The organism is Streptomyces typhae (assembly GCF_009755605.1).
GTDB lineage: Bacteria > Actinomycetota > Actinomycetes > Streptomycetales > Streptomycetaceae > Streptomyces > Streptomyces typhae.
In genome coordinates, this window is sequence record NZ_WPNZ01000003.1 from 229,279 (window position 1) to 286,193 (window position 56,915).

Genomic DNA, 56,915 nt, shown 5'->3' on the forward strand with positions numbered 1-56,915 from the left:
CATTCGTCGGCGCGGAAGGGACGGTGGAACCACATGGCGTGGTCCAGCGAGGCCCCGACCACGTCGCCGACGGCCCAGCCGCCGCGCCCGTGGGCGAGCAGCACGGAGTCGAGCAGCGTCATGTCGGAGACGTACGTGGCGAGGCAGACGTGCAGGAGCGAGCCCGCGTCGGCCCCGCCGAGCTTGCCGTTGGTGCGGAACCAGACCTGCGAGTGCGGCTCGCGCGGGCGGCCCGCGGTGGCCCAGGGCGGCGCGTCCGCGTACCGCAGGTCGACGGCGGCGCGCGCCTCGACCAGCCGCCTCGCGACGTCCGGCGGCAGATCGCGCGGCAGCGTCTCGGCGGCCGTGAGCAGCGTCTCCGGGTCGGGCGCGGCCGGCATCCGGATCTGGTGGTCGAGCCCTTCCTCGTACGTCTGGAAGGACGCCGAGAGGTGGAAGATCGGCTGGCCGTGCTGGACGGCGACGACGCGGCGCGTGGTGAAGGAGCGGCCGTCGCGGATGCGGTCGACGGTGTAGACGATGGGCGCGCCCGGGTCGCCGGGGCGCAGGAAGTAGGCGTGGAGGGAGTGCGCGGGGCGGTCGGCGGGGACGGTACGACCGGCCGCCACGAGCGCCTGTGCCGCGACCTGCCCGCCGAAGACGCGGGGTACGAGGGCCGAGCGGCTGGCGCCCCGGAAGATGTCCTCCTCGACCCGCTCCAGGTCGAGGAGGTCGAGGAGGTCCTGAAGTTCCTTGCTCATGCGCGGGGTTACAGGCCCATCGACTTGGCGATGATCATCTTCATGACCTCGCTGGTGCCGCCGTAGATGCGGTTCACGCGGTTGTCGGCGTACAGGCGCGCGATCGGGTACTCGTTCATGAAGCCGTAGCCGCCGTGCAGCTGGAGGCAGCGGTCGATGACGCGGTGGGCGACCTCGGTGCAGAAGAGCTTGGCGGACGCGGCCTCGGCCGGGGTCAGCTCGCCCGCGTCCAGGGCCTCAAGGGCGCGGTCGGCGACGGCCTCGGCCGCGTCCACCTCGGCCTGGCAGGCGGCCAGTTCGAACTTGGTGTTCTGGAAGTGGGCGACGGACTTGCCGAAGACCGTGCGCTCCTGCACGTACTCCTTGGCGAACCGGACGGCGGCCTTGGCCTGCGCGTAGGCGCCGAAGGCGATGCCCCAGCGCTCGGACGCGAGGTTGTGGCCGAGATAGGCGAAGCCCTTGTTCTCCTCGCCGAGCAGGTCCTCGACCGGCACCTCGACGTCGACGAAGGCCAGCTCGGCGGTGTCGGAGACCTTCAGGCCGAGCTTGTCGAGCTTGCGGCCGACGGAGTAGCCCGCGGAGGCGGTGTCGACGGCGAACAGGGAGATGCCGAAGCGGCGGTCGTCCTCGCGCGGTGCGGAGGTGCGGGCGCAGACGATCACGCGGTCGGCGTGCACACCGCCGGTGATGAAGGTCTTGGCGCCGTTGAGGACGTAGTGCGTGCCGTCGTCGGAGAGCTTGGCGGTGGTCTTCATGCCGGCGACGTCGGAGCCGGTGCCCGGCTCGGTCATGGCGAGCGCCCACATCTCCTCGCCGGAGACGAACTTCGGCAGGAAGCGCTTCTTCTGCTCGTCGGTGGCGAGCATCTGGATGTACGGCAGGCCGAGCAGCACATGCACGCCGGAGCCGCCGAAGGAGACGCCCGCGCGGGCCGTCTCCTCGTACATGACCGCCTCGAACTTGTGCGAGTCGATGCCCGCGCCGCCGTACTCCTCGTCCACGCGGATGCCGAAGACGCCGAGCTCGGCGAGCTTGTAGTAGAAGTCCCGGGGCGCCTGGCCCGCCGCGAACCACTCGTCGTACACGGGGACGACCTCGGCCTCGATGAAGGCCCGGACGGTGTCCCGGAATGCCTCGTGGTCCTCGTTGAAGACGGTACGCCGCACGGCCTGACTCCCTCTCCCGGATAGCGCCTCTGCTAAGCGCTTGCTCAGGTGAGGTTACCCGCGGGTTTCTGTGGCCGTCCAGAGCGAGAACTGTGACTGGCGGGTAGCTTGCCGTATGTCGCGGCCTTCGGCCTTCCTCGTCCTCAAACGCCGGACGGGCTCGATTCCTCTCGGGCCGGGCTCGCATCCTCCCCGAGCAGGCTCGGATTTCCTCCCGCCGCCGCCAGCGCGCCGTGCGCCAGGCGGCGCAGCAGGCCCGCCATCGCCTCCCGGTCCGGCAGCGAGCCGGCCCGCCCGAGGTGCGGGGTGGAGTTCAGGAGCCCGAAGACGGCGTGCACGGACGCCCGCGCCTCCGCCTCCGCCAGCGCCGGGTACACGTCCCGTACCGCCGTCACCCACAGTTCCACGTACCGCCGCTGGAGCGAGCGGACCAGCTTGCGGTCGCTGTCCCGGAGGCGGTCCAGCTCGCGGTCGTGGAGAGTGATCAAGGGGCGGTCGTCGAGGGCGAAGTCGATATGGCCCTCGATGAGCGAGTCGAGCGCGGCACCGGGCGACCCGGCGGACTCGGCGGCCCGCCGCTCGCCGCCCCGCAGGAGCTGCTCGCTGATGCCCACGAGCAGCTCGGCCAGCATCGCGTCCTTGCCCGCGAAGTGGCGGTAGAGACCGGGTCCGCTGATGCCCACGGCAGCCCCTATCTCGTCGACGCCGACACCGTGGAAGCCGCGCTCGGCGAAGAGCCGGGCGGCTTCCTTGAGGATCTGTTCGCGGCGGGTGAGGGCGTCGGTCCTGGTGGCCATGGAAGCAATTCTAGACAGCGTCGTTAGCGGTCGTTAACCTGAACGCATACGTTAACGCTCACTAACAGTGGGAGACCGGCGGATGCAACAGGCACCAGTCCTCGCGAGCGCGGCGGATCCCGCCTCGGACGCCTGGCGGTCCAACGAGGCGGCGCACCGCGCCCTGGCCGAGGAGTTGCGCGGCAAGCTCGCCGCGGCCCGCCTCGGCGGCGGCGAGCGCGCCCGGCAGCGGCATGTCGCGCGCGGCAAGCTGCTGCCGCGCGACCGCGTGGACGCCCTCCTCGACCCCGGCTCGCCGTTCCTGGAGATCGCGCCGCTCGCGGCCGACGGCCTGTACGGCGGCGACGCCCCCGCGGCGGGGGTGATCGCGGGCATCGGCCGGGTCAGCGGGCGCGAGTGCGTGATCGTCGCCAACGACGCCACCGTCAAGGGCGGCACGTACTACCCCATGACGGTGAAGAAGCACCTGCGCGCGCAGGAGGTGGCCCTGGAGAACCACCTCCCCTGTGTGTATCTGGTGGACTCGGGCGGCGCCTTCCTGCCGATGCAGGACGAGGTGTTCCCCGACCGGGAGCACTTCGGGCGGATCTTCTACAACCAGGCGCGGCTCTCGGGCGCGGGCATCCCGCAGATCGCGGCCGTCCTCGGCTCCTGCACGGCGGGCGGCGCGTACGTGCCCGCGATGAGCGACGAGGCCGTGATCGTCCGGAACCAGGGCACGATCTTCCTGGGCGGCCCGCCCCTGGTGAAGGCGGCGACCGGCGAGGTCGTCACGGCGGAGGAGCTGGGCGGCGGCGAGGTCCACTCGCGGGTCTCGGGCGTCACCGACCACCTCGCGGAGGACGACCCGCACGCCCTGCGCATCGTCCGCACGATCGTCTCCACGCTGCCCGCGCGCGATGCCCTGCCGTGGGAGGTCCGCCCGGCCGAGGAGCCGAAGGTGGACCCGCTCGGTCTGTACGGCGCGGTGCCGGTGGACTCCCGCACGCCCTACGACGTGCGCGAGGTCATCGCCCGCGTCGTCGACGGCTCGCGCTTCGCGGAGTTCAAGGCGGAGTACGGCCAGACGCTGGTGACGGGCTTCGCGCACATCCACGGGCACCCGGTCGGCATCGTCGCGAACAACGGCATCCTGTTCTCGGAGTCCGCCCAGAAGGGCGCGCACTTCATCGAGCTGTGCGACCAGCGCGGCATCCCGCTGGTCTTCCTCCAGAACATCTCCGGCTTCATGGTCGGCCGTGACTACGAGGCCGGGGGCATCGCCAAGCACGGCGCGAAGATGGTCACGGCCGTGGCGTGCACCCGCGTGCCGAAGCTGACGGTCGTGGTCGGCGGCTCGTACGGAGCGGGCAACTACTCCATGTGCGGCCGGGCGTACTCGCCGCGCTTCCTGTGGATGTGGCCCAACGCCAAGATCTCGGTGATGGGCGGCGAGCAGGCCGCGTCCGTGCTCGCGACCGTCAAGCGCGACCAGCTGGAGGCGCGCGGGGAGACCTGGTCGCCGGAGGACGAGGAGGCCTTCAAGGCCCCGGTCCGCGCGCAGTACGAGGAGCAGGGCAGCGCCTACTACGCCACGGCACGGCTGTGGGACGACGGCGTCATCGACCCGTTGGAGACCCGCCAGGTCCTCGGCCTGGCACTGACCGCGTGTGCCGGGGCGCCGCTCGGCGAACGCGGCTTCGGCGTCTTCCGGATGTGAGGGGCAGACACCCAATGAGCATGTTCGACACAGTCCTCGTGGCCAACCGCGGCGAGATCGCGGTACGCGTCATCCGTACGCTGCGGGCCCTCGGCGTCCGTTCGGTGGCCGTGTTCTCCGACGCCGACGCCGACGCCCGGCACGTGCGCGAGGCCGACACCGCGGTGCGCCTCGGCCCGGCCCCCGCCGCCGAGAGCTACCTCTCCGCGGAGCGCCTCCTCGCGGCCGCCGCCTCCTCGGGCGCCCAGGCCGTCCACCCCGGCTACGGCTTCCTCGCCGAGAACGCCGCCTTCGCGCAGGCCTGCGCGGACGCGGGCCTCGCCTTCATCGGGCCGCCCGCGTCCGCGATCGACCTGATGGGCGACAAGATCCGCGCGAAGGAGACGGTACGGGCGGCCGGGGTACCGGTGGTGCCCGGCTCGTCCGGCAGCGGCCTGACCGACGACCAACTGATCGCCGCCGCACGGGACATCGGCACCCCCGTCCTCCTCAAGCCCTCCGCGGGCGGCGGCGGCAAGGGCATGCGCCTGGTCCGGGACGAGGCGCTGCTCGGTGAGGAGATCGCCGCCGCCCGGCGCGAGGCCCGCGCCTCCTTCGGCGACGACACCCTGCTCGTCGAGCGCTGGGTGGACCGCCCCCGGCACATCGAGATCCAGGTGCTCGCCGACGGCCACGGCAACGTCCTGCACCTCGGCGAGCGCGAGTGCTCCCTCCAGCGCCGCCACCAGAAGATCATCGAGGAGGCCCCGAGCGTCCTGCTCGACGAGGCGACGCGCGCCGCGATGGGGGCCGCCGCCGTGGAGGCGGCGCGCTCCTGCGGATACGTGGGCGCGGGCACCGTCGAGTTCATCGTGCCCGGCGACGACCCGGCCTCGTACTACTTCATGGAGATGAACACCCGCCTCCAGGTCGAGCACCCTGTCACGGAGCTGATCACGGGCGTGGACCTGGTGGAGTGGCAGCTGCGGGTGGCGGCGGGCGAGCCGCTGCCCTTCGGCCAGGAGGACGTCCGCCTCACCGGCCACGCGGTCGAGGCCCGCCTGTGCGCCGAGGACCCCGCCCGCGGCTTCCTTCCCTCGGGCGGCACCGTCCTCGCCCTCCACGAGCCCTCCGGCGACGGGGTGCGCACGGACTCCGGGCTCAGCGAGGGCACGGAGGTCGGGAGCCTGTACGACCCGATGCTCTCGAAGGTCATCGCGTACGGACCGGACCGCGCGACCGCGCTGCGGAAGCTGCGGGCGGCGCTCGCGGGCACGGTGACGCTGGGGGTGCCGACGAACGCGGGCTTCCTGCGGCGGCTGCTGGCTCATCCGGCGGTGGTGGCCGGGGAGCTGGACACCGGGTTGGTGGAGCGGGAGGTCGAGGGCCTGGTCGACGGGGACGTCCCGGCCGAGGTCTATCTGGCTGCGGCGCTGGTGCGGGCCGACGCCTCGACGCCGGTGGCCGGGGGCTGGGTGGATCCGTTCTCGGTGGGGAGCGGGTGGCGGCTCGGCGGGGAGGCGGCGTGGACGGTGCACCACCTGCGTGTACCGGGTCACGACCCGGTTGCCGTGCACACCCGCCTCGGTGACGGGGGTACCGAGATCCGGCTTCCCTCCGGCGAAACTGCCTGGGGGCCCGGGGGCTCGCCCCCGGTTTCGGGAAGGGGCGGGCTCGGGGAGCCCCCGGCAGGGACCCCCACGGTCACCCTCCACGTCGACGGCCGCACCCACACCTTCCACCACACGGCCGACTGGCTGGGCAGGGACGGCGACGCCTGGCACGTCCAGGACCACGACCCCGTTCAGGCGGCCCTGTCGGGCGCGGCCCACGCGGGAGCGGACGCCCTGACGGCGCCCATGCCCGGCACGGTCACGGTCGTCAAGGTGTCCCCGGGCGACGAGGTGACGGCGGGCCAGAGCCTCCTGGTGGTGGAGGCGATGAAGATGGAGCACGTGATCTCCGCGCCGCACGCGGGCACGGTGACCGAACTGGACGTCACTCCGGGCAGCACGGTGGCGATGGACCAGGTCCTTGCCGTGGTGGTCCCGGCGGACGAGGAGTCGTCATGACAGCCGAACCGTCGAACCCTCCGGGCGGCCCCCTGCCCATGGTCGTACCGGCGGACGGCCTCCCGCCCCGGGTCCGCATCCACGAGGTGGGCGCCAGGGACGGCCTCCAGAACGAGAAGGCCACGGTCCCGACGGAGGTGAAGGCGGAGTTCGTCCACCGCCTGGCCGAGGCGGGCCTGACGACGATCGAGGCGACGAGCTTCGTGCACCCCAAGTGGGTGCCGCAGCTGGCGGACGCGGAGCAGCTGTTCCCCCGGGTCCGGGACCTGGAGGGGGTCGACCTCCCCGTCCTGGTCCCGAACGCCCGAGGCCTGGACCGGGCGCTGGCGCTCGGCGCCCGCCGGGTGGCCGTCTTCGCCAGCGCCACGGAGTCCTTCGCCAAGGCCAACCTGAACCGCACGGTGGACGAGGCGCTCGCGATGTTCGAGCCGGTGGTGGCGCGGGCGAAGGAGTCCGAGGCGCCGGACGACCTGGTGCACGTACGCGGCTACCTCTCCATGTGCTTCGGGGACCCCTGGGAGGGCCCGGTCCCGGTCCCGCAGGTGGTCCGGGTCTGCAAGGCGCTGCTCGACCTGGGCTGCGACGAGCTGAGCCTGGGCGACACGATCGGCGTGGCGACACCGGGCCACGTGGAAACGCTGCTCAGGGCCCTGAACGACGAGGGCGTGCCCACGAACCTCCTCGCCGTGCACTTCCACGACACGTACGGCCAGGCGCTCGCCAACACGCTGGCGGCGCTGCGGCACGGGGTGAGCACCGTGGACGCGTCCGCGGGCGGCCTCGGCGGCTGCCCGTACGCCAAGAGCGCCACCGGAAACCTCGCCACCGAAGACCTCGTGTGGATGCTTCGAGGCCTCGGCATCGAGACCGGGGTCGACCTCGGCCGTCTCACCGCCACCAGCGTGTGGATGGCCGGCCAGCTGGGCCGACCGAGCCCGTCCCGCACCGTGCGTGCCCTCTCCCACCAGGAGCAGTGAAAGCCATGGATCACCACCTCTCCCCCGAGCACGAGGAACTCCGGCGCACCGTGGAGGAGTTCGCACACGACGTGGTCGCACCGAAGATCGGCGACCTCTACGAGCGGCACGAGTTCCCGTACGAGATCGTGCGCGAGATGGGCCGCATGGGGCTGTTCGGGCTGCCGTTCCCGGAGGAGTACGGCGGCATGGGCGGCGACTATCTGGCGCTTGGCATCGCCTTGGAGGAACTGGCACGGGTCGACTCCTCGGTGGCCATCACCCTGGAGGCAGGCGTCTCCCTGGGCGCCATGCCGCTGCACCTCTTCGGCACCGAGGAGCAGAAGAGGGAGTGGCTGCCGCGGCTGTGCGCGGGCGAGACGCTGGGCGCGTTCGGCCTGACCGAGCCGGACGGCGGCTCGGACGCGGGCGGCACGCGGACGACGGCGCGCCTGGACGAGGCCACGGACGAGTGGGTCATCAACGGCACGAAGTGCTTCATCACCAACTCCGGTACGGACATCACGGGCCTGGTGACGGTGACCGCGGTGACGGGCCGCTCGGAGTCGGGCAAGCCCCTGATCTCCTCGATCATCGTCCCGTCCGGCACGCCGGGCTTCACTGTCGCGGCGCCGTACTCCAAGGTGGGCTGGAACGCCTCGGACACCCGGGAGCTGTCCTTCGCGGACGTACGGGTACCGCGGGCGAACCTGCTCGGGGAGATCGGCCGCGGCTACGCCCAGTTCCTCCGCATCCTGGACGAGGGCCGGATCGCGATCGCGGCGCTCGCCACGGGCCTGGCGCAGGGCTGTGTCGACGAGTCGGTGAAGTACGCGAAGGAGCGGCACGCCTTCGGCCGCCCGATCGGCTCGAACCAGGCCATCCAGTTCAAGATCGCCGACATGGAGCTGAAGGCGTACACGGCCCGCCTCGCCTGGCGGGACGCGGCGTCGCGCCTGGTCGCGGGCGAGCCCTTCAAGAAGGAGGCGGCCCTCGCGAAGCTGCACTCCTCGACGATCGCCGTCGACAACGCGCGCGAGGCCACGCAGATCCACGGCGGGTACGGCTTCATGAACGAGTACCCGGTGGCGCGGATGTGGCGGGACTCCAAGATCCTGGAGATCGGGGAGGGGACGAGTGAGGTGCAGCGCATGCTGATCGCCCGAGAACTGGGCCTCACGGGCTGAGGCCGCTCCGCTCCCTTTCCCTCTTCCCCCACCCACCCGCCCTTTCCTCGCGCTGCGCGCTTGTCCTCAAACGCCGGACGGGCTGAACAGCCCCGGCCCGTCCGGCGCTCGGGCCTGCCCGGGCGTACGCGCGCTCCGACTCCTCAGCGCAGCGCCTCACGCACCCGGCGGCGCAGCGCCGTGTCCTCGATGGCGTCGGCGTCGCGCCAAGCCGCGGCCGTGACCTCTTCGGTCTGCGGTTCCACGACGTCGGCCGAGGTGCGGAAAAGGAACCGGAAGTCGAAGTGTCGGTGCGCGGGCTCGTCATTGGCGGGGTTGGCGGGGATGGCGTGAGCGTCGATGTGTACGGGGCGGTGCCCGGTGTCCGCCGGGCAGGAGCCAGCGGTCCAGGGCGAGGTGCTTGATGTGGAGGACCCGGCCCGTGGGGTCGGCGAGGACCGCCCGGCGGTGACGTGACCGCGGAACTCCTTCCGGCTGGCGAGGTCGGCCCCGGTGTCGAGGAGTTCTTCGAGACGGGCGAGCAGGCCCTTCTCGTCGGGGTGGGCGGCGAGGTAGGCATCGAGGGTCTCGCGGATGTGGTCGGCAGTGACGGGCACGGTGGACTTCCTTACCGATTGCAGTGGTCAGCGATTGAAGTAGTCGAGCCAGGTGGTGGCGATGGCGGCGCGGTCAGCCGGACCGGCCTCGTGCATTCCGGGATCGAGAGCGCCGCGGGCGAGGGCGGCGGTGGCGGCGAGAATTTCGGCCTGTACGAGGTGGATGAACGGGCCCACGCTTGCGCCGTGCAGGAAGTTGACGGCGTTGCCGCCGTTGAGCAGGTAGAAGTAGTGGCCCGTCGTCAGGTAGCGGGTGACGTGCTCATCGATCGTGGTGCGCTCGTACACGTCGGGCAGGCCTGCGAGCTCAAGTTCGTCTTCACTGCTGGTCACCGTGGCGACGTACGCGCCGTTGCGCAGCCTGGGGAAGTCCTCGGCGCTCAGCGACAGCGCCCCCGTCGCGCACAGCACGAGTCCGGCGTCGCCGAGTCCGGCTGCGCGATCGCGGGCTACCGCGAAGCCCTGGGAGAGCGCCTGAGCGCGGCGCACAGGGTCGATGTCGTACACCGTGACTCTGACGCCCTTGGCATGCAGTAGGCGGGCGATGCTGGACCCCAGCTTGCCGAAGCCGATCACGAGGGCGGCGCGGCCCTGCGGGATGTCGCCGCGGCCGCGCATGAGTGCCTCGGTCGAGAACACGACCGACTGCCCGACGAGGAAGTCCTCGGGATCCTTCAGGGGCGAGCGGGCCACCGAGACGACCGGACAGGGCAGCTTGTCGAGGTCGGCGTAGCGACGGTGTCCGTCTCGGTGTCCTCGACGACACCCAGGATCCGGCCCGTGAAGCGGGTGCACAGCGACTCGATCGAGGGGGGCGAAGTAGCCGCCGACGTCGAGCAGGACGACAGGGCGGCCGGCGGCTCGCGGGGGCGTGCACGGACTTCGGTTTGGGCAGTACGGCGCGGAGTTCGGTGACGCGTGCTACGCCCCGGACGAATGCCGGGCGTTCCGGTAACAGATGCGTGATCAGGAACGCGGTGGGGCGCTCGACGGGTGTGAAGCGGGTAGCGATGCGACAGAAGAAGGCGTCGAGCCGAGCGCACTCAAAGGATTCCATGGCTTGGCTCCGTCGTCACGGTGGTTTCGGGGCGTGCGGGCTCGTCGGCGTTCTGTTCCCCCAGGGCACGGCGTAGTGCGTCGGCGTCTGTGAGGGTGCTGTCGTCCGGCAGCTCGCACCAGCCTCCGAACCAGTCGTCGGCACGGTACGGGCTGGGGGCGACCAGCCAGGAGCCCGCGGACAGCAGACGCACCGACGGGTCGCGCCACGTGCCGCTGCCGCCAATCGGAACGGCGTAGTAGAGCCGTTCGCTCGGCAGGTCGTAAAGCACAGGGCCGAGGTGCTCCTCGGTCGCGCGCAACCTCGCGAGTGCCAGAAAGCCTGGTCCGGCCGGAACCCGTACGACGTCCCATTCCTCACCTAGCGCGAGCAAGTGCAGGCCAGGGGTGTTGTCGGCGAGCGGGGCGGTGCGCAATGCCTCGCGTACGGAAGCCATCACGCACCGCTCCTTTGCCGCACGATCGGGTCCGGCTCGATGGGGTGGCCGTTGCTGCGCCTCGGTGCGACGGAACGAATCACAAGGAGACGTGAGCTCAACGCCTGTATCTGCCGCTCACGCCCTGCGGCAAGATGCCCCGGTCCGAGGTGGCTGAGGGAAGGCAGGACCACCCCGTACGCGTCCGGCAGCGCGAGGACGTCCAGCAGACCAGCGAAGGCCCGCGAGTGCGCTTCGCCTGGCGTCTCCCGCTCGGTGAAAAGGCCGCACAGCGATAGCTCGTGCTGTCGACAGAACTCAGCCAGCGCTACAGCGAGCGCGGTATTCCGGGCCCCGCCGATCGTCGTGCGGCGCAAGAAGCCATGGACGTAGGGTCCGTTGACTTCGCGGCACTCCGTGATGGGTTGCATGTCTGAAGCTTCTCGTCAGCTCACCGGCCATGAAATGACCACTTGCTGCACTTCCGTTGCACTTCCGCTCCGTCGTCTTCGCCGACACGCCTGCCGTGCTTCGATACGTGGCAGAGGGAGGCAGCCCGTGGCCAGCGTGCAGCAGTGGACCGGCCGAGAAGCCAAAGCCTTGCGCTCCGCTCTGCGCATGAGCACCCGTGCGTTCGCCGACCATCTCGGCGTCGCGCTGCGTACGGTCTGCAAGTGGGAGAAGCTGAGCGATGCCACACAGCCACGGCCCGACACCCAGGCCATTCTCGACACCGCGCTCGCTCGCGCCGACCCAGCCGTGCATGCCCGGTTCGAGGCGATGCGCTCAGGTGCCGGGCAGCACACCGGCACGCACGCCCGCTACGAGACGTGGTCCGAGGACATCGACCGCGTCATCGTCTCCCTGAGCCGTCAGAACTTCACGTTCGCCTCAAGCCTTCTGAACCGATGGCTCGGCCCGACCGACCCTCACGGACTGGACGACAAGGGCTTGTATCTCTACGGGCGTTCGCTCGTGCTCCTCGGGGACCTGCATCGCGATCAGGGAGCGGTTCTCGGCCCGTTGTCCGCTCGCCAGTCGTACATCACCGCACACAGGCTGTTCTCCGAGCTCGACATCCCACGCCGCACGGCACAGATCGAACTCTCGCTTGCAGTCATCGACGAGATGTCCGGTCGTCTCGCAGCGTCCGCGCGCCAGTACGAGCAGCTCGCCGACGACGAGCGCCTAAGTCTCCGTGACAGGGCTCGGGCTCGTTTGTGGATCGGTACGGCGCTCAGCAAGGAGGGCAACGACGAGTACGCCATGCGGGTCATGACCGCCGCCATCCGTGCGTTCGAGGATCTTGGCGAGCCTGAGGAATGGTCGGTGGCTCATCAGAAGCTTGCCCTGTCGCACCGTGGCTCCGGGGCGCTCGCACAAGCCCTCCGATGCATCGGCATCGCTCGGCAGAGCGGTGCGGTCGACTCACCAATGCAGCGCGTGCGACTGGACACCGCGCACGGGCACATCCTTCTGTCCGACGCGGCAACGCGGAATGATGGGCTGACCGTCCTCGATCACGCGGCGCGTGTGGCCACGCAGTACGGCCTGAGTCATCAATTGCGCAGCATCGAAGGCATCCGGCGGCCGTACGACGGCCCGTCGGCCGCCCTGTCGAGGTGAGTGGCCAACGACAATGACCCGGGGAGTCCCTGTGCCCGACCATGGAGAGCACACGATCACCGATGTGCAATGGACCGACGCCAACCTCGTGTGGAAGTACCACCAACTGCACCACGAGCCACGGCCCTGCTCGGCAGCCATCGGCCTCGGCAGCCACGACCTGGGCGTGGCCACGGCCGCGGCCGAGCTGTACCGCGACGGCCTCTTCCCCGTGATCGTGTTCAGCGGCGGCAACAGCCCGACCACGGCGGCCCGCTTCCCGCGTGGTGAAGCGGTCCACTACCGCGAGCACGCGCTCGACCTGGGCGTACCCGACGAGGCCATCCTCCTGGAGACCGCGGCGGGCAACACCGGCGAGAACATCACGCTGTCGCGCGAGGTGCTGCGCGCGGCAGGCGTCGACGTCTCCTCGCTGCTCCTGATCTCCAAGCCGTATATGGAGCGCCGCTCGTACGCCACATGCCTCAAGCTGTGGCCCGGGGTCGAGATCGTCTGCGCCTCCGAACCGCTCACGTTCGACGACTACGTCAAGTCCATCGGCGACGAGAAGCTGGTCGTGGACATGCTGGTCGGCGACCTCCAACGGGTGATCGAGTACCCGAAGCGGGGATTCGCCCTGGAGCAGGAGGTGCCGACGGAGGTCCACGCCGCCTACGAGCGCCTCCTGCGCTCCGGGTTCGACAGCCGGCTCATCGGGTCGTCCTGAGGTGCCCGCCCCAACCCGCGTCGCGTTCGTCACCGTGGCTCGCGACGCCACCGGCGCGGTAGCACTGCTCAGCGCCGACTTCCCAAAACACGGCGGGGCCCACCTGTTCCTTCCCGGCGGGCGCCGCGAGGACGGAGAGAGTCCCGAGGAGTGCGCCCGGCGGGAGCTGCGCGAGGAGGCCGGGATCACCGCCGCCCGGTGGCGGGCGCTCGGCTCATATGCGATCACCCTGGAGTCGGCCGCGCGCGTCCACCTCTACGAAGCGCGGAAGCTGACTCCCGGACCCCGGGAGCCGACCCCGTCCGAGACAAGCTTCGCACTGTCCTGGTGGCCCATGAGCGACGCCCTCACCGCCGCCGCCGCGGGACGCTTCCTCCTGCCCGCAGGACCACTCGCCCTCTTCCTTTCCTCCCCGGGAGGACACCGTGAGTGACAGCACCTGGGTGAGCGTCTCGATGCCGTATCTGACGCCGCGAGGGGCGGGTCAGTCCGACGCCTGGGGCGCGGAGGCCGCTGCCCGAGGGGGCAAGGGCAGCCAGCGCATCACGCATGCCGGTGAGGTACCGGCGCCCGAGGAGGTGTCCGCCCTGCTCGGCCTAGCCGCGGGCGAGACGGTCGTCGTGCGGCGCCGTCTGATCCAACTCGACGACGCGCCGTGCGAGCTGACCGACACCTACTATCCGGCGAGCATCGCCCGCGGGACGCGTCTCGCGGAGAAGAAGAAGATCCCCGGCGGAGCCGTGACCCTCCTCGCCCAGCTCGGGCACATCGGCGCGCGTGTCCGCGAGGACGTCACGGCCCGCATGCCCACCGCGGACGAGCGCGAAGCCCTGCTCCTCGGCCCGGACGAGCCCGTCCTGCGGCTGAGCAGGGTCACACTGGACGGTGACAACCAGCCGTTCCAGGTGGACTTGATGGTGATGCCCGCCCATCGGCAGCGGCTGCGCTACGAGATCAGGATCGGAGAGCGTTGACAGTGCCCGCCACCGACACCGGCTTCCCCGACAGGCGCTCACTGCACGAGCGGATCGCCTCCGATCTCCGGGACGAGATCATGAGCGGCGACCTGCCACCCGGCGCGAAGCTGCCCTCCACGAACCAGCTCAAGGCACGCTTCGAGGCGTCCAACGCCACCATTCAGAAGGCGTTGCAGCTTCTGAAGGACGAACAGCTCGTCATCGGCCGCGCCGGAGCAGCCGTCACCGTCCGCGAACACCGGCAGCAGACGATGCGCCCCGCCTCCTACATGGCTCCGGCGGACGCGGGCAAGCCCTATCGCTGGCTCAGCGAAAACACGAAACCTGGGGTGCGGGCACGCAGCACGCTGCTGGATGTCGCGGAGCTCGAACCACCCGCCGACGTGGCGTCCGCCCTGAACCTCACCGGCGGCCTGCCCGTGCTCCGCACCCTGCGCGTCGTCCACAGCGACGACGACCGCCCCATCGAGGCGACGGTCATGGTCATGGCCGGACACCTCCACGAGTTGCAGTACGAGTTCACGGCCGAGTGACCGCCCCTACCGGCAGGGGCGGGCAACACCGAGGCACTGTGCGCTGTAGGAGCCGCGCAAGAAGGGCGGGATCACCGCCCTACAGCCCGTCCGGCGCCCGAGGACGAGGCAGGAGGCCGATGGAGGGAGAGGGCAGGAGCCCCATGAGGTGGCGCTGAGGGGACGCGCCCGCTGAGGCAGGGGGGTAGCGCGCACCCGGTGGGAGGTTAGGTTAGCCTAAGCGAAACTTCCGGCCAGGACCCCGTACGAAAGCAGAGACCCCCATGCCCCAGACCCCCCGCAAGCCCTCGCGCCGCGGCATCCTCGCCGCAGGTGGCGCCCTCGGCCTCACCGCCGTTCTCGCAGCTTGCGGGGACGACAAGGGGGACAAGGGCGGCAAGGGGGGCACGAAGGACGGCGGTGCCTGGTCGTTCAAGGACGACCGGGGAGAGACGGCCAAGACCGGCTCCACGCCCAAGAACATCGTCGCGTTCACGGGCGTCGCCGCCGCGCTGTTCGACTACGGCATCGAGGTCAAGGGCGTCTTCGGCCCGACGAAGACCAAGGACGGCAAGCCGGACGTCCAGGCCGGTGACATGGACATCAGCAAGGTGACCATCCTCGGCAACGCCTGGGACCAGTTCAACATCGAGAAGTACGTCGGGCTCCAGCCGGACGTGCTGCTCTCCACCATGTTCGACGACAAGGGGACTCTCTGGTACGTCCCGGAGGCCTCCAAGGACAAGATCCTGAAGCTCGCCCCGAGCGTCGGCATCTCGGTCTACGACCGGCAGATGACCAAGCCCCTGGAGCGGCTGCTCGCCCTCGCCGAGTCCCTCGGCGCCGATGTGAAGGCCGACAAGGTCGTCCAGGCGAAGAAGCGCTTCGAGGCCGCCGCCGAGCGGCTGCGCAAGGCCGCGAAGTCCCGGCCGGAGATCAAGGTGCTCGTCGGCTCCGCCAGCCAGGACATCTTCTACGTCTCCGGGTCCAACCTCTCCGCCGACCTCGAGTACTTCAAGGCCCTCGGCGTGAACCTCGTCGAGCCGCCCGCGAAGACCCTGAAGGAGAGCGGGGGCTGGTTCGAGAACCTGTCCTGGGAGAACGTCGACAAGTACAAGGCCGACGTCATCATGATGGACAACCGCACCTCCGCCCTCCAGCCCTCCGGCCTCGCCGACCAGAAGCCCACCTGGGCGAAGCTCCCCGCCGTCAAGGCCGGGCAGGTCATTCCGCGGGTCACGGAGCCGATCTTCTCGTACGACAAGTGCGCGCCGATCCTGGAGGACCTGGCCGAGGCCATCGAGAAGGCGAAGAAGGTTTCCTGAACCTGGACGGGGCGGGGTGAGCGGCAGCCTTGGGCGCCGCCCATCGCGGCCTCCGGCCTGGCTCGTCCTCCGTCGCCGGACGGGCTCCAACCACCCAGCGCCGCCCCGCTGCCTTCGCAGCCGGGCGGCGCTTTTCGCTGCCGTCCCGACCACCACAGAGCCCTTCGTGACCCCCAGGCTCAACACCAATAGAGACTTAGGTTAGGCTAACCTAAGTTCCACGTCGCGCCCCGGGGCCTCCCCGCTGTGCCCTGCCCCGAGGCGCGACCAAGTCCCCTCACCTGGAGGACCGTTCATGCGCTCGCACCTGCTCAACGACACCACCACGGAGCGCTACCGCGCCTCCGTGACCGAAGGAGTCGAGCGGGTGGCGGCCAGAATCGCCACCACCTCCCGCCCGTTCACCGGCGTCGTCGCCGACGACCTCTCCCCCCGCGTCGAGGCCGTCGACCTCGACACCCCCCTGCACGACACCGCCGCCGCCCTCGACGAACTCGACGAGCTGTACCTCCGCGACGCCGTCTACTTCCACCACCCCCGCTACCTCGCCCACCTCAACTGCCCCGTCGTCATCCCGGCCGTCCTCGGCGAGGCCGTCCTGACCGCCGTGAACTCCTCCCTCGACACCTTCGACCAGTCCGCCGGCGGCACCCTCATCGAGCGCCGCCTCGTCGACTGGACGACCGAGCGCATCGGGCTCGGGCCCGCCGCCGACGGCGTGTTCACCTCCGGCGGCACCCAGTCCAACCTCCAGGCGCTGCTGCTCGCCCGCGAGGAGGCGAAGACCGACTCCCCCGCCCGGCTGCGCGTGCTCGCCTCCGAGGTCGGGCACTTCAGCGTGCAGAAGGCCGCCAAGATGCTCGGGCTCGGCCCTGACGCCGTCGTCGTCATCCCCACCGACCGCGACAAGCGCATGCGCGCCGCCGCGCTCGCCCACGAGCTGGCCCGCCTGGAGGAGGAGGGCCTCGTCCCCATGGCCGTCGTCGCCACCGCGGGCACCACCGACTTCGGCTCCATCGACCCGCTGCCTCAGATCGCCGACCTCTGCGCGCGGTACGGGACGTGGCTGCACGTCGACGCCGCCTACGGCTGCGGCCTGCTCGCCTCCCGCACCCGGCGCCACCTCCTCGACGGCATCGAGCGCGCCGACTCCGTCACCGTCGACTACCACAAGTCCTTCTTCCAGCCCGTGAGTTCGTCCGCGCTGCTTGTCAGGGATGGCGCCACCCTCCGCCACGTCACCTACCACGCGGAGTACCTCAACCCCCGGCGCGCGGTGCAGGAACGCATCCCCAACCAGGTGGACAAGTCCCTGCAGACGACCCGCCGCTTCGACGCCCTGAAACTGTGGATGACGCTGCGCGTGATGGGCGCGGACGCCGTCGGCGACCTCTTCGACGAGGTCTGCGCCCTGGCCGCCGAGGGCTTCGACCTGCTCGCCGCCGACCCGCGCTTCGACGTCGTGACGCAGCCGCAGCTGTCCACGCTCGTCTTCCGGTACATACCGCGGGCCGTCACCGCCCCCGCCACCGTCGACCGCGCCAACCTGTACGCCCGCAAGGCGCTGTTCGCCTCCGGTGACGCCGTGGTCGCGGGCACCAAGGTGGGCGACCGGCAGTACCTGAAGTTCACCCTGCTCAACCCCGAGACCACGGCCGCCGACATCGCCGCCGTCCTCGATCTGATCGCCGGCCACGCCGAGCAGTACCTGGGAGAGAACCTTGACCGCGCCAGCTGACCTCCGCGACGCGCAGCCGACGGCCACCCCGAACCGGTCCGAGTCCGTGTACGACTTCATCGGGGTCGGGCTCGGGCCCTTCAACCTCGGTCTCGCCTGCCTCACCGAACCCCTCGACGACCTGCACGGCCTCTTCCTGGAGTCCAAGCCGGACTTCGAGTGGCACTCCGGCATGTTCCTGGAGGGCGCCCACCTCCAGACGCCCTTCCTCTCCGACCTCGTCACCCTGGCCGACCCCACGTCCCCGTACTCCTTCCTCAATTACCTGAAGGAATCCGGGCGGCTCTACTCCTTCTACATCCGTGAGAACTTCTATCCGCTGCGCCGCGAATACAACGACTACTGCCGCTGGGCCGCCGCGAAACTCTCCTCCGTGCGGTTCGGTACGACCGTCACAGCGACGGCGTACGAGGACGAGAGCGACCTGTACGTCGTCATCACCGCCTCCGGCGACACCCTCCGCGCCCGCCACCTCGTCCTCGGCACCGGCACCCCGCCGCACCTCCCCGACGCCTGCAAGGGCCTCGGCGGCGACTTCCTCCACAACTCGCGCTATCTGGAGCACAAGGAGGAGTTGCAGAAGAAGAACTCCATCACCGTCGTCGGGAGTGGGCAGAGCGCCGCTGAGATCTATCAGGACCTGCTCAGCGAGATGGACGTGCACGGGTACCGGCTCAACTGGGTCACCAGGTCCCCGCGGTTCTTTCCCCTCGAGTACACGAAACTGACCCTGGAGATGACCTCTCCGGAGTACATCGACTACTTCCACGCGCTGCCCGAGGACACCCGTTACCGCCTTGAGAGCGACCAGAAGGGCCTTTTCAAGGGTATCGACGGTGAGCTGATCGATGCCATCTTCGATCTGCTGTACCGGAAGAGCCTCGACGGGCCCGTGCCCACCCGGCTCCTCACCCACTCCTCCCTGCGCTCCGCCCGGTACGAGAACGGCGTCTACACCCTCGCCCTCCGCCAGGAGGAGCAGGGCAAGGACTTCGAGATGACCACCGAGGGACTCGTCCTCGCCACCGGCTACCGGTACGCCGTCCCGGGCTTCCTGGAGCCGCTGCGGGAGCGGTTGCGCTTCGACGGGCGCGGGCGGTTCGACGTGGCCCGCAACTACTCCGTCGACACCACCGGGCGCGGCGTCTTCCTCCAGAACGCCGCCGTCCACACCCACTCGCTGACCAGCCCCGACCTGGGCATGGGCCCGTACCGCAACGCGTACATCATCCGCGAGATGGCGGACCGCGAGGTCTACCCGGTCGAGAAGTCCATCGCCTTCCAGGAGTTCGCCGTATGAGCAGTCGGACGAGCAGCCGGTCGAGCAGTCGGTCGAGCGGCCCCGCCAGACGGGGCGGGGCCCGCGTCGGCACCCTCTCCCTGCGCCCCCTCGACCCCTTCGAGGACGCCGAGCTCGTGCACTCCTGGGTCACCCACCCCAAGTCCGCCTTCTGGCTGTTCCAGGACGCGAAGCTCCAGGACGTCGAGCGCGAGTACATGGGCATCGCCGCCAGCGCGCACCACGACGCGTACATCGGGCTGCACGACGGGGAGCCCGCGTTCCTCGTGGAGCGCTACGACCCCCGCCACATCGAACTGGTCGGCCTGTACGAGCCGGAGCCCGGCGACGTCGGCATGCACTTCCTGGTCGCCCCCACCGACCGGCCCGTGCACGGCTTCACCCGGGCCGTCATCACCACGGTGATGGAGCACCTGTTCGCCGACCCGCGCACCCACCGCGTCGTCGTCGAGCCCGACGTCACCAACACCGCCGTGCACCGGCTCAACGAGACCGTCGGCTTCGTGCCCGAGCGCGAGATCGACAAGCCGGAGAAGCGAGCGCTGCTCAGCTTCTGCACCCGGGAGCAGTTCGACGCGGCCGTCGTGCGCCGCGCCGTCGCCACCAGGCCCGCCCGAACCACCGCAGGACCCGCAGCATCCTCAGCACCCGCAGCACCCGCAGCACCCGCAGCACCCGCAGCACCCGCAGCACCCGCAGCACCCGCAGCACCCGCAGCACCCGGAGTATCTGGAGTACTGACATGACCCGCACGTCCCTGGCTCCGCCGGCCGGCGCCGTCGACCACCTCACCCCGGAACGCTGGGCCGAGGCCACCCGCCTCCTCATCCGCAAGGCGCTCGCCGAGTTCGCGCACGAGCGGCTGCTCCGCCCCGAGGACCTCGGGTCGGGCCGCTACGTCGTACGCAGCGACGACGGGCAGGTCCGCTACCACTTCGCCGCGCGCCTGCACGCCCTCGACCACTGGCAGATCGACGGCGCGTCCCTCACCCGGCACCGCGACGGCGTCGAACTGCCCCTGAACGCCCTGGAGTTCTTCACCGAGCTGCGCGGCGCCCTCGGGATCGGCGACAAGATCCTGCCGGTGTACCTGGAGGAGATCTCCTCCACCCTCTCCGGTACGTGCTTCAAGCTCGCCAAGCCGCACATCAGCGCCGCCGAGCTGGTCTCCGCCGGGTTCCAGGAGATCGAGACCGGCATGACCGAGGGCCACCCGTGCTTCGTCGCGAACAACGGGCGGCTCGGCTTCGGCGTGCACGAGTACCTCTCGTACGCCCCCGAGACCGCGAGCCCCGTCCGGCTCATGTGGCTCGCCGCCCGGCGCGACCGGGCCGCGTTCACCGCGGGCGAGGGCCTGGAGTACGAGTCGTTCCTCCGCGCCGAGCTGGGCGCGGAGACCCTCGCCCGCTTCGACACCGTGCTGCGCGCCCAGGACCTCGACCCGGCGGACTATCTGCTGATCCCCGTCCACCCCTGGCAGTGGTGGAACAAGCTGTCCGTCACCTTCGCCGCCGAGGTCGCCGACCGGCGCCTGGTGTGCCTCGGCGAGGGCGACGACGAATACCTCGCCCAGCAGTCCATCCGGACGTTCTTCAACACCTCCGACCCCGCCAGGCACTATGTGAAGACGGCCCTGTCCGTCGTCAACATGGGCTTCATGCGCGGGCTCTCCGCCGCGTACATGAAGGCGACCCCGGCCATCAACGACTGGCTCGCGGGCCTGGTCGCCGCCGACGGGGTGCTGAGGTCGACCGGGCTCGGCATCATCCGCGAGCGCGCCGCCGTCGGCTACCGGCACCTGGAGTACGAGGCCGCCACCGACCGCTACTCCCCCTACCGGAAGATGCTCGCCGCACTGTGGCGCGAGAGCCCGGTGCCCGCGCTCGGCGAGGGCGAGCAGCTCGCCACCATGGCGTCGCTGCTGCACACGGACCGCGACGGCGCGTCCTTCGCCGCCGCCCTCATCGAGCGCTCGGGCCTCGCGCCCACCGCGTGGCTGCGCCGCTATCTGCGGGCCTATCTGACGCCGCTGCTGCACAGCTTCTACGCGTACGACCTGGTGTTCATGCCGCACGGCGAGAACGTGATCCTCGTCCTGAAGGACGGTGTCGTCCAGCGCGCCCTGTTCAAGGACATCGCCGAGGAGATCGCGGTGATGGACCCGACGGCGGTCCTGCCGCCCGAGGTGGAGCGCGTCCGCGTGGAGGTGCCCGAGGACCGGAAGCTGCTTTCGCTCTTCACCGACGTCTTCGACTGCTTCTTCCGCTTCCTGTCGGCGAACCTCGTCACCGAGGGGATCATCGAGGAGGACGCGTTCTGGCGCACGGTCGCCGAGTGCGTACGCGACTACCAGCACTCCATGCCGGAGCTGGCCGACAAGTTCCGCCAGTACGACATGTTCGCCCCGGAGTTCGCCCTGTCCTGCCTGAACCGGCTCCAGCTCCGCGACAACGAGCAGATGCTGGACCTCGCCGACCCGGCGGGCGCCCTCCAGCTGATCGGGACGCTGAAGAACCCGATCGCCTAGCCCCCATGACCGGCGGGGCTCCGGAGACGGTCCTCCGGAGCCCCGCCCCCGTACCCGTATCCGTGTCCGTACTCGTACCCGTACGGCTAGCGGCGGGACGACGGCCACGGCACCTGCGGCGACCTGTAGTAGTCCATGCCGAGGGCGTCCCAGCGCGGTGCCTGCTCCGCGAGCCGGGTGCGGTACTTGCCCCAGTCGTGCGCGGCCGCGGGCGACCAGCCCAGCTCGGCGATGCCGGGCAGCCGCGGGAACGCCATGTAGTCGAGCTGCGCCGGCGTCGACAGGGTCTCCGTCCACAGCGGTGCCTCGACGCCGAGGATCGCGTCGGCGGGGGCGCCCTGGAGGTACGTCCCCGGGTCCCAGTCGTAGGCCCGCTGCACCTCGACATAGCCCGCCCACGACAGGCCGAGCTTCGTGTCCTTGTCGTACTTGTGGTCCAGGTAGGAGCGGTCGGCCGGGGACAGGACCAGCCTGGTGCCGTTGCGCGCCGCGTTCACGACCCGGTCGCGCTCGGCCTGGCCGGTGCGGTCGTAGCCCCAGTACTGCGCGACTGCTCCCGGCACCGGGGTCGTCTCGGTCAGCTGGTGCCATGCCATGACGCCCTTGCCGTGCTTGGTGACGATCGGCTGCACCTTGTCCATGAACGTCACGAAGTCCTCGTGGCTGGTGGAGTGCGCCTCGTCGCCACCGATGTGCACCTGGCCGCCGGGCGTGAGCGCGGCCAGCTCCCGGACGACGTCGTCGACGAACTCGTACGTCACGTCCTTCGCCACGCACAGCGAGCTGAAGCCGACCTCGATGCCCGTGTACAGCGGCGGCGCGACGCCGTCGCAGTTCAGCTCCGCGTAGGAGGCGAGCGCCGCGTTGGTGTGGCTCGGCATGTCGATCTCGGGAATCACCTGGAGGCCGCGGGCGGCGGCGTGGGCGACGATGTCCCTGTACTGGTCCTTGGTGTAGTAGCCGCCGGGGCCGCCACCCACCTGCGTGGACCCGCCGTACGTGGCGAGCCGGGGCCAGGAGTCGATCGCGATCCGCCAGCCCTGGTCGTCGCTCAGATGCAGGTGCAGCTTGTTCATCTTGTACAGCGCCAGCTGGTCGATGTAGCGCTTGACGTGCTCGACGGGGAAGAAGTGCCGGGACACGTCCAGCATCGAACCGCGGTAGGCGTAGCGCGGCTTGTCCTTGATGGTGCCGCCGGCGATCCGCCACGGTCCGCGCTGCGGCGTCCTCCTCTCCACGGCCGCGGGCAGCTGCTGGCGCACCGTCTGCACGCCGTGGAACAGGCCGGTGGCCGTCCAGGAGGTGATGGTGAGGGAGCCGCGCGCGGAGATGACGCGGTAGCCCTCGTCGCCGAGCGCCTTGTTCGCGGGCTCGGCGCTGATGCGCAGCCGGATGCCGTCGCCGCCGTCGCCGCCCTCGCGGTCGGTGACCGGGAGGCGGTAGCCCGTCGAGGGGCGCAGGATGCCCGCGAGGTACTCGCCGACGCGGCGCTCCTCGGCGTTGCCGCTGCCGACGCGGATACGGGTCTTCGCGGTGATCTCGAAGCCGGGCCCGCCGGGGTCGACGGCCAGGGGCGCGGGCACGATCCGGCCGAGCGGTACGGGCGCGGCCCGGTCGGCGGCGGCGCCGGACGCGGATCGGGGGGCGGTCGCCGATGACGACGTACCGGCGGCGGCGAGCAGCAGGAGTGAACCGAGGACACAGGCCGTTCCGTGGTGCTGTCTCACAAGCGGGTCCCTTCGCCGGGCAACGCGGATGTGACGCGGACGAACCGTCACCATGCGTACCGCGCACCCCAGACCGGGTCAAGGTGCAGACCAACCGGCCGAGCGGCGGTGCGAGAATCCCTCCATGGCGGAAATCATCCAGCGCGACGGGACCTGGACCTTCGACGGAGAGACGCTGCGGCTCGTGCCGGGCCACGACAAGAACGTCTCCCTGCTGCGCAAGACCCTCGGTGAACTCACCCTGCCGCTCGCGGCGTTGACCGGCATCGCCTTCGAGCAGGGCAAGAAGACCGGGCGGCTGCGGCTGCGCCTCCGCGACGGCGCCGACCCCCTGCTGCAAGCGACGGGCGGCAAGCTCGCGGACTCCTCCGACCCGTACCAGCTCACCGTGGAGGCCGACCGCCACGGCGTCGCGGAGTACATGGTCGACGAGGTCCGCAACGCGCTGCATCTGGAGCAGGTGCCCGCCGAGGGCTCCGACAGCTATCTGCTGCCGGGCCCGCCCGTGCCGCTTCAGGTCGCCGCCGGTGACGCCACGGTGAGCTTCGACGGTGAGCGCGTCCGCCTGGAGTGGAACTGGAAGACGGAGGAGGCCAAGGCCGCCGCGGGCACCCGCACCATCGCCCTGGCCGATGTCGCCGCGGTGGAGTGGCAGCCGGCCATAGGCCTGGAGAACGGCTATCTGCGCTTCTCGGTGCGCAACTCCCCCACCAAGGCCCCGCCGAAGTACGACCCGAACTCCGTGGAGCTGTGGGGCTTCAAGAAGGACCCGCTGATGGCGCTCGTCGCGGCGGCCGTGCAGGCCCGGCTCCCGCACCCGGCCGCGAAGGCGCTGCCCGCGCCGGGCGGCGCACCGGCGGAGATCTCCGGGGCGGCGCCGCCCGCCGCCGCGGCCGAGGACGACCACGACGCGCTCCTGCGGCGCCTTCGCGAACTCGGCGAGCTGCACCAGAGCGGCGTCCTGACCGACGAGGAGTTCACCGTGGCCAAGCAGGCGGTGCTCAAGCGGATGTGAGCCACCGCATCTCCTGTCGATGCGAGCCGCCGCGCCTCCAGTCGACGTGAGCCACCGCACCTCCAGTCGATGCGAGCCATCCTGCCCGATATCGGGCAGGATTCTTGCGTAAGCCCCTTCGGTGTTCCAGGATCAACGGGTGCACGAGGACCTTGTCGATCATCTGACCCGCTCCACCCCGCTCCAGCGGGGTGAGGCGCTACGGGTGATCCAGGACGTCCTCGCCTACTTCGACGAGACCGCCGAGAGCTATGTCCGCCGCCGCCACCGCGAACTCCAGGGTCAGGGCCTGGTGAACGCGGAGATCTTCGAGCGGATCGCTGCGGACCTGCGGTATCGCGCCGTGGCGCCGCCCGAGCTCACGCTCAGACAGCTGCGGCGCATCGTCTACGGCTAGACCCATCCACACCTCACCCAAGGGACCCTTATGTGCGGAATTGTCGGATACATCGGCAAGCGTGACGTCGCCCCGCTGCTCCTGGAGGGCCTCCAGCGCCTGGAGTACCGCGGCTACGACTCCGCGGGCGTCGTGATCACCGGTCCGAAGGCCACCGGCCTGAAGATGGTCAAGGCCAAGGGCCGCGTCCGCGACCTGGAGGCCCGCGTCCCCAAGCGCTTCGCCGGCACCACCGGCATCGCCCACACCCGCTGGGCCACCCACGGCGCCCCGTCCGACGAGAACGCCCACCCGCACCTGGACGCGGAGAACAAGGTCGCCGTCGTCCACAACGGCATCATCGACAACGCCGCCGAGCTGCGCGCCAAGCTGATCGCCGACGGCGTCACGTTCCTCTCCGAGACCGACACCGAGGTCCTCACCCACCTCGTCGCCCGCTCCACTGCCGAGAAGCTGGAGGACCGGGTCCGCGAGGCGCTGCGGCACATCGAGGGCACGTACGGCATCGCCGTCCTGCACGCCGACTTCAACGACCGCATCGTGGTGGCCCGCAACGGCTCGCCCGTCGTCCTCGGCATCGGCGAGAAGGAGATGTTCGTCGCCTCCGACGTCGCCGCGCTCGTCTCGCACACCCGCCAGGTCGTCACCCTCGACGACGGCGAGATGGCCACCATCAAGGCCGACGACTACCGCACGTACACCACCGAGGGCTCGCGCACCTCGGCCGAGCCGACCACCGTGGAGTGGGAGGCCGAGTCGTACGACATGGGCGGCCACGACACGTACATGCACAAGGAGATCTTCGAGCAGGCCGACGCCGTGGACCGCGTCCTGCGCGGCCGCATCGACGACCGCTTCTCCACCGTGCACCTCGGCGGCCTGAACCTGGACGCGCACGACGCCCGCAAGGTGCGCCGCGTCAAGATCCTCGGCTGCGGCACCTCGTACCACGCGGGCATGATCGGCGCCCAGATGATCGAGGAGCTGGCCCGCATCCCCGCCGACGCCGAGCCCGCGTCCGAGTTCCGCTACCGCAACGCGGTCGTCGACCCCGACACCCTGTACGTGGCCGTCTCCCAGTCCGGCGAGACCTACGACGTGCTCGCCGCCGTGCAGGAGCTCAAGCGCAAGGGCGCCCGGGTCTTCGGCATCGTCAACGTCGTCGGCTCCGCGATCGCCCGCGAGGCCGACGCGGGCGTGTACGTGCACGCGGGCCCGGAGGTCTGCGTCGTCTCCACCAAGTGCTTCACCAACACCACCGTCGCCTTCGCGCTGCTCGCCCTGCACCTGGGCCGCATCCGTGACCTGTCGGTCTCCGACGGCAAGCGGATCATCGCGGGGCTGCGGCGACTGCCCGCGCAGATCGAGCAGATGCTGGAGCGCGAGGACGAGATCAAGAAGCTGGCGCAGGAGTTCGCCGAGGCCAAGTCGATGCTGTTCATCGGCCGAGTGCGCGGCTATCCGGTGGCCCGCGAGGCCTCCCTGAAGCTCAAGGAGGTCTCCTACATCCATGCCGAGGCCTACCCCGCGTCCGAGCTGAAGCACGGTCCGCTCGCCCTGATCGAACCGGCGCTGCCCACCGTCGCGATCGTCCCCGACGACGACCTCCTGGAGAAGAACCGCGCGGCCCTGGAGGAGATCAAGGCCCGCAGCGGCCGCATCCTCGCGGTCGCCCACCGGGAGCAGGAGAAGGCCGACCACACGATCGTCGTCCCGAAGAACGAGGACGAGCTCGACCCGATCCTGATGGGCATTCCGCTGCAACTGCTCGCCTACCACACGGCCCTGGCCCTCGGCCGGGACATCGACAAGCCTCGCAACCTGGCGAAGTCGGTCACCGTGGAGTAGCCGGTCACGCCTGCGTAGCCGGCGTCCACACGGCTGACCGCATGCCGTACCGCCCACGAGTGATCCCCTGTACGTGCCACCAGGCGTACAGGGGATCACTCTTCGAGGGACCGGGGTCGCCCATTACCTCGGCCCGCGCTCACTCAGCCGGAAGCCGTCACTCACCGGCGCACGATACGTACCCTTCACAAGGGCACAACCCACCTCTACGCGCGAGTAGATTTATGCGTCGGCGCACCGGCGGCACATCGTGGAACCCCTGTCCCACCTGGCACGGGCGGAGCCGGAAAAGCCCGGACGGGGTCAGGGAATGACGACGACGGGTCGTTGCGCACGGCGCGCGAGCCGTCCCGCGACGGAGCCGAAGATGCGCCCCACGATGCCGTGGGTCGAGCCGACGACGATGGCGTCCGCGGAGTACTCGCGGCCGACCTCCTCCAGCTCGTGGCAGATGTCGCCGCCGCGCTCGACCAGGATCCAGGGGACCTCCGCGAGATACTCCGCGCAGGCAAGCTCCAGACCGAGGACCTCGGTGCGGTGGTCCGGGACGTCGACGAAGACCGGGGGCTCGCAGCCCGCCCAGACGGTGGTGGGCAACCGGTTGGCGACGTGCACGATGATCAGGCCGGAGCCCGAGCGATGGGCCATGCCGATCGCGTAGGCGAGCGCCCGTTCACTGGACGTCGAGCCGTCGAAGCCGACGACGACACCGTGCCGGAAGGCCGGATCGCAGGAATGACGTGGTTCTTCCGCCGCTCGGGGGGTCGCGCTCGGATCGGCGACCTGCCGTTTGCGGTCCGCGGGTTCGGAGAATTCGTGACCGGCCATCGGTGTCTCGGCGAAGGAGTCCTCTGTGGGAGGGTCGGCGTTTTTCGGGTGCGCGGTGGTCGGGGCGGGGTGCGGTGCCTGGGGCGGGTGCGCGGTAGGGGGCAGGTGAGCGGGTCGGGCGCTGCGGCGACGCGGGTGGAACAGACGCGACGCAGGTGGGAACAGATAACCGGACGCTTGTCCGGGAATCATCTTCCCAACCCCTTACCCCCAAGGGTACGGCGGCACTCCTCCCTTGCCCAGATCCTGCCCCGGCGCTGACCGGAGCCCGCCCGGGGCGGCCCCGGGCGCCGCCCGGTCCCCACGGGGCCCGGTCGAGGCCTCACGGCGGCCTCGCGGCATTCACCGGAGCATGCATGAGCCGGGCCCGGAGCGCAATGGCGGCTGCCCCGTACAGGCGGTTTGCGCCCGGTTCGCGCGCGGGCCCCCTTCCGGCCAGTGACCGGCGGGTCGGCCGCGCGTTGAACCCGTGAAACCACTCTTTCGGAGACATCCGCATCGACGTCCGTATCGACATCCGTGTCGACATCCGCACGACCCGCGCACCGCCCTCGACACCGACCCCGCACCGCTCGGGGACGCCCGCGATCACCGCGGTGCCACACCGAGCCCGACCGTCCCGGCCGCCCGGCAGGGCGGGCCCGCAACCACCGCCGCAGGGAGCACTCCGTGCCAGCACCGTCCAGCGCCGCTCCGGCCACAGGCCGCCGCAGGGCCCGTGAAAGGCAGCGTGAAGGGGCACGCGAGGGGGCACGCGAGGCGGCGCGCCACGGGGCGCGCGACCGCCGGGACGCCGAGTCCGCCGGAGCCTCCGGGGGCGCCGGGTCGCGGGGCGCGCGCGCTGCCGGAGCGCCTGCGACCGCCCCGCAGGAGTCGGCGAGCGACGTCGTCCGCTGGGCCGCTTTCTCGTGCGTTCTGGTTCCCGTCGTCCTCGTGGGGTACGGGACCTCCCTGGCGGGTGCGGGCGGGGCGGCCCTGGGCCTGGCCGCCGTGACCGGGGTGTGCCGGGTGCTGCTCCAGCAGTCCGAGCGCGGGGCGGCACGGGCTCGGGCGCAGCGGGCCGCGGGCGGCCGGGAACGGCGTCGGCGAGCGGCGCCGGGGGCGCATCGGGGCGGCCGCAGGACGGGGCCGGGTGCGCCGGTGGACTGACTGATTCCCACGCACTTCTCCGAATGTTTTCAGCCAACTTCCCGGTCGTCGGCATTCCCTGGCCGAACAGGGGGTCAACCCACGTCCCACCAGGGGTGAAAGGAGCGCGAAAGGGCGCTGCACCCTACGTTGACCGGCCACTGGCACAAGGCGCACTTCCCTGGGCGCTCCACGAGTGCGACGCTTCGTGATCGAATGCTTCACGCCAAGTTGCCATGTCGACAATGCGCCGGGTGCTGAACTGGTCACAGCGGCGTCACGTGACGCAGTAGATTCGATCTTGACTGTAGTACGGCGGGGGACTGGTGGAGGACCGAGGGGAAACGTGCAGGAGCGACAGGCCCAGGAAGCACGTCAAGAACAGGGAGCCGAGACCACCGAGGGGGGCTTAGCGCCATGAGCCACGACTCCACTGCCGTGCAGGAAGCCGCGGCGCGGAAACTCTCCGGGCGGCGCCGCCGGGAAATCGTCGCGGTGCTGCTCTTCAGCGGTGGTCCCATCTTCGAGAGTTCCATACCACTCTCCGTGTTCGGTATCGACCGACAGGACGCGGGAGTGCCTCGTTACCGGCTGCTGGTGTGCGCCGGAGAGGAGGGGCCGCTGCGGACCACCGGCGGCCTCGAACTGACCGCGCCCCACGGGTTGGAGGCGATCTCCCGGGCGGGCACCGTAGTGGTGCCGGCCTGGCGTTCGATCACATCGCCGCCCCCGCTGGAGGCACTGGACGCGCTGCGCCGCGCGCACGAGGAGGGCGCACGCATCGTCGGCCTGTGCACCGGCGCGTTCGTCCTGGCCGCGGCCGGTTTACTGGACGGCCGCCCGGCGACGACGCACTGGATGTACGCGCCGACGCTCGCCAAGCGCTATCCGTCCGTCCACGTCGATCCGCGCGAGCTGTTCGTCGACGACGGGGACGTCCTCACCTCGGCCGGAACCGCGGCCGGAATCGATCTCTGTCTGCACATCGTGCGCACGGACCACGGCAACGAGGCGGCGGGCGCGCTCGCCCGCAGGCTGGTCGTGCCGCCGCGCAGGGCGGGCGGCCAGGAGCGCTACCTGGACAGGTCGCTCCCGGAGGAGATCGGCGCCGATCCGCTGGCCGAGGTCGTGGCCTGGGCCCTGGAGCACCTCCACGAGCAGTTCGACGTGGAGACTCTGGCCGCCCGCGCCTATATGAGCCGACGCACGTTCGACCGGCGTTTCCGCTCACTGACGGGGAGCGCTCCCCTGCAGTGGCTGATCACCCAGCGGGTGCTGCAGGCCCAGCGGCTCCTGGAGACCTCCGACTACTCCGTCGACGAGGTCGCCGGGCGCTGCGGCTTCCGGTCGCCCGTCGCGCTGCGCGGTCACTTCCGGCGCCAGCTCGGCTCCTCGCCCGCCGCCTACCGCGCCGCCTACCGGGCGCGCAGGCCGCAGAGCGAGCGTGCCCTGGAGTCGGCGGCGGTCGCCATGTCCGCCGCGCCGTCCATGGTGACGGCCGAGGGGCCGGGGCCCGGTCCGGGCGGGAATCCGGGTCTGACCCCGGGCCCCGTGCCGACCCAGACCCGGCGCACCGCGGCGGCCAGCTCGCTCGGTGCCACGGCGTCCCTGCCGATGGAGGCAGGCAAACCGCACTCCGACGCCTACGCGCCGAGCCGCACTCCCCTGCCCGGTCAGAGGAGCGCGCCGTAGGGTTGGGCGCATGAACGATCGTATGGTGTGGATCGACTGCGAGATGACCGGGCTCTCGCTGACGGATGACGCACTTATCGAGGTGGCCGCACTGGTCACCGACTCGGAACTGAACGTGCTCGGCGAAGGTGTGGACATCGTGATCCGCCCGCCGGACGCGGCCCTGGAGACCATGCCCGAGGTGGTGCGGCAGATGCACACCACCTCGGGGCTCCTCGACGAGCTGGCCGGCGGCACCACGCTGGCCGACGCCGAGGAGCAGGTCCTCACCTACGTCCGGCAGCATGTGAAGGAGCCCCGCAAGGCCCCGCTGTGCGGCAACTCGGTCGGCACGGACCGCGGCTTCCTGCTGCGGGACATGCCGACCCTGGAGAACTTCCTGCACTACCGCATCGTGGATGTCTCCTCCATCAAGGAGCTGGCCCGGCGCTGGTACCCGCGGGCGTACTTCAACAGCCCGGACAAGAACGGCAACCACCGGGCCCTCGCCGACATCCGCGAGTCCATCGCGGAGCTGCGCTACTACCGCGAGGCGATCTTCGTCCCGCAGCCCGGCCCCGACTCGGACACCGCCAAGTCGATCGCGGCCAAGCACGTCCTGCCTGCGGATTAGCCCTCCGCGGCGCCCCTGGTACGGGGTCCGGAAAACGCGTGCGCGAGCACCCCTTCGGACCCTGTACACTTTTTCTCGGCCGGTCGGAAGAACGACGAAGACCGGCTCGTGGTGGGTGTAGCTCAGTTGGTAGAGCACCTGGTTGTGGTCCAGGTGGCCGCGGGTTCAAGTCCCGTCACTCACCCTGAATGATCAAGGCTTGACCTGCGAAAGCAGGTCAGGCCTTGATCGTTTTCCGACGGGCCTCGACCGCTACGTCAGCCTCGCCGGGCGGCGCCATCGGGCCACACGACGTCGACGTGCAGGCCCGCCTCGCGTGCCGCGTCGACGGTGTCGGCGGTGCCGCCGCCCTTGCCCGAGGGGGGCGTGCCGTCCCACACAGCGACGAGCCGGTCGCCGCGGCGCAGCAGCTCGGCGTTGGCTGACTCGTACGCCTGCCGGTTGGCTGTCTCGTGCGGCATGGTGACGACCTCGCCCGCCGACTCGATGAGGTGGTCGAACACGGCGGCGTGCTCCGGCTTCACCTTCGTCCGCCGGTAGTCCTGCGACGGCACCACGACGACCAGGCGGCCGCCCGCGCCGAGCAGCTCCTCGGCGAACAGCGAGTCGGCGCCGGCCGCGATGCACGACACCCCGACGAGCTCGCCCTCGGTGTGCGCCGCGAAGGTGTCCCGCAGCGCAGCGCGTACGAGCGCGACAGTGTCGTCGGTCAAGTCCATGTGCCCAGTGACGGCGTACGTCGTCACGCTTGCTCCTCTCACCGGCTGGTCAACAGGGCGCGCATCCTATCCCGCACGTCCCGCAGGTTCCGGTTCGCGTCACGCCCCACCGTGTACGGGTACAGCACGCGCCAAACAGCCCTCACCGGGTGAAGACCCGTTGGGCGTACCGTTCTCAGTGCGACCTCAAGGACGGAGCGCCCGTATGCCCGGTTCGGTTACCCCTGCGTCCGCACACCCGGGCGAACGACTGCGCGAACTTCGACTCCGCCGGGGGCTGACCCAGGAGCGCCTGGCTGAACGCGCCGGTCTGAGCTTGGGAGTTGTGAAGAAGCTCGAGCGGGGCGGAACCGCCCGTCTGGACGCGTACCACTCGCTGGCCCGAGCGCTGAAGGTTCGTACGTCCGTGCTGTTCGAGTCCCCCGGCCCGCACGCGAACACCCGCACCGACGACGACAACATCGACTTGATGACGCTGCGTCAGGCCGTCGCACCGCCCGTCACCTTCTCCGGCCGCGTCAGCGCGACCGAGACCGTGGACACGGAACCTGACCTCCCCCGCCTGCAAGCCACCGCCCTCGAGATCGGAACGGCCTACCACCAGGACCTCTACGACGAGGTCGCCGGACTACTGCCCGGACTCGTGCACGCGGCGCATGCCAGTGTGCGGCACTACGACAACGGGCCCGAGCGCTCCGAGGCCCTGCGCATTCGCTCCGACGCGCTCCAGATGGCCGGCCGTTACCTCACGCAGGTCCGCGCCTACGATCTGGCCCACATCGCTCTGCGCGACGCCATCGAGGACGCGGTGCGGATCGACGATCTCCAAGGAGTGGCCGCAGCGGTGTATCAGCAGGGCTGGCTGCTGATGCGGCAAGGACGTCTCGATGAGGCGGAGCAGGTGAGCATCACCACGGCGGACGCCATCGAACCGCGGATCTCGCGCGCCACCCGGCACTCCCTCGGGGCCTGGGGGAAGTTGCTGGTGCACGGCAGCGCAGCGGCCGCCCGCAACAACCGCCCTCAGGAAGCACGCGAGATGCTCAGGATCGGCCGCACCGCGGGGGCCGCACTGGGTGCGGGGCAGGCGGTCGCGGTGTCTTCCTGGGGGCGATTCGACTGGCGCACCGTCGCGTTCCAGGGCATCGAGAACCAGTTGGTGGCGCAGAGACCCGACCGTGTGCTCGGGCTGTCGGAGCGGATGCCGACGCCGGTCGGCAGGACAGGGCGTCTCTTCATGCGGCGGCACCTGCTCGACGTCGCGCAGGCACACGTCATGCTGCGGAACGGCGACCAGGCCACGGACATCTTGTGGTCACTGTGGGACGAGACTCCGGAGTGGTTGCGGCACCAGCGTATGGCCAGAGAGACGTTCCATGACGCGCTGGGCAAGAGCAAGCGGCGCAGTCTCTCGCCGAAGCAGAGAGAGCTGGCAGCGTTCTTCGGCTCGCAGGACTAGGGGTCACGTTGCGTGCCTGTTGCTGCGACAGGCGCCGAGTTACAGCCACGAAGCGTGACTGTTTCGCGTCCACCCATCCGCTTACGTTCGGTGATGAAGTGGTCACCAATGCTGCGGAGGTGCAGGCAGATGGGACAGGGCAGAGGACCAATCACTGACTGGCTCGCGGGAGCGCATCCGGTACCCCGCCAGGCCGAAGCCGAGTGGGCGAACCACGGAGTCGCGATGCTGCCCCTCGGCGTGCGTTTCGACGCCCTCCGCGTTCCGCGACGGAGGATCCACGCCGCAGTAGGCAGCGATGAGCAGGGGACAGTGGCACAGTCCCTGAACGGTTGGCTGCACGGCCCCGTCGTCTTCGACACCCGCACCAACTGCTACTACACGCTCACCGCACCGGACGCCCCCTGGGACAGGCCCGGCGACCGCCTCGGGACGGGCATCTACCTGAGCGTCCCACGCGTCGGCCGCCAGATTTCACCAGTTACCTTCTGGGCCGTGCAGCCACAGCGCCCCGGTCAGCTGTGCGACCCGGCGCACCTCGCCGCCCTGTTGGCGACGGCCGAGCCCCTGACGGTCGAGTCGTGACCGCGTGCCGCCCGATCAGTCCCACTGACCTGCCGCTCACGTTCGGAGCACTTGCATGACCGCCACCACCAACCAGCCTCGCTCGCGCGTCGAGGAACTGGAGAGGATCTACCGGGCCCACCTCACCGCCTGCCCCCGCCAGCACTTCGGCATCCTGACCGACTGCGCTAAGGGACTCCGTCTACGCCGTGCCCTGCACGCCACCCGCGCCACCGCCGACAAGGGAGCACCATGACGCGGGACGTGACCGAGTCCCTGCGGATCTTCGTGGTGCCCGGCGGGATGCTCCTCACGCCGCAGCAGAACGCCGGGCAGGTCTGTGTGTGGTGCCCGCGCAGCCTGCACCCCGGCGAAGGCGTCGACCTCGGCGGCTCCGGACCCTGGTGGCCGCACGCCTGCCTGTCCTGCTACGAGGCACAGACCCGCGTTCTGGCCACCTATCTCGACTGGGCCGATCACGCTGATGGGTGCACGCTCTGCAAGGCCGCCCCGCCATGCGACACCGCCCACACCATGGGCACGGACCACATCGACGCACTCTGCCGGATCGCGAAACCCGCGCTGTGCTCGGACTGCCACCGCATCACCGAGCCGCACACATTCCGGCCCCACCGGACAGTCGGCACCAGCGGCATGCGGTTCGGCTACCTCCACCACAAACCGTGCCACGCCCGCCGACAGTCCGGCGCGTGAGCGTCGACGGACGAGGTCAGCGAGCGGAAAGCCACCACGGCGCCGCCAGGGCGGCATCACCGCGACGACACGGCAACGTCACGACGACTCCCTGCACACCAACTCCGTAGGCAACACAATCTGCTGCCGCCCAAGCCGCCGCGCCGCCGCCGGCCGGGTGTCGGCGATCTCGGCCAGGAGGACGTTCGTCATGGTGCGGCCCATTTCCGCTATGGGCTGGCGGACGCTGGTGAGCGGCGGGTCCATGTGGCGGGCGATGGCCGAGTCGTCGAAGCCGACCAGGGCCACGTCGTCCGGTATACGGCGTCCGGCCTCGCGGAGCACCTGGCGGGCCCCCGCGGCCATCACGTCGGAGCCCGCGAAGACCGCGTCCAGGTCCGGGCGGCGGTCGAGCAGGTCGGCCATCGCGCGGCGGCCGCCGTCCTCGGTGAAGTCGCCGTGGGCCGTCAGGTCCGAGGGGACCGGGTGGCCCGCCTCCGTGAGCGCCTCCACATAGCCGTCCAGGCGGCGCTGGGCGCCGTACACGTCGAGGCGGCCCGTGATCGTGGCTATCGTGCGACGGCCCCGCGCGAGCAGGTGGTCGACGGCGGCCCGCGCGCCCGCGAAGTTGTCGGAGTCCACCGAGGCGAGCGGCTCGTCGGCCGAGCGGCGGCCGCTGATCACCGCCGGGATCTCCAGCTGCTGGAGCAGGTCCGGCAGCGGGTCGTCGGCGTGCACGGAGACGAGCAGGACGCCGTCCACGCGGTGCGCCGACAGGTACTGCGCGAGGCTGCGGCGCTCCCGGTCGCCGCCCGCGAACGTCAGCAGGAGCTGCATGTCCGTGTCCGCGAGCGCGGAGCCGACGCCGTGGATGATGTCCGAGAAGTACGGCTCGGAGAAGAAACGGGACTCCGGCTCGGGGACGACCACGGCGATGGAGTCGGTGCGGTTCGCGGCGAGCGCGCGAGCCGCGGTGTTAGGGACATAGCCGAGCTCCGCCACCGCCTCCTCGACGGCCGCGCGCGTGTGCTCACTGACCCGGGGCGATCCGTTGATCACCCGGGACACGGTGCCGCGTCCGACACCCGCCCGCACCGCCACTTCCTCCAGCGTGGGCCGTCCCCCGCCGCGCCCCCTGGGCTGACCACTCCCCATTCAGTGCCTCCCCACGACGCGAATCTAACAGCAGGGCCATGACCACCAGCGGCGGCACCGACGGCCCGCAACTCCCGGTGTCCGGTGCCTTGACACCCCTGGGACAAGCCGCGAACCTTCAAGGCATCACACATGGGAGCGCTCCCACCCTACCCGGCTCTTACACGCCCCGCACGTTCCGCCCGAGCCATATTCCGACAATTCCCGCATGCAGGGCGGGAGTTGCGCCGTGGCCGGCACGTCCGGGCTCCAGGAGGACGCAATGCGCTACAGGACTCGAACGCCCCGCCGCCGAGCGGTGGCCCTCGCGGCCGTCGCCGCCCTTGCCACCGGGCTGCTCGCCGGCTGCGCCGAGGACTCCGACGAGCCCGGCGGTTCCTCCGGTGGCGGTGGCGGCGACGGGGGCGGCAAGGGGAAGACGACGCTGACCGTCGGGGTCTTCGGCGCCTTCGGCCTACAGGAGGCCGGGCTCTACGACGAGTACGAGCGCAACAACCCCGGCATCGAGATCAAGCAGAACTCCGTACAGCGCAACGAGAACTACTGGCCCGCCCTCCTCACCCACCTCAGCAGCGGCAGCGGCCTCTCCGACATCCAGGCCGTCGAGGTCGGCAACATCGCCGAGCTGACCGGCACCCACTCGGCCAAGCTGGTGGACCTCGGCAGGACGCAAGGTGTGGACAAGGGCGCCTATCTGGGCTGGAAGTGGCAGCAGGGCACCACCAAGGACGGCAAGACCGTCGGGCTCGGCACCGACATCGGGCCGACCGGCATCTGCTACCGCAAGGACCTGTTCGAGAAGGCAGGCCTGCCGACGGACCGCGAGGAGGTCGGCAAGCTCTGGGCGGGCGACTGGAAGAAGTACCTGGAGGCGGGCAAGCGGTACAAGCAGAAGGCACCCGAGGGCACCGCCTTCGTCGACGGCGCCACCGGTGTGATGGCCGCCGTGCACGCCTCCGGCAAGGAGAAGTTCTACGACGCCGAGGGTGAGCTGGTCTACAAGGACAGTGCGGGGGTCAAGGAGGGCTGGGACATCGCCGCCCAGTTCGCCGAGGCCGGGCTCACCGCGAAGCTCCAGCAGTTCCAGCCCAGTTGGGACCAGGCCTTCGCCAACGGCTCCTTCGCCACCGTGACCTGCCCGCCCTGGATGCTCGGCTACATCAAGGACAAGGCGGGCGACAAGGGCGAGGACCAGTGGGACGTGGCCGCCGCGCCCCGGCCCGGCAACTGGGGCGGCTCCTTCCTGACCGTGCCCGAGGCGGGCGGGAGCAAGGAGGAGGCCGCCAAGCTCGTCGCCTGGCTGACCGCCCCCGAGCAGCAGGCCAAGCTGTTCGACAAGCGGGCCAGCTTCCCCAGCGCCGAGGCCGCCTACGACCTGCCCGAAGTGAAGAACGCCAAGAACCCCTATTTCGGTGACACCCCCGTCGGAAAGATCTTCGCAAGGGCCGCCGAGGGCGTGCCGGTCCAGCCGATCGGCCCCAAGGACGGGATCATCTCCCAGTACCTCGCCGACACCGGAATGCTCGGCGTCGACCAGAAGGGGACGTCTCCCGACAAGGCCTGGGACAAAGCCATGAAGACGATCGACAACGCGCTGGACCAGTGAGCGGTCCGGTGACCGACATCCCCAGCGACACCCGTACCGCCGCGCCCTCCGCGGGAGAGGAGGGCGCGGCCCGCCGCGCACGGGCCGCCGTCTCCCCCGCGGACCCGGCCGCCGAGCGCCGCCGGGCCCGCCGCAGCCGCCGCTACCGCCGGGACGTGAGGTGGAGCCCTTACGTCCTGATCGCGCCGTTCTTCCTCTTCTTCCTCGCCTTCGGGCTCTTCCCGCTCCTCTATACGGGGTGGGCCTCGCTGCACCGCGTGGAGCTGGGGACGCCCACGGACATGGAGTGGGTGGGCCTGCGCAACTTCTCGCGCCTCCTCGACGACGACTTCTTCTGGAACGCGCTGCGCAACACCTTCACCATCGGCGTCATCTCGACCGTGCCGCAGCTCCTGATGGCACTGGGCCTCGCCCATCTCCTCAACTACCGCCTGCGCGGGTCGATGTTCTTCCGCGTCGCGATCCTCACTCCGTACGCCACCTCGGTGGCCGCGGCGACGCTCGTCTTCGTGCTGATGTTCAGCCGCACCGACCACGGCATGATCAACTGGGGTCTCGGCCTGGTCGGCATCGACGCCGTGGACTGGCAGAACGGCGACTGGACCGCGCAGTTCGCCGTCTCCGCGATCGTGATCTGGCGCTGGACGGGCTACAACGCGCTGATCTACCTCGCCGCCATGCAGGCCATCCCGAAGGATCTGTACGAGTCGGCCGCCCTGGACGGCGCGAGCCGCTGGCAGCAGTTCCGGCATGTGACGGTGCCCTCGCTGCGGCCGACGATCCTGTTCACCTGCGTGGTGTCGACGATCGGGGCGACCCAGCTCTTCGGTGAGCCGCTCCTGTTCAGTCAGGGCGCGAGCCCGACCGGCGGCTCCGACCACCAGTTCCAGACGCTCGGGCTCTATCTGTACGAGCAGGGCTGGTTCAACCAGCACCTGGGGCGGGCCTCGGCGATCGCCTGGACCATGTTCCTCATTCTCGTCCTGATCGGCCTGCTCAACTGGGTGATCAGCCGCCGGATCCGCCGAAACGCCTGAGGGGATGACGTGGCAAGCCTGAAGAAACGCGGCGCCGGACGCCAACTGCGGGGCGGCAGGCTGACGTACGCCGTGCTGATCCTGTTCACCGTCGGCTCCCTCTTCCCGCTCGTCTGGACCGCGATCGCCGCGTCCCGCAACAACACGCGGCTCGCCCAGACGCCACCGCCGTTCTGGTTCGGCGGCAACCTCTTCAAGAACCTGGAGATCGCCTGGACCGACGCCAACATGGGCACGGCGCTGATCAACACCCTGGTGGTGGCGGGCAGCATCACCGTGGGCACCGTGCTCTTCTCCACCCTCGCCGGATTCGCCTTCGCCAAGCTGCGCTTCCGCTTCCGGGGGCTGCTCCTGCTGCTCGTGATCGGCACGATGATGGTGCCGCCGCAGCTCAGCGTCGTACCGCTGTTCATGATGGTGGCGGAGTTCGGCTGGACCGATCAGCTGCAGTCCGTGGTCCTGCCGACGCTGGTGAGCGCCTTCGGGGTGTTCTTCATGCGGCAGTACCTCATCGAGGCGCTGCCGACCGAGCTGATCGAGGCCGCCCGCGTGGACGGCGCCAGCAGCTTCCGGGTGATCTGGCACATCGTCTTCCCGGCGGCCAGGCCCGCGATGGCCGTCCTCGGCATGCTGACCTTCGTCATGGCCTGGAACGACTTCTTCTGGCCCATCATCGCGCTGACCCAGGGCGGTGAACCCACCGTGCAGGTGGCCCTCGCCGGGCTCGGCCGCGGCCAGATCCCCGACCAGTCCGTGATCATGGCGGGGGCGCTGCTCGGCACGCTGCCGCTGCTCATCGCCTTCGTCCTGTTCGGCAAGCAGATCGTGGGCGGGATCATGCAGGGTGCCGTCAAGGGGTAGCCGGCGGGGCGCCCTGTGCGGGTGATTCGCCGCTGCGCGGCGAGCTCTTCCCCACCCATCCGCCCACCCTCGATCCCTCACCGGTACGTCCCCTCTCTCCGTTTCTCTCCGCACAATCCATGGGAGCGCTTCCATGCCCTACACGCAGTCCGACGCGAACCTGCGGTTTCCCCCCGGCTTCCGGTGGGGGGCCGCGACCGCCGCCTACCAGATCGAAGGGGCGGTGTCGGAGGACGGCAGGACGCCGTCCATCTGGGACACCTTCAGCCGTACGCCGGGCAAGGTGCTCGGCGGGGACACCGGGGACGTGGCCTGCGACCACTACCACCGGTGGCGTGACGACGTACGGCTGATGGCGGACCTGGGCATCGGCGCCTACCGCTTCTCCGTGTCCTGGCCGCGGGTGCAGCCCACCGGGCGCGGGCCCGCCGTGCAGCGCGGGCTCGACTTCTACCGCGCGCTCGTCGACGAACTGCTCGCGCACGGCATCACGCCCATGGTCACGCTCTACCACTGGGACCTGCCGCAGGAGCTGGAGTCGGCCCTGCCCGGCGGCTCCCCCGCGGGCGGCGGCTGGCCGGAGCGGGACACCGCGTACCGCTTCGAGGAGTACGCGGGGATCGTCGCCGGGGCGCTCGGTGACCGCGTGGAGTGGTGGGCGACCCTCAACGAGCCCTGGTGCAGCGCGTTCCTCGGCTACGGCTCGGGCGTGCACGCGCCGGGACGCACCGACCCCGTGGCCGCCCTGCGCGCGGCCCACCACCTCAACCTCGCCCATGGCCTGGGGGCGCGGGCGCTGCGCACGGTCCTTCCCGGCCGCGCCCAGGTCGGCGTCTGCCTCAATCCGAGCGCCGTGCGCCCCCTGACCGACGCGCCCGCCGACCTGGACGCGCGCCGCCGCATCGACGCGCTGGCCAATCGCGTCTTCACCGGGCCGATGCTCCGCGGGACGTACGACCACGATCTGCTGGCGGACACCGCCCGGATCACGGACTGGTCGTTCGTGCACGACGGCGACCTGGCCATCACCCGGCAGCCGCTGGACTTCATCGGCGTCAACTACTACTCCCCCGCTGTCGTGTCGGGCTCCGCCGACGCCGCGGGCGGCCCGCGCCACGACGGGCACGGCGCCGCCGAGCACTCCCCCTGGCCGGGCGCCGACGACGTCTCCTTCCACCGCGCTCCCGGCGAACTCACCGCCATGGACTGGCCCGTGGACCCCACAGGACTGACCGACCTCCTCCTGGAGTACACCGCCGAAGCTCCCGGGGTTCCCCTGCTCGTGACCGAGAACGGCGCGGCCTACGACGACAAGCCGGGCGCGGCCGGCCAGGTCCACGACCCCGACCGCATCCGCTATCTGCACGGCCATCTGACCGCCGTGCACGAGGCGATCATGTCCGGCGCGGACGTACGCGGCTACTTCCTGTGGTCGCTGATGGACAACTTCGAGTGGGCGTACGGCTACAGCAAGCGGTTCGGCGCGGTGTACGTGGACTACGAGACGCAGGCCCGCACACCCAAGTCGAGCGCCCGCTGGTACGCGCGGGTGGCCGCGAGCGGGGAGCTGGCCCCGCCGGACGAGGAGGGCGAGGGCTGAGCGCCCCGGCCGGGTGGGGGGAAGGCGCCGACCGGGGCGCGTGTGGGGGGAGAGCCCACGTTAGCCCCGCTCCCGGACGACGAAAGGGGCATCCGGGGCCCTTGATCGGGATCTTGAGGTTCGCTTAAGGGTGGGATCGGGGTCGCCAAAGGTTGGCGGCCCCGTCAGGGGTCCGCGCCCGTCAGGGGCGCGGGGAACTGCGCGCCCAGCCGAGGACACGCCGCAGACGCGTCTGCCGACGGACCCCGCAGACGCGTCGGCGGCTGTTCCGTGGCCGAGCGCGAAGCTCCCCGCGCCCCTGGTAGGGGCGTGGGACCCAGAGGCGTACCTCCGTGCCCCCGAGGACCGACCGGCCGATGCGGACGTCACCGCCGGTGGACTCGGTGAGGCGGCGGACGATGTCGAGGCCGAGACCGGTGGACCCGGTCGCCCCCGCGGCGGAGCCGGAGCCGCCGCGGGCGAGGGCGGTCTCCGGGTCGGCGATGCCGCCCCCGGCGTCGGACACGAGCACGATCACCGCGTCCTCCCCGCTGTGCACGTCCACGGCGAACGCCGTCCCCTCCCGGGTGTGCCGGAACACATTGCCGAGCAGGGCGTCGAGCGCGGCGACAAGATCGGCCCGTGCCACCGGCAGCCGCACCGGCGTTTCGACGCCGGCGACCCGTGCCTCGCGCCCCTCGTCCTCCGCGAGCGCCGACCAGAAGTCCATGCGTTCGCGGATCACCTCGGCGGCGTCGCAGCCCGCGCCGGGACCGGTGTGGACGCCGACCGCGGTCCGCGGGCGGGCGTCACGCGCGGTGCGGATGATGGTGTCGACCTCGCGTTCGAGGCGCTCCACGGCGGTACGGGTCTGCTCGGCGGCGGGCCCGTCCCCGAGCGAGGCGGCGTTCAGGCGGAGCACCGTGAGCGGGGTGCGCAGCCGGTGGGAGAGGTCGGCAGCCAGTTCGCGCTCGCCGGCGAGGAGCTGGACGACCTGGTCGGCCATGGAGTTGAACGCCACCGCGGCGAGCCGCAGTTCGTTCGGCCCCTCCTCCGGTACCCGGGCGCTCAGCTTGCCCTCGCCCAGGTCGTGCGCCGCTTCCACGAGCCGCCGCGCCGGCTGGACCATGCGCACGCCGAGCCGGTCGGCGACCGCGACGGACCCGATGATCAGCGCCACGCCGACGCCCGCGAGCACCAGCCACGCCGTGGTCACGCCCTTGCCGACCTCGCTCTCCGGCACATGGATCTCGACGACGGCGATCTCGCCGGAGCCGAGTCCGAAGGGCTGGAGCAGCGCGTATCCGCCGGGCACCGCCGTGGTCCTGGCCCGCCCCTGCGTCCGGGCGGCCGCCACCTGGTGCGGTCCGGCCCGGCGTTCGCCGATCCGCAGGGGCGGCTTCCCGCCGACGGCCGGCAGGTGCACGGCCATCCGCCCGTCGGCGCCCGCCGCGGACGTGGCGACGGCCCGGGTGAGCTGGGCACGGTCGGTGGTGATGGAGAGGGTGGGGCCCATGCCGGCGGCGTGCCGTTCGGCGTTGGAGAAGGCGCGGTCGCGGGCCATCTCCTGGACGACGAGGCCGAGCGGAATGGCGAAGGCGGCCACGACCATCGTGGTGACGGCCAGGCACACCTTCACGAGCGCCCACCTCACGGCGCCGCCCCCACCGCCGAGGCACCGGTCACTGCGGTGGCTCCAGTTTCACACCGACCCCCCGCAGCGTGTGCAGATAGCGGGGGCTCGCGGCGGTCTCGCCCAGTTTCCTGCGCAGCCAGGACAGATGGACGTCGATGGTCTGGTCGTCGCCGTAGCTCTGCTGCCAGACCTCGGCGAGGAGTTCCTTGCGCGGTACGACGACGCCGGGCCGCCCGGCGAGGAAGGCGAGCAGGTCGAACTCGCGGCGCGTCAGATCGAGCCGGACGCCGTCCAGTTCGGCCTGGCGGCGCAGCGGGTCGACGGTCAGGCCGCCGACCCGGAGCACCTGGCGCGCGGGCTGTTCACCGGCGGTGGTGCCGCGGGAGCGCCGCAGTACGGCGGCCATGCGCGCGGACAGGTGCTCGACGGAGAACGGCTTGGTCAGATAGTCGTCGGCGCCGTCGTTGAGGAGCCGGACGATCTCCGCCTCGTCGTCCCGCGCGGTCGCGACGATCACGGGTACGTCGGTGATGCCGCGCAGCATCTTGAGCGCCTCGCCGCCGTCGAGGTCGGGCAGTCCGAGGTCCAGGATGACGACGTCGAAGCGGAAATGCGCCACCTCGCGCAGCGCCTCCAGGGCGGTGCCGACGCTCCGTACGGTGTGGGAGGCGTCGGACAGGTGCCGGATGAGGGCCGAGCGCACGAACTGGTCGTCCTCGACGACGAGCACACTTGCCATGGGCGGCACCGTACGCCATGCGGAGGGCCCGGACGCCGTGCGGGACCTTTGGCCCGGACTTGGGTCCGATGTCCGGTAAGTGCGCCTGGGGGAAGGGGTGTCCGGGCCAAGCGGAAGGCGGGGCTCCTGGTTCTCGGCACGGCTCGTGGTGCAGTATGGCCCGCGATGCGCAGGGGCCTCGTACACGCCGGAGCGTGGTCGCTCGCCACGGGCGCGGCGGTCACGCTGTCGTGGTGGGGCGTGCACACGGTGATGGCGGGCACGGCCTACGACCCGCCGCGCGCCCTGCCGCTCGCGACCGGTGACCGCGCCGGCGACCCGCAGTCGTCCTCCACCCACCGCCCTGGCCCGCCCCCGGACGCCGCACCGTCGAAGAACCGCGAGGACGGGACCGCGAGCGAGTCCCCGCCCTCCGAGGCCCCGCCCGCCAAGACCCCGAAGGGCGCGGAGAGGAACAGGAAGCCCCTGCCCGCGACCGGCTCGCCCAAGCCCACGCGGTCGCCGGGTCCCACGCACACCCCTGCGTCCGGCAGCGTCAGGGGCTACAGCACCGACGGCGGGCGCGTCGTCTTCGACCTCGGCGCGTCCCCCGCGACGCTCGTGTCGGCGTCGCCGTCGGCGGGCTGGTCCATGCAGGTGTGGAAGGCACCGTCGTGGATCCGCGTGGAGTTCACTTCGGGGGCCGACCGGGTGTCGGTGTTCTGCACGTGGCACGACCACGCACCGAGGATCGACGTCACCACCTACTGACGCCCCTCGAAGACGGCGGCTGACGGCCGCTGGGCGCGTGCTCCCGGGGCGGTCTCAGCGGAACACGGACGAGGGCGGGGCGGGGGACGCCACGGCGCTCGCGTCCGTGACCGCCGTGGCGCCGCCTGCGAAGTCGGTGAGCGCGCGCCCGTGTTCGACGCGTGCCGGGTGCGGGTCGCTCGCGCTGCGCCGGGTGAGTTCGGCGACGGGCAGCGGCTGCCCCGCGCCGAGGAGCACGGCGTTGCCGAAGCGTCTGCCGCGCAGCACCGCGGGGTCGGCGACGAGGGCGAGTTCGGGGAAGACGTCGGCGGCGGTGGCGAGCTGGCCGCGCAAGTAGGCGAGCGGCGGGCCGTCGGCGAGGTTCGCCGCGTACCAGCCGGTGGGCTTGAGGGCCCTGCGCACGTCGGTGAGGAACTCGGTGGTGGTCAGGTGGGCGGGGGTGCGGGCACCGCTGAACACGTCGGCTATCACGAGGTCGGCCCACCCGTCCGGGACCTTCGCGAGCCCCTGTCTGGCGTCGGTGTTGCGTACGCGGACGCGGGCCGCGGGGTCGAGCGGCAGGGCGCGGCGGACGAGCTGGACGAGGGCGGTGTCGCGTTCGACGACCTGCTGGGTGGAGCGCGGGCGGGTCGCGGCGACGTAGCGGGCGAGGGTGAGGGCGCCGCCGCCCAGGTGGACGGCGTGCACGGGCCTGCCGGGCGGGGCGACGAGGTCGGCGATGTGACCGAGCCTGCGCTGGTACTCGAAGTCGAGGTACGTGGGGTCGTCGAGGTCGACGTGGGACTGCGGCGCCCCGTCGACGAGCAGGGTCCAGGCCGCACCCCGCTCCCGGTCCGGCATCAACTCGGCGAGCCCCCCGTCGACCTCCTCGACCAGAGCCTCCCGCGCCTGCCGCCCCCGCCTGTTCCGTGCCATTGCTCCATTATCGCCGGGTGCTCCGTCATCGCCGGGCGGGCAGGCATCGCCGGGTGGGCGGCCATTGCCGGGCGGGCGGCCATCGCCGGGCGGTCACTCGCGCGACGGTTCCGGCCCGTCCGGCGATCAGCGAGGCACGGCGAGATCGCAGCCCGTCCGGCGATTGAGGGCGAGCCGCGGAGCGGCGATGCGGGGCAAGGGGCGCAGCCCCTGTACAGCCCGGCAACCACCGGCTACCGGCAGTTGTCAGCTGCTTCGATCATCCGCGCGGCCTCCCCCAGCGCGGCCCGGAGCGCATCCGGATCCGTCACAGGCTCGGTCTCCCCTGGCGGCACCAGCCACCCGGTCCCCACGACGGGCGGCGGAGGCACCGGATCCGGAGTGAGAGAGACGTCATGGCCGAAGGTCTGGGTACACGCGCTGCCGGGAAGGTCCCACCCGTCCGCGGTGCCGGGCGGCACGAGAAAGCCGAGGGTGTCGCAGTCCCCGTCGTGCAGGACGGGCCCCACGGCCTCGCCCCCGACACCCCGGCGCAGGATGTCCACGGCTTCGAGCCCCTGACGCGCGGGCACGGTCACGAGGTCGCAGTTCTCGTGCCCGTCGCAGTTCTCGTGACCACCGCGGCCGTCGTGGCCCCCGCGGCCGTCGTGGAGTCCGGGCCGGGCCGGGTCCCACGGCCCGACGCAACCGGGCCCCGCGCTGCGGTCCTGGCTGGGCCGGTGCCGCGCCGTCGTCAGCGCGCCCCCGGATCCGCCGCTCTCCATGCCGAATTCCAACAAGGGAACCTCCTCGACGGGGTGGAAGCCGCATCGCTCCCTCTCCACATGGTTCAACGCGCGGGGGTGCGAACGGCTACGGCGCCGCGCCGCCGCAAAGGATGGCAGATGATGGCGGATCACGGGTGAGATATCCCGTTTGTAGCCAAACTCTGCGTGCGGACGTGTGCACATTGGGTACGTTCGTGCTCCGCCGGACAGGGCCGCAGCGCGCACGCCGACCGATCGGTGCCGGCCCACGGGCGGCCGCCGCCGCGGCAGGGCGCGCGGGGCCCCCGGCACGGTCCCCAGCGAGAGGATCCGGTATGGCGCCGTCGCCATCGGTATCGTCGACTCCGCCTCCGCGACCGAATCTCCTGTTCCGGCAACTGCGCGGACAGCGCTCACCGGGCGAGTTCGCGGCCGCCGTGCGGCGGGCCGCGCGTGAGATCGGCGAGCGGGTGAGCTGCGACGCGCGGTACGTCGGCCGGGTGGAGGCGGGCGAGATCCGCTGCCCCAACTACGCCTACGAACGAGTGTTCCTGCACATGTTCCCGGGCCGGACGCTGACGGACCTGGGCTTCGCGCCGCGTGCGGTGGTACGGGGCCGGGGGGCGCGCGGCGCCGGAGAGGCACGCGGGGCGGATCCCACGTACGGGAATGACGGATCGCGGGCCAGGTACCCGGACGACAGGTTCACCGGCAGCAGCGATGGCTGCGCCGGCGACGGCGGCAACAGCGACGGCGGGAACAGCGGGAACAACGACTGCAGCAGCGGCAACAGCGACAACAAGGAGAGCGACGTGCGGCGTCGCGCATTCATGACCAGCGGCACGGCCACGGTGGCCGCCGCGTCCTTGGGGGCCGCGGGCCTCCCGCTGGGCGGCGTCGCCGCGGCCCACGTACCCAAGGGGCGCAGGTTCCGCGCGGCGGGCGAGAGAGAGGTATGCGCCGTCGAGGAGGCCGTCCGTGAGATCCGGCTGCTCGACGACCGGCACGGCGCCGACGGCCTGTACCGGCGCGCCGCCCATCCGCTGCGCACCGCGTACGCCCTCCTCGACGCGGGCACCACCCGGCAGGCGGGGCACAGGACGGCCGACCGGCTGTACTCGGGCGCGGGCGAACTCGCGATCTCCGTGGGCTGGCTCGCGCACGACTCGGGCCGGTTCGACGACGCCCGCTCGCACTACGCGGAGGCCCTCGCCACGGCCCGGATGGCGGGCGATCCCGCCCTGGAGGCGCACGCCTTCTGCAACACGGCGTTCCTGGCCAGGGACACGGGGCGGCCCAGAGAGGCGGTGCGGGCGGCGCAGGTGGCGGCGCGGCTCGCGCGGGAGCTCGGGTCCGCCCGGTTCCTCTCGCTCCTCGCGCTGCGCGAGGCGGGCGGCTGGGCCGGGCTCGGCGACCACGCGGGCTGCCGGCAGGCGCTCGTGCGCGCGCACGCGCTGTTCGACCGCGGCCCCGCCGACACCGACCCGGAGTGGATGACCTTCTACGGGCCCGCGGAACTGGAGGGCCTGGAGGCGCAGTGCTGGTCGGCGCTCGGCCAGTGGGAGCGCGCGTCGCGGCACGCGCAGCGGGCCGCGGGCCTCGCGGTGGCGCTGACCCCCCAGCTGACCCGCAACATCGCGCTGTACACCGCGGAGCTCGCCGACGACCTGGCCCGCGCGGGCCGCCCCGACGAGGCGGCGGACGCCGGGCTGCGGGTGCTCGCCCTCCTCGACGAGGTCCAGTCGTCACGGATCGCGTGCATGCTCGCGACGACCGCGCGGCTGCTGCTGCCGCACCGGCTCGCCCCCGGAGTGACGGACTTCCTGGACCAGCACGCCGCCCGCGCGCGGGCGTGAGGCACCGAGTTCGGGTGGAAGGCGTTCAGCCTGCGGGCACGCAGCGCGCGCGGGCATGAGGCACCGCGGGCCCAGCCCGTCACCGGCGCGCTCAGCCCGTCAGGTGCCCCGTCTCGTTCCAGGACTCCAGGGCGGGCTCTCCGTAGGCCCAGCCCAGGATCGACAGGGACGTGGGGTTGAGGCGGATGCGGGACGCGAAGTCGATGTCGTAGCCGAGCCAGCGGGCGCCGATGGCTCGCAGGATGTGGCCGTGGGCGAAGACGAGCACGTCGCGGTCCGCCTCGCGGGCCCAGGCGACGACCTCGTCGGCCCGCGCGGACACCTGCGCCAGCGTCTCGCCGTCCGGCACGCCGTCGCGCCAGATGAACCAGCCGGGGCGCAGCGCCTGGATGTCGGCGGGCGTCAGGCCGTCGTAGGCGCCGTAGTCGAACTCCATCAGCGCGTCCCACTCCGCGGCCCGGTCGCCGAAGCCCGCGAGGTCGCACGTCTCGCGCGCGCGGGACAGCGGGCTGGTGCGCACCTCCACTCCGGGGAGGCCGTCGAAGGGCGCCCGGTGCAGCCGCTCGCCGAGGAGCTTCGCGCCGCGCCGGCCCTCTTCGAGGAGCGGAATGTCGGTCCTGCCGGTGTGCTTTCCGGACAGTGACCACTCGGTCTGTCCATGCCGGGCCAGCAGGATGCGCGGTGCCATGGGGAGCCTTTCCAGAGAGACATGTCAGGACATATGGCAGGACTGAAGAGGAAAGTCGCCCGACGGTCTCCTGCCCGTCGTTCGTCCGTTTCCTTCTCTGCACTGTCCATAATCCCTCCATCATCACGCACGCCGCGGGGGAGCAACCCGGGCCGCGATCTCTGCGTCTATGACGACCGGGGGATGGCTCATCGGCCTTCGCGTACGCCGTAAAGTGACCCATCGGCCGTACGCCGTGAGAACCGAGCGGGAACAGCGCGCAATGAGATGGGGGACCCACCGGATGCCGCGATTCAAGGCACTAGGCGCCGGCGACGGCGGCATATCCGGGAACGGAACGCCCCGCGTCCGCCTGCGCTGGTGGACGGAGCTGCCGCTGATCCTCCTCGTGTACGGGGCCTACTCGGCCGGCCGGCTGCTGGCGCGCGGAGACGTCACGACCGCCGTGGACCACGGCCTGTCCCTGCTGCGCATCGAGAAGGCGGTGCACCTCAACCTGGAGCACCCGCTCAACCGGCTGTTCACGGCCCACGCCTCCCTCGGCGTCCCGGCCGACTTCTGGTACGCCTCGCTGCACTACCTGGTCACACCGCTGATCCTGATCTGGATGTTCCGCAGCAAGGCCGTGCACTACGCCGCCGCCCGCACCTGGCTGATGGTCTCCACGCTCATCGGCCTGATCGGCTTCACGCTGATGCCGACCTGTCCGCCACGGCTCCTCGACGCCAAGCACGGCTTCGTCGACACGATGGCGCAGTACAGCGACTGGGGCTGGTGGGGCGGCCAGGCCAGCGCGCCGCGCGGCCTCGGTGGGATGACCAACCAGTACGCGGCCATGCCCAGCCTGCACGTCGGCTGGTCGCTGTGGTGCGGTGTGATGCTGTGGAAGTACGGGCGCACACCGCTGGCGAAGGCGGTCGGTGTGATCTACCCGCTGTTCACCACCATCGTGGTCATGGGCACCGCCAACCACTACTTCCTGGACGCGGTCGCCGGTGTGGCCGTGATGGGTGTGGGCCTGCTCCTGGTGAAGCCCGTGCGGCGGGCCGCCGACCGGATCAAGGGGCGGCTGCGGCCGGTCGCCGCCGTGGCGGGCGGCGGGCGCTCCGCCGCCACCGGGCAGCGGTCCGCGGACGCCCCGGTGGCCTCTTCCGCCACGGAGTCCTCGATTGTCAGTGCCGGATGCCAGACTTCGGCGGGTGAGCGAATTCCCCACCAGCGCAAGCTCGGCGCCGGCCCGGGCGGCAAGTCCGCGGACGGGCCGGGCACCGGGCCCCGCGGGAGCAAGGACGCCGGACCAGCGGGCAGCGCCGCCCTCGACGGCTTCGGGGACGGCGCTGCGGCAGCGGCTCGCGGAGCTGCGCGGACCTGACGTACCGCCGCAGCCCCTCGACGCCCGCGCCCTCGCGGCGCTCGCGGCGAACCCGGGCTGTCGGCGGCGGGCCCTCCTGGACGGCGCGGGCGTGCCGAAGACGGCGCTCGCGCAGTCCCTGGGCTCCCCTTCGGGCTTCGGCCAGTCGCAGTTCGCCTTCATGCGCGGGCACGCCTTCGAGTCGCGGGTCAAGTCCGACGGCGGCGCCGAACTGCTCCGCCTGACCCACGCCTGCCTCGGCGGCGGCCCGGAGCCCGAGCCCGGCTCGGCCCGGGTGCCCGACCTCACGGCGGCCGGACCCCAGGGCCGCGTGGGCCGCACGGAGATCGCCCTGCGCGAGGCCACGGCCGCGGGCGCCTGGACCCTCCTCGACCACCCGATGCTGACCCTGGACGTCGCCGGAACCCCTGCCTACCTGGAGCCGGACGCGGTGGTCGTCGCCCCTGACGGCACCTGGACGGTCGTCGAGATCAAGTCGTTCCCCATGATCGACGGCTCGGCGGACGCGGCGAAGGTGGGCGCGGCGGCGCGCCAGTCGGCGGTGTATGTCCTCGCCCTGGAGGAGGTCGCGGCGCGGATGGCCACGGGCGGGTCGGGCCCGAGCGGGTCCGACCCGAGCGGGTCGGCCGCGCGTGGGTCGGCCGCGCATGGGTCGGCCGTGCACGGACCTGCGGCGGACCCGTCTGCCGCGGACGGGTCGACCGCGGACGGGCCGACCCCGGACGAGTCGGCCATGCACGGGTCGGCTGCGGACGGGTCCTCCGCGCACGGACCTGCAACACACGGGTCGGCCGCAGACGGACCAGCCCCGGACGGGACAGTCCCAGACGGGCCGACCCCGGACGGGTCCACCGCGCACGGACCTGCAACACACGGACCTGCCGCAGACGGACCAGCCCCGGACGGGACAGTCCCAGACGGGCCGACCGCGGACGGATCGACCACGCTCGGAGCAGACACGGGCGGATCGGCCGCGCATGGACCTGCAACGCACGGGTCTGCCGCGGACGGGCCGACCCCGGACGGGACGGTCGCGGACGGGCCGACCCCGGGCGGGGTCACTGCGGGTGGCGGGCGTGTGGGCGGGGTTCGGCAGCAGGTGTTGCTCGTCTGTCCCAAGGACTTCTCGAACCTGCCGGCCGCCTCCGCGGTGGACGTCCGCAAGCAGCGCGCGGTCACCCGTCGTCAGCTCTCCCGGCTGACCCGCGTGGATGACATCGCGGCCACGCTGCCGCCCGGCCTGACCTTCGACGTGAACCGCCCCGCCGACGAGCTGTCCGCCGCGGTCGACGCGGTCCCCGCGACCTACGCACCGGAGTGCCTCGCCGCCTGCGAGCTCGCCTTCCACTGCCGTGAGCGGGCCCGCGCGCGGGGCGAGCTGACCTCCCTGGGGCGCGCGCTCCGCGCCGACCTCGGGTCCCTCGCCACCGTCGAGGAGACCCTCGCGGCGGCGCGCGGCGAGGCGGGCGACCCGGACGACCCGGCGGTGTCGGCGCTGCGCCGGGCCGGCGCGCTGCGCGCGGAAGCACTCGCGGGAGGTGTCCGTTGACCCTGATCGACAACCTGGCCCGGCTCGAAGCGGCGGCCTCCGGCCGTGCGCGCCCCCGGGCCACCGTGCGCCACCGCCACCTCTCCGAGCGCCCCCTGGTCCTCGTCCCGCTCGTCACGGCGGGCGAGGCGGGCGCGCCCCTGGGGGCCCTCATCGGCACCGAACGCACGTCGCCGCGGCTGCTCACGGTCGCCCAGCCCCGCGACCGCGACCTGCGCTTCGCGTTCCTGTCCCAGCTCGCCGAGGTCCTGCTGCCGTACGTGGAGTCGTTCGCCGACGACGTCGAGGCGGCCGAGCGCACGGAGACCGACCCGGAGACCGGCAAGCGCGTCAAGGTCGAGACGGAGCTGTGCGCGGACGCCCCGCAGCTCATCGTGCCGAGCCGGGCAGGCGTCGAGTTCGTACGGCTCCTCGGCCGGTCCATGCGGTTCCGGCGGACGGCCGAACAGGACCCCGACGCGCCGTATCCCGCGCCGCCGCGCGTGCCGCTCCTCGGGCGCTGGCTGACGCACTACGGCGAGCGCTCCCGCGTGCCCGGCTCCGCGCTCCTGCTCGCCATGACCGACCTGCTGTCCCGGCACTGGGCGACCGGCCAGTCCTCCCTGGAGGAGCAGCATCTGGGCGCCCTGCTCGCCTGGATCGAGGCGCCCGAGGGCACGTCGGGCGAGGCGGCGGCGCTCCGCGCGGAGCTGGCGCGGGACGCCGACGGGCAGTTGCTGTGCCCGCCCGCCGGGCCCGCGACGGACCCGGCGTTCGACAACGACCTGCTCGCACCGGCCATCGAGCGCCACGACCGGGCGCGCTCCGCCCTGGCCGCCGCCGCGGACGGCGTCGAGGCGGACGCGCTCCTCGCCTCGCTCGCCGCCGCCGAGCGGGAGATCGACGCCCTGGTGGCGAGCCGCACCCGCCCCACCTGGGACGCGGTGTGGCGCGGCCTGGACGCACTGTGCACGCTGCCCGAGGCGCCGCACGCCGTCGACCGGTGGCGCGGCGACCGCTGGTCGTTCACCGGCCACCGCGACCGGGTCGCGGCGGGCGAACCCCCGCAGCCCCGCGTCGACGACGCGGTCACCGCGGCCAACAAGCTCGCCACGCGCGAGCGGGAGCAGGCCAGGCTCGAAGCCCAGGAGGCCCTCGACGACCCGCTGGTGATGGCGGGCCGCCGACTCGCGGGCGAGGCCTTCGCCGGGGTGGTGACGGACGTCGTCATGACGTACAGCGAGGGCCGCTCGCCCCGCCCCCGCCCCCTGGTCACCGTCCGCACGGCCGACCGGCCGCATCTGGACCCCGGCGTGAAGGTGTACCGCTCGCTGGAGGGCAAGGCGCAGAGCGCGCAGTTCGTGACGTACGACGTCGAGGACGAGGGCGAGGGCGAGGACGGCCGGGACGGCGGTGACGGCGGTGACGGCGGTGACGGCCGGGACGGTGCCGCCGGTCGGGGCGCCGGTGACGGCGGCGGCAGCCTCGTCGTCCTGCGCGTCCTGGACAAGATGGGGCGCGGCAAGGAGCCCGACGCCGGGTCCGTGCCGGAGGCGGGCGACCGGCTGTGCTGGACGCTGTTCGAGCACGAGCAGCGGGGCGGCCCCAAACTGCCCGACCCGGAGGACACGCCCTGGACGCACGGCGGGCCCCCGCAGTCCGCGACGACGCCGTCCGGTGCGCCCGCACCTGGCGAGAGCCCGGACCCCGTGACCGCGGAGGATGTCCTGTGACCACGCCCGCTCCCCCGCCCCCGTCCTCCGCCCCACCCTCCTTCGACCCCGGCGCCGAGGCGGGCCGCGCCACCGACGCGATCCTGCACGACACGCTGCACGGCACGCACCGCGGCGTCGTCGTGGACTCCCCGCCGGGCGCGGGCAAGTCCACGCTCGTGGTGCGTGCCGCCCGCGAGCTTGCCGCGGCCGGCCGGCCCCTGATGGTCGTCGCGCAGACGAACGCGCAGGTCGACGACCTCGTCCTGCGTCTCGCCGAGAAGGACCCCGAACTGCCGGTCGGGCGCCTGCACAGCAGCGACGCCGACCCGTACGACAAGGCGCTCGACGCGCTGCCGAACGTGCGCAAGTCCGCGAAGGCCGCCGACCTCGCGGGGCTCGACGTGGTCGTGTCCACCGCCGCGAAGTGGGGGCACGTCAAGGACGTCGAGCCCTGGGGGCACGCCATCGTGGACGAGGCCTACCAGATGCGGTCGGACGCGTTGCTCGCCGTCGCCGGGCTCTTCGAACGGGCCCTCTTCGTGGGCGATCCGGGGCAGCTCGACCCGTTCGCGATCGCCGAGGCGGACCAGTGGGCCGGGCTCGCCTACGACCCCTCGGCCAGCGCGGTGACCACGCTCCTCGCCCACAATCCGACACTGCCGCAGCACCGTCTCCCCGTCTCCTGGCGGCTGCCCGCGTCCGCCGCGCCGCTGGTGTCCGACGCGTTCTATCCGTACACGCCGTTCCGCAGCGGCACGGGTCACGAGGACCGGTCGCTGCGCTTCGCCGTCCCGTCCGACGGCTCCGGCCCCGACCGGGTGATCGACGAGGCCGCCGTCTCCGGCTGGGGCCTCCTTGAGCTGCCCGCCCGGCACACGCCGCGCACGGACCCGGAGGCGGTGCGGGCCGTGGCCCACGTGGTGCGGCGGCTGCTCGACCGGGGTGGCGCGGCGACGTCCGAGCGGTCGCCCGAGCCCGCTCCGCTCACCGCCGACCGGATCGCGGTGGGGACGGCGCACCGCGACCAGGCCGCCGCGGTGCGCGGTGCGCTCGCCGCGCTCGGGGTCGTGGACGTGACGGTGGACACCGCGAACCGGCTCCAGGGCCGTGAGTACGACGTGACCGTCGTGCTGCACCCGCTGTCCGGGCGGCCCGACGCCACGGCCTTCCACCTGGAGACGGGCCGCCTGTGCGTGCTCGCGTCCCGGCACCGGCACGCGTGCATCGTGGTGTGCCGGGCCGGGGTGGAGTCCCTCCTCGACGACCATCCGTCCATGGATCCGGTCCGGCTCGGGGTGACGGTCAAGTTCCCGGACGGCTGGGAGGCCAACCACGCGGTGTTCGCCCGGCTGCGTGAGCATCGTGTACCCCTGGTCGCCCCCTAAGCGGGGTGCCCCGTCAGGGGCGCGGGGAACGGCGCGCCCAGCCCACGAAAAGCCGCAGACGCAACCACGACGCACCACGCACACGCGTCTGCGGCCTGTACATGGTTGCTCGCGCCGTTCCCCGCGCCCCTGACGGGGCACCCACACCCGACCCCACCAAGGGGCGCGAACAACTGCGCGCCCAGCCCGCAAAAAGCCGCAGACGCAACCACAACGCACCACGCACACGCGTCAGCGGCCGGTACGTGGTTGCTCGCGCCGTTCCCCGCGCCCCTGACGGGGCACCCACACCCGACCCCACCAAGGGGCGCGAGGAACTGCGCGCCCAGCCCGCAAAAAGCCGCAGACGCAACCACGACGCACCACGCACACGCGTCTGCGGCCGGTACATGGTTGCTCGCGCCGTTCCCCGCGCCCCAGACGGGGCACCCACACCCGACCCCACCAAGGGGCGCGAACAACTGCGCGCCCAGCCCGCAAAAAGCCGCAGACGCAACCACGACGCACCACGCACACGCGTCAGCGGCCGGTACGTGGTTGCTCGCGCCGTTCCCCGCGCCCCTGACGGGGCACCCACACCCGACCCCGCCGGGTCACCGAGCAGACGCACCCGCGCCCCGCGGGGGTCTTGCGCGGGGAGGGACAATGGCTGTTGGCCACGCACCGTACGGCGCGGCGTACGACGAAAGGACAACGACATGGCGGAGCCCTCGCGGCCCCGGTCCAGCCAGCGCATGCGCCCCGCGCCGCTCCTCTTCGAGCCCGCGGAAGCCGCGTCCGACCCCGAGCACTTCTTCGACCTGGAGTCCCTGGAGGACCCGCGCGAGCTGCTCGCCCGCGCCACCGAGCTGACTCTCGCCTTCCGCGCGGCGACCGACCGCTCCGTCGAGTTCCAGGCCGTCGCCGCCGCCCAGCTCGCCGACCCGCGCCGTTTCGACCGGCTCACCACGGCCGACATCGCCGAGCGCGCCCAGTGGACCGAGGACTACGCGAAGAAGATGGTCGAATTCGGCCGGGAGCTGCTGCGCGGCGAGCCGGGCGCAGCGGGCTCGGCCGGCTCTGCGGCAGGCCCGGGGCCGCGCTGACTCTGCCCCGAGCGGATCAGCTGGATCGGTCGGATTAGCCGACCCAGTTCGCCCAGTCGGACGAGTCGGCCCGTACGACGCGGACGGCCCGTACCACGCGGACGACCCGTACGCCCCGGGCGGCGCGGACGACCCGTACGCCCCGGGCGGCCCAAACGCCCCGGAAGGCGCCCCCGCCCCACACCACCACCCGGCGGCATATGCCGGAGGGGCAAGGTACCGCACCCCTCCCGCCACCGTCCCGGGTTCCCGCAACTCTGTGGCACCGGGAACTCACCCCCGGTAGACGTAGTCCCCATGAGCAGCTCCCCCCGCACCCACGCCGCCCCCGCCGCCACCCCCACGAACGCCTGCACCGTCACCCCCGCGGGCGCCGCCTGGCTCACCTCCGCAGAAACGTATCCGCAGGGGCTGCTCGCCGACTGGCGGGCCCGCCCCACCGCCCCCGCGGTCCTGCCCTGCGGCACCGTCTTCGACGTGGTCAGCGTGGACGCCGTCTTCGGGCGGCGCATGGTCGACCGGTTATGGCACGAAGGCCCCGGCTCGGGCCCCGTCGCCACCCACCGCGGCCGCGTTCTGCTCTTCACCGCCCCCGGCACCGCCCGCCGGCTGCCCTCCCTCCTGCGCTGGGAGGAATGGAGCCCCGCCGTACCGTCGCTGCTCTGTCACGGCGCCGGCGACGCCGTCACCGTGCCACCGCTCACCCCCCGCCACGACCTCGACGACCGGCTCGCCTCCCGCTGGCTCGTCGCCCCCGACACCCGCTCGCCCCGGCTCCCCGGACCGGAGGTCGTGCTCTGGGCCTGCGTCCGCGCGGCCCGCACCGCCGCCCGGTCCGCAGTGCGTATATCGATTTTTCCCCGCGGCGATCAGAGTGCTAAGGTCTACGACGTCAGCAGGCGCCGCTAGCTCAGTTGGTTAGAGCAGCTGACTCTTAATCAGCGGGTCCGGGGTTCGAGTCCCTGGCGGCGCACGACAGCGATGGCGAGGCGTGTCCACGGAAAGCGTGGACCGGCCTCGCCATCGTGGTTTTTGCGCGGCTTCGCCGCGCGTTGTGGGGGCTGCGCCACCCACACCCCCGCCAGGGGGGTGGGGTGGGCCCGAAGCGTTGGCTCCAGGTCGGTCCGAGTGCCGTCCCCCGGCCTTTGGCCGCGGGGCGGGGGTGAGAGCCGCGAACCCCAGAGAGACACGGCCCAAGGGGGACACAAGAGGGGCATCGAGGCGCAAGGGGGCATCCGGTCACGTCGGGGTGATGTCCACCGTCCAGGTGCCCGACGGGGACTTCGACTCCACCTGCAGGGTGACGTTCGTGCCGGGGACCGTGAAGGTCTCCCCCGCTCTCACGGGGGCGTCCGCGAGCGGCGGATAGACCGAGTCGTCGCCGCACGCCTCCGAGCGGGGGTGCGCGTCGACCACCTCGACGGGGCCGCGGCCCGACGCCGTCTCACTGCGGACGCGGTACACGAGGAGCCCCTCGGTGCACGTGGCGTGGTCGTTGCCGACGGCGCCCCGCGCCTCCACCGCCACCACGCTGCCCCGGCCCGTACGGACCACCGCCAGCCTCGCGGCACCCGGCCCGCTCCGGCTCGGCGGCGCCGACAGCGGGTCGAGGGTCAGCCGCCGCGGGCCGTCCGCCACGCACACCACCTGCCGCTGCCGCAGCCAGCCCAGCTTCCACTTGTGCCAGCCGAACAGATCCGGCGCGAGACCGAACTGGCTGCCCATGACGTCCCAGTCCCCCACGTGCGTGTCCCAGTCGCCCTTGCCGTCCGTCGGACGGTGATAGAGGTCCGGCAGGTCGAAGACGTGCCCCGTCTCGTGGGCGAGGACGTTGCGGTCCGGGGGGTGCCGCTCGAAGAGGGTGACGATGCGGCGGATGTCCGTACCGTCCGCGCGCATCGGGCGGTCGAAGTTCACAACCTTCGTGGCGTCCGAATCCACCCCCGGAGCATCCGGATCGGCCACGAAGTACACGATGTCGTACGCCGAGAAGTCCACCCGGGGATCCGCCGCCGCCACCGCGTCCCGGAGATAGGCGGCACGGTTCTGCGGATCCCAGTCCCGCTCTATGGCGTACGCGGAGGACTGCTCCGGCATCTCCACCCATTCGGGTTGCGGATGCGGACGCAGCCGGAACCGCCCGTACGAGGCCCGCTCGAAGAACTCGCTCGTGGCCGGGAAGTAGTCGGCCACCAGCTCGTCCG

Annotated in this window: 50 protein-coding genes, 2 tRNA genes and 4 pseudogenes (2 of these 56 only partly in view); 39 read left to right on the forward strand and 17 right to left on the reverse strand. The window is 71.7% G+C overall.

Translation table 11 applies throughout. The features are described from left to right. The 3 genes from GPA10_RS07530 to GPA10_RS07540 all read right to left on the reverse strand — a co-directional run. Positions 1–740, reverse strand: partial view of an acyl-CoA thioesterase gene (locus GPA10_RS07530; protein WP_157164785.1) — the 5' portion only. 133 nt of this gene lie to the left of the window's left edge; 740 of the gene's 873 nt are visible here — the first part of the coding sequence; the start codon lies at positions 738–740; its stop codon lies off the left edge, out of view. An 8-nt stretch (positions 741–748) separates the two neighbouring features. Beyond that, positions 749–1,906, reverse strand: coding sequence for an acyl-CoA dehydrogenase family protein (locus tag GPA10_RS07535; RefSeq protein ID WP_343040489.1), 1,158 nt, complete (start codon positions 1,904–1,906; stop codon positions 749–751). Between the two features lie 143 nt (positions 1,907–2,049). After that, on the reverse strand, positions 2,050–2,703 hold the full coding sequence (locus GPA10_RS07540; protein WP_246258894.1) for an SACE_7040 family transcriptional regulator: 654 nt from the start codon (positions 2,701–2,703) through the stop codon (positions 2,050–2,052). An 82-nt stretch (positions 2,704–2,785) separates the two neighbouring features. On the opposite strand from GPA10_RS07540, the gene GPA10_RS07545 reads away from it, so the two are divergent. From GPA10_RS07545 to GPA10_RS07560, 4 genes are read left to right on the forward strand one after another with little or no spacing between them, the layout of a single operon-like run. Continuing rightward, positions 2,786–4,402 carry a carboxyl transferase domain-containing protein gene (locus GPA10_RS07545; protein ID WP_157164786.1) on the forward strand — a complete coding sequence of 539 codons (1,617 nt, stop codon included), beginning with the start codon at positions 2,786–2,788 and terminating at the stop codon, positions 4,400–4,402. 20 nt (positions 4,403–4,422) lie between these two features. After that, entirely contained in the window at positions 4,423–6,453 is a 2,031-nt protein-coding gene (locus GPA10_RS07550; RefSeq protein WP_157164787.1) for an acetyl/propionyl/methylcrotonyl-CoA carboxylase subunit alpha, read from the forward strand. Next, positions 6,450–7,430 carry a hydroxymethylglutaryl-CoA lyase gene (locus GPA10_RS07555; protein WP_157164788.1) on the forward strand — a complete coding sequence of 327 codons (981 nt, stop codon included), beginning with the start codon at positions 6,450–6,452 and terminating at the stop codon, positions 7,428–7,430. The genes GPA10_RS07550 and GPA10_RS07555 overlap by 4 nt, the downstream gene beginning before the upstream one ends. A gap of 5 nt (positions 7,431–7,435) precedes the next feature. After that, the gene (locus GPA10_RS07560; protein ID WP_058848525.1) at positions 7,436–8,596 is read left to right on the forward strand and encodes an acyl-CoA dehydrogenase family protein; all 1,161 of its coding nucleotides are present in this window, start codon (positions 7,436–7,438) and stop codon (positions 8,594–8,596) included. 143 nt (positions 8,597–8,739) lie between these two features. Here GPA10_RS07560 and GPA10_RS07565 read toward each other — a convergent pair whose 3' ends face one another. The 4 genes and pseudogenes from GPA10_RS07565 to GPA10_RS07580 all read right to left on the reverse strand — a co-directional run bounded on the left by GPA10_RS07565 (position 8,740) and on the right by GPA10_RS07580 (position 11,095). After that, a complete protein-coding gene (locus GPA10_RS07565) occupies positions 8,740–9,192 on the reverse strand; it encodes an NUDIX hydrolase (protein ID WP_343040490.1) in 453 nt (150 codons plus the stop codon). A 27-nt stretch (positions 9,193–9,219) separates the two neighbouring features. Further along, positions 9,220–10,249 (reverse strand): annotated as a pseudogene (locus GPA10_RS07570) (adenosylhomocysteinase). Beyond that, positions 10,236–10,685: a hypothetical protein gene (locus GPA10_RS07575; RefSeq protein ID WP_246258940.1), complete on the reverse strand. Its 450-nt coding sequence runs from the start codon at positions 10,683–10,685 to the stop codon at positions 10,236–10,238. The pseudogene GPA10_RS07570 and the gene GPA10_RS07575 overlap by 14 nt, the downstream one beginning before the upstream one ends. After that, on the reverse strand, positions 10,685–11,095 hold the full coding sequence (locus GPA10_RS07580) for a hypothetical protein (RefSeq protein WP_198351532.1): 411 nt from the start codon (positions 11,093–11,095) through the stop codon (positions 10,685–10,687). The genes GPA10_RS07575 and GPA10_RS07580 overlap by 1 nt, the downstream gene beginning before the upstream one ends. Positions 11,096–11,222: 127 nt before the next feature. Between GPA10_RS07580 and GPA10_RS07585 the strand changes: the two genes are divergently transcribed. The 10 genes and pseudogenes from GPA10_RS07585 to GPA10_RS07630 all read left to right on the forward strand — a co-directional run bounded on the left by GPA10_RS07585 (position 11,223) and on the right by GPA10_RS07630 (position 21,375). After that, the gene (locus GPA10_RS07585; RefSeq protein ID WP_343040491.1) at positions 11,223–12,290 is read left to right on the forward strand and encodes a helix-turn-helix domain-containing protein; all 1,068 of its coding nucleotides are present in this window, start codon (positions 11,223–11,225) and stop codon (positions 12,288–12,290) included. A gap of 13 nt (positions 12,291–12,303) precedes the next feature. After that, positions 12,304–12,996, forward strand: coding sequence for a YdcF family protein (locus tag GPA10_RS07590; RefSeq protein ID WP_157164789.1), 693 nt, complete (start codon positions 12,304–12,306; stop codon positions 12,994–12,996). A 1-nt stretch (position 12,997) separates the two neighbouring features. Then, positions 12,998–13,429 (forward strand): NUDIX hydrolase, encoded by a 432-nt coding sequence (locus tag GPA10_RS07595; RefSeq protein WP_343040492.1) that lies wholly within the window; start codon positions 12,998–13,000, stop codon positions 13,427–13,429. Further along, positions 13,422–13,970 (forward strand): GntR family transcriptional regulator, encoded by a 549-nt coding sequence (locus GPA10_RS07600; RefSeq protein WP_343040493.1) that lies wholly within the window; start codon positions 13,422–13,424, stop codon positions 13,968–13,970. The genes GPA10_RS07595 and GPA10_RS07600 overlap by 8 nt, the downstream gene beginning before the upstream one ends. Next, entirely contained in the window at positions 13,967–14,506 is a 540-nt protein-coding gene (locus GPA10_RS07605; RefSeq protein WP_157164790.1) for a GntR family transcriptional regulator, read from the forward strand. The genes GPA10_RS07600 and GPA10_RS07605 overlap by 4 nt, the downstream gene beginning before the upstream one ends. 263 nt (positions 14,507–14,769) lie before the next feature. Next, positions 14,770–15,810, forward strand: coding sequence for an ABC transporter substrate-binding protein (locus tag GPA10_RS07610; protein ID WP_157164791.1), 1,041 nt, complete (start codon positions 14,770–14,772; stop codon positions 15,808–15,810). A gap of 295 nt (positions 15,811–16,105) precedes the next feature. Continuing rightward, on the forward strand, positions 16,106–17,548 hold the full coding sequence (locus GPA10_RS07615) for a pyridoxal phosphate-dependent decarboxylase family protein (RefSeq protein ID WP_157164792.1): 1,443 nt from the start codon (positions 16,106–16,108) through the stop codon (positions 17,546–17,548). 46 nt (positions 17,549–17,594) lie between these two features. After that, complete coding sequence (locus GPA10_RS07620) at positions 17,595–18,848, forward strand: lysine N(6)-hydroxylase/L-ornithine N(5)-oxygenase family protein (protein ID WP_343040540.1); 1,254 nt, start codon at positions 17,595–17,597, stop codon at positions 18,846–18,848. Next, a pseudogene (locus GPA10_RS07625) lies at positions 18,845–19,429 on the forward strand (GNAT family N-acetyltransferase); the annotation flags it as partial. The gene GPA10_RS07620 and the pseudogene GPA10_RS07625, both read left to right, overlap by 4 nt. A gap of 161 nt (positions 19,430–19,590) precedes the next feature. Next, a complete protein-coding gene (locus tag GPA10_RS07630; RefSeq protein WP_157164795.1) occupies positions 19,591–21,375 on the forward strand; it encodes an IucA/IucC family protein in 1,785 nt (594 codons plus the stop codon). A gap of 86 nt (positions 21,376–21,461) precedes the next feature. Here GPA10_RS07630 and GPA10_RS07635 read toward each other — a convergent pair whose 3' ends face one another. Then, positions 21,462–23,102: a family 20 glycosylhydrolase gene (locus tag GPA10_RS07635; protein WP_343040494.1), complete on the reverse strand. Its 1,641-nt coding sequence runs from the start codon at positions 23,100–23,102 to the stop codon at positions 21,462–21,464. Between the two features lie 124 nt (positions 23,103–23,226). On the opposite strand from GPA10_RS07635, the gene GPA10_RS07640 reads away from it, so the two are divergent. The 3 genes from GPA10_RS07640 to glmS all read left to right on the forward strand — a co-directional run bounded on the left by GPA10_RS07640 (position 23,227) and on the right by glmS (position 26,362). After that, positions 23,227–24,117 (forward strand): DUF4429 domain-containing protein, encoded by an 891-nt coding sequence (locus tag GPA10_RS07640; RefSeq protein ID WP_157164797.1) that lies wholly within the window; start codon positions 23,227–23,229, stop codon positions 24,115–24,117. Positions 24,118–24,256: 139 nt separating this feature from the next. After that, the gene (locus GPA10_RS07645; RefSeq protein WP_058848515.1) at positions 24,257–24,514 is read left to right on the forward strand and encodes a hypothetical protein; all 258 of its coding nucleotides are present in this window, start codon (positions 24,257–24,259) and stop codon (positions 24,512–24,514) included. Between the two features lie 30 nt (positions 24,515–24,544). Further along, on the forward strand, positions 24,545–26,362 hold the full coding sequence (glmS, locus tag GPA10_RS07650; RefSeq protein WP_058848514.1) for a glutamine--fructose-6-phosphate transaminase (isomerizing): 1,818 nt from the start codon (positions 24,545–24,547) through the stop codon (positions 26,360–26,362). 303 nt (positions 26,363–26,665) lie between these two features. Here the strand turns inward: glmS and GPA10_RS07655 are convergent, their stop codons facing one another. Next, positions 26,666–27,190 (reverse strand): universal stress protein, encoded by a 525-nt coding sequence (locus GPA10_RS07655; protein ID WP_058848513.1) that lies wholly within the window; start codon positions 27,188–27,190, stop codon positions 26,666–26,668. A 669-nt stretch (positions 27,191–27,859) separates the two neighbouring features. Here GPA10_RS07655 and GPA10_RS43605 point away from each other — a divergent pair. The 4 genes from GPA10_RS43605 (at position 27,860) to GPA10_RS07675 (ending at position 30,807) form a co-directional block, all read left to right on the forward strand. Next, entirely contained in the window at positions 27,860–28,339 is a 480-nt protein-coding gene (locus GPA10_RS43605; RefSeq protein ID WP_343040496.1) for a hypothetical protein, read from the forward strand. A gap of 396 nt (positions 28,340–28,735) precedes the next feature. Next, entirely contained in the window at positions 28,736–30,010 is a 1,275-nt protein-coding gene (locus GPA10_RS07665; RefSeq protein WP_157164798.1) for a helix-turn-helix domain-containing protein, read from the forward strand. Between the two features lie 10 nt (positions 30,011–30,020). Continuing rightward, complete coding sequence (gene orn, locus GPA10_RS07670; RefSeq protein WP_063803577.1) at positions 30,021–30,623, forward strand: oligoribonuclease; 603 nt, start codon at positions 30,021–30,023, stop codon at positions 30,621–30,623. Between the two features lie 111 nt (positions 30,624–30,734). Beyond that, a tRNA-His gene (locus GPA10_RS07675) sits at positions 30,735–30,807 on the forward strand. A 73-nt stretch (positions 30,808–30,880) separates the two neighbouring features. On the opposite strand, the gene GPA10_RS07680 is transcribed toward GPA10_RS07675, so the two are convergent. Next, positions 30,881–31,369 carry a hypothetical protein gene (locus GPA10_RS07680; RefSeq protein ID WP_343040497.1) on the reverse strand — a complete coding sequence of 163 codons (489 nt, stop codon included), beginning with the start codon at positions 31,367–31,369 and terminating at the stop codon, positions 30,881–30,883. A gap of 178 nt (positions 31,370–31,547) precedes the next feature. Here GPA10_RS07680 and GPA10_RS07685 point away from each other — a divergent pair, with 178 nt between their 5' ends. The 4 genes from GPA10_RS07685 to GPA10_RS07700 all read left to right on the forward strand — a co-directional run bounded on the left by GPA10_RS07685 (position 31,548) and on the right by GPA10_RS07700 (position 34,079). Then, entirely contained in the window at positions 31,548–32,801 is a 1,254-nt protein-coding gene (locus tag GPA10_RS07685) for a helix-turn-helix domain-containing protein (protein WP_157164799.1), read from the forward strand. 312 nt (positions 32,802–33,113) lie between these two features. Beyond that, on the forward strand, positions 33,114–33,386 hold the full coding sequence (locus GPA10_RS42250) for a hypothetical protein (protein ID WP_246258895.1): 273 nt from the start codon (positions 33,114–33,116) through the stop codon (positions 33,384–33,386). 55 nt (positions 33,387–33,441) lie between these two features. Further along, positions 33,442–33,621 (forward strand): hypothetical protein, encoded by a 180-nt coding sequence (locus GPA10_RS07695; RefSeq protein WP_157164801.1) that lies wholly within the window; start codon positions 33,442–33,444, stop codon positions 33,619–33,621. Further along, positions 33,618–34,079 carry a hypothetical protein gene (locus GPA10_RS07700; protein WP_157164802.1) on the forward strand — a complete coding sequence of 154 codons (462 nt, stop codon included), beginning with the start codon at positions 33,618–33,620 and terminating at the stop codon, positions 34,077–34,079. Before GPA10_RS07695 ends, GPA10_RS07700 begins: the two co-directional genes overlap by 4 nt. A 78-nt stretch (positions 34,080–34,157) precedes the next feature. Here GPA10_RS07700 and GPA10_RS07705 read toward each other — a convergent pair whose 3' ends face one another. After that, the gene (locus GPA10_RS07705) at positions 34,158–35,213 is read right to left on the reverse strand and encodes a LacI family DNA-binding transcriptional regulator (protein ID WP_157164803.1); all 1,056 of its coding nucleotides are present in this window, start codon (positions 35,211–35,213) and stop codon (positions 34,158–34,160) included. 262 nt (positions 35,214–35,475) lie between these two features. Here GPA10_RS07705 and GPA10_RS07710 point away from each other — a divergent pair, with 262 nt between their 5' ends. From GPA10_RS07710 to GPA10_RS07725, 4 genes are all read left to right on the forward strand, one after another. Further along, the gene (locus GPA10_RS07710) at positions 35,476–36,819 is read left to right on the forward strand and encodes an ABC transporter substrate-binding protein (protein ID WP_157164804.1); all 1,344 of its coding nucleotides are present in this window, start codon (positions 35,476–35,478) and stop codon (positions 36,817–36,819) included. Between the two features lie 17 nt (positions 36,820–36,836). Next, positions 36,837–37,856, forward strand: a complete 1,020-nt coding sequence (locus tag GPA10_RS07715) for a carbohydrate ABC transporter permease (RefSeq protein WP_425505696.1) — start codon at positions 36,837–36,839, stop codon at positions 37,854–37,856. Positions 37,857–37,865: 9 nt separating this feature from the next. Continuing rightward, complete coding sequence (locus GPA10_RS07720) at positions 37,866–38,717, forward strand: carbohydrate ABC transporter permease (RefSeq protein WP_343040499.1); 852 nt, start codon at positions 37,866–37,868, stop codon at positions 38,715–38,717. 133 nt (positions 38,718–38,850) lie between these two features. Then, a complete protein-coding gene (locus tag GPA10_RS07725) occupies positions 38,851–40,317 on the forward strand; it encodes a GH1 family beta-glucosidase (protein ID WP_157164805.1) in 1,467 nt (488 codons plus the stop codon). Between the two features lie 181 nt (positions 40,318–40,498). On the opposite strand, the gene GPA10_RS07730 is transcribed toward GPA10_RS07725, so the two are convergent. Next, positions 40,499–41,950: a sensor histidine kinase gene (locus GPA10_RS07730; protein WP_343040500.1), complete on the reverse strand. Its 1,452-nt coding sequence runs from the start codon at positions 41,948–41,950 to the stop codon at positions 40,499–40,501. Positions 41,951–41,978: 28 nt separating this feature from the next. Continuing rightward, complete coding sequence (locus GPA10_RS07735) at positions 41,979–42,671, reverse strand: response regulator transcription factor (RefSeq protein ID WP_058848501.1); 693 nt, start codon at positions 42,669–42,671, stop codon at positions 41,979–41,981. A 165-nt stretch (positions 42,672–42,836) separates the two neighbouring features. On the opposite strand from GPA10_RS07735, the gene GPA10_RS07740 reads away from it, so the two are divergent. Next, on the forward strand, positions 42,837–43,421 hold the full coding sequence (locus tag GPA10_RS07740; RefSeq protein WP_157164806.1) for a hypothetical protein: 585 nt from the start codon (positions 42,837–42,839) through the stop codon (positions 43,419–43,421). 54 nt (positions 43,422–43,475) lie between these two features. On the opposite strand, the gene GPA10_RS07745 is transcribed toward GPA10_RS07740, so the two are convergent. Next, positions 43,476–44,336 (reverse strand): spermidine synthase, encoded by an 861-nt coding sequence (locus GPA10_RS07745; protein WP_157164807.1) that lies wholly within the window; start codon positions 44,334–44,336, stop codon positions 43,476–43,478. A gap of 233 nt (positions 44,337–44,569) precedes the next feature. Next, positions 44,570–45,112 carry a hypothetical protein gene (locus tag GPA10_RS07750; RefSeq protein ID WP_079086454.1) on the reverse strand — a complete coding sequence of 181 codons (543 nt, stop codon included), beginning with the start codon at positions 45,110–45,112 and terminating at the stop codon, positions 44,570–44,572. A gap of 305 nt (positions 45,113–45,417) precedes the next feature. Between GPA10_RS07750 and GPA10_RS07755 the strand changes: the two genes are divergently transcribed. Then, positions 45,418–46,938, forward strand: a complete 1,521-nt coding sequence (locus GPA10_RS07755) for an NsdA family TPR-like regulatory protein (protein WP_157164808.1) — start codon at positions 45,418–45,420, stop codon at positions 46,936–46,938. Positions 46,939–47,029: 91 nt separating this feature from the next. Here GPA10_RS07755 and GPA10_RS07760 read toward each other — a convergent pair whose 3' ends face one another. Continuing rightward, positions 47,030–47,626: a histidine phosphatase family protein gene (locus GPA10_RS07760; protein WP_157164809.1), complete on the reverse strand. Its 597-nt coding sequence runs from the start codon at positions 47,624–47,626 to the stop codon at positions 47,030–47,032. A gap of 283 nt (positions 47,627–47,909) precedes the next feature. Between GPA10_RS07760 and GPA10_RS07765 the strand changes: the two genes are divergently transcribed. The 8 genes and pseudogenes from GPA10_RS07765 (at position 47,910) to GPA10_RS07795 (ending at position 55,684) form a co-directional block, all read left to right on the forward strand. Continuing rightward, a complete protein-coding gene (locus tag GPA10_RS07765; protein WP_157164810.1) occupies positions 47,910–48,998 on the forward strand; it encodes a phosphatase PAP2 family protein in 1,089 nt (362 codons plus the stop codon). Then, positions 48,964–49,581: pseudogene (locus tag GPA10_RS43985) on the forward strand (hypothetical protein); the annotation flags it as partial. The gene GPA10_RS07765 and the pseudogene GPA10_RS43985, both read left to right, overlap by 35 nt. A gap of 504 nt (positions 49,582–50,085) precedes the next feature. After that, a pseudogene (locus GPA10_RS43990) lies at positions 50,086–50,547 on the forward strand (hypothetical protein); the annotation flags it as partial. Continuing rightward, positions 50,544–52,259, forward strand: a complete 1,716-nt coding sequence (locus tag GPA10_RS07775) for a hypothetical protein (RefSeq protein ID WP_157164811.1) — start codon at positions 50,544–50,546, stop codon at positions 52,257–52,259. The pseudogene GPA10_RS43990 and the gene GPA10_RS07775, both read left to right, overlap by 4 nt. Next, a complete protein-coding gene (locus GPA10_RS07780; protein WP_343040501.1) occupies positions 52,256–53,626 on the forward strand; it encodes an AAA domain-containing protein in 1,371 nt (456 codons plus the stop codon). The genes GPA10_RS07775 and GPA10_RS07780 overlap by 4 nt, the downstream gene beginning before the upstream one ends. A 698-nt stretch (positions 53,627–54,324) precedes the next feature. Then, positions 54,325–54,711, forward strand: coding sequence for a hypothetical protein (locus GPA10_RS07785; RefSeq protein ID WP_157164812.1), 387 nt, complete (start codon positions 54,325–54,327; stop codon positions 54,709–54,711). A gap of 297 nt (positions 54,712–55,008) precedes the next feature. Then, entirely contained in the window at positions 55,009–55,620 is a 612-nt protein-coding gene (locus GPA10_RS07790; protein ID WP_157164813.1) for a bifunctional DNA primase/polymerase, read from the forward strand. Further along, positions 55,611–55,684: transfer RNA gene (locus GPA10_RS07795), tRNA-Lys, on the forward strand. The genes GPA10_RS07790 and GPA10_RS07795 overlap by 10 nt, the downstream gene beginning before the upstream one ends. 266 nt (positions 55,685–55,950) lie before the next feature. On the opposite strand, the gene GPA10_RS07800 is transcribed toward GPA10_RS07795, so the two are convergent. Beyond that, on the reverse strand, positions 55,951–56,915 hold the 3' portion of the coding sequence (locus GPA10_RS07800) for a M6 family metalloprotease domain-containing protein (protein ID WP_425505685.1). 316 nt of this gene lie beyond the right edge of the window; 965 of the gene's 1,281 nt are visible here — the last part of the coding sequence; its start codon lies beyond the right edge, outside the window; its stop codon occupies positions 55,951–55,953.

Bases quoted from the DNA above. Each gene is read 5' to 3' on its own strand.
- GPA10_RS07555 (WP_157164788.1), top strand. From the start codon at position 6,450: ATGACAGCCGAACCGTCGAACCCTCCGGGCGGCCCCCTGCCCATGGTC.
- GPA10_RS07760 (WP_157164809.1), bottom strand. From the start codon at position 47,626: ATGGCACCGCGCATCCTGCTGGCCCGGCATGGACAGACCGAGTGGTCA.
- GPA10_RS07725 (WP_157164805.1), top strand. From the start codon at position 38,851: ATGCCCTACACGCAGTCCGACGCGAACCTGCGGTTTCCCCCCGGCTTC.
- GPA10_RS07695 (WP_157164801.1), top strand. From the start codon at position 33,442: ATGACCGCCACCACCAACCAGCCTCGCTCGCGCGTCGAGGAACTGGAG.
- GPA10_RS07755 (WP_157164808.1), top strand. From the start codon at position 45,418: ATGGCGCCGTCGCCATCGGTATCGTCGACTCCGCCTCCGCGACCGAAT.
- GPA10_RS07655 (WP_058848513.1), bottom strand. From the start codon at position 27,190: ATGGCCGGTCACGAATTCTCCGAACCCGCGGACCGCAAACGGCAGGTC.
- GPA10_RS07540 (WP_246258894.1), bottom strand. From the start codon at position 2,703: ATGGCCACCAGGACCGACGCCCTCACCCGCCGCGAACAGATCCTCAAG.
- GPA10_RS07790 (WP_157164813.1), top strand. From the start codon at position 55,009: ATGAGCAGCTCCCCCCGCACCCACGCCGCCCCCGCCGCCACCCCCACG.
- GPA10_RS07630 (WP_157164795.1), top strand. From the start codon at position 19,591: ATGACCCGCACGTCCCTGGCTCCGCCGGCCGGCGCCGTCGACCACCTC.
- GPA10_RS07545 (WP_157164786.1), top strand. From the start codon at position 2,786: ATGCAACAGGCACCAGTCCTCGCGAGCGCGGCGGATCCCGCCTCGGAC.
- GPA10_RS07705 (WP_157164803.1), bottom strand. From the start codon at position 35,213: ATGGGGAGTGGTCAGCCCAGGGGGCGCGGCGGGGGACGGCCCACGCTG.
- GPA10_RS07735 (WP_058848501.1), bottom strand. From the start codon at position 42,671: ATGGCAAGTGTGCTCGTCGTCGAGGACGACCAGTTCGTGCGCTCGGCC.
- GPA10_RS07560 (WP_058848525.1), top strand. From the start codon at position 7,436: ATGGATCACCACCTCTCCCCCGAGCACGAGGAACTCCGGCGCACCGTG.
- GPA10_RS07550 (WP_157164787.1), top strand. From the start codon at position 4,423: ATGTTCGACACAGTCCTCGTGGCCAACCGCGGCGAGATCGCGGTACGC.
- GPA10_RS07665 (WP_157164798.1), top strand. From the start codon at position 28,736: ATGAGCCACGACTCCACTGCCGTGCAGGAAGCCGCGGCGCGGAAACTC.
- GPA10_RS07740 (WP_157164806.1), top strand. From the start codon at position 42,837: ATGCGCAGGGGCCTCGTACACGCCGGAGCGTGGTCGCTCGCCACGGGC.
- orn (WP_063803577.1), top strand. From the start codon at position 30,021: ATGAACGATCGTATGGTGTGGATCGACTGCGAGATGACCGGGCTCTCG.
- GPA10_RS07745 (WP_157164807.1), bottom strand. From the start codon at position 44,336: ATGGCACGGAACAGGCGGGGGCGGCAGGCGCGGGAGGCTCTGGTCGAG.
- GPA10_RS07575 (WP_246258940.1), bottom strand. From the start codon at position 10,685: ATGGCTTCCGTACGCGAGGCATTGCGCACCGCCCCGCTCGCCGACAAC.
- glmS (WP_058848514.1), top strand. From the start codon at position 24,545: ATGTGCGGAATTGTCGGATACATCGGCAAGCGTGACGTCGCCCCGCTG.
- GPA10_RS07640 (WP_157164797.1), top strand. From the start codon at position 23,227: ATGGCGGAAATCATCCAGCGCGACGGGACCTGGACCTTCGACGGAGAG.
- GPA10_RS07710 (WP_157164804.1), top strand. From the start codon at position 35,476: ATGCGCTACAGGACTCGAACGCCCCGCCGCCGAGCGGTGGCCCTCGCG.
- GPA10_RS07785 (WP_157164812.1), top strand. From the start codon at position 54,325: ATGGCGGAGCCCTCGCGGCCCCGGTCCAGCCAGCGCATGCGCCCCGCG.
- GPA10_RS07700 (WP_157164802.1), top strand. From the start codon at position 33,618: ATGACGCGGGACGTGACCGAGTCCCTGCGGATCTTCGTGGTGCCCGGC.
- GPA10_RS07765 (WP_157164810.1), top strand. From the start codon at position 47,910: ATGCCGCGATTCAAGGCACTAGGCGCCGGCGACGGCGGCATATCCGGG.
- GPA10_RS07610 (WP_157164791.1), top strand. From the start codon at position 14,770: ATGCCCCAGACCCCCCGCAAGCCCTCGCGCCGCGGCATCCTCGCCGCA.
- GPA10_RS07580 (WP_198351532.1), bottom strand. From the start codon at position 11,095: ATGCAACCCATCACGGAGTGCCGCGAAGTCAACGGACCCTACGTCCAT.
- GPA10_RS07590 (WP_157164789.1), top strand. From the start codon at position 12,304: ATGACCCGGGGAGTCCCTGTGCCCGACCATGGAGAGCACACGATCACC.
- GPA10_RS07615 (WP_157164792.1), top strand. From the start codon at position 16,106: ATGCGCTCGCACCTGCTCAACGACACCACCACGGAGCGCTACCGCGCC.
- GPA10_RS07685 (WP_157164799.1), top strand. From the start codon at position 31,548: ATGCCCGGTTCGGTTACCCCTGCGTCCGCACACCCGGGCGAACGACTG.